Genomic DNA, 56,976 nt, shown 5'->3' with positions numbered 1-56,976 from the left:
TTGGCGGCCTAGCTTGAAGGCTCCTCGTCGATGCTCTCCAGGTAACGCACGAAACTGCGCCCGCCCTCGATCAGGTCGTCCCTGAAAGCGTCGGCGAGTGCCTGGGCATCGCGTGCCCTCAGCGCGTTCAGCACGTTGAGATGCTGGTGCGGACCGTCATAGCTCGGGTGGCCGAACGGGTAGAGGAGATTGAGCAGAGGCCCGATCTGCACCCAGAGCCGCTCCAGAATATCGATGAGCTGGGGCATCTCGGACCTGCGATAGACCGAGAAGTGGAACTCGTAGTTGGCCAGCAATGCCGCCGGGTAGTCCTTCTCCAGTTCGGCGCGGATCAGGGCCTCGTGCAGCTGCTCCAGCTCGGCGATGAAGGCGTCGTCTACGTTGGGCAACGCCTTGGCGGCCGCGTGCGGTTCCAGCAGCAGCCTTATTTCCCGCAGCTCCATATATTCCCGCAAGGTCAGCCGGCGGACGCGAATGTAGTAGCCCGGTTTCATCTCCAGCGCGCCATTGCGGACAAGCTGGAGCAGGGCCTCGCGCACGGGGGTCTCGCTGGTTCCCAGCGTCCGCGCCAGATCTCTGATCTTCAGCCTGTCGCCCGGCTGCAATCTTGCGGCCATGAGCTGGTGCTTCAACTGCGCGTAGATCTGCGCAGACAGGCTTTTCGAATGCACATCGGTCAGGCCATGCATCTATCTTGAACTCCAGCGCGGTTTCGCCGTTCAGTCGGTACGTACCACTGCGGCTTTCGCAAGGTCCAGCATCTTGGTCCACAGGGCCATCCAGCAAGTCGCTTGCCCATCGTGGATACATGATATATCAAAAAGCGGCAAACATCATGCTGGGTAGGAAACATGGATCAGCAGACAATCGACGCAGCGTTGCGGGCGCGGGCAGCCAAGGTCATCCCCGGAGGCATGTGGGGCCATCAGAGCGCCACGCGCGTGCCGGCAGGTTACCCGCAATATTTTTCGCGGGGCGAGGGATGCCGCACTTGGGATGCCGATGGCCGCAGCTATATCGATTACATGTGCGCCTGGGGCCCGATGATCCTGGGCTATGGCGATCGCGACGTCGAGGAGGCGGCGGCGCGCCAGCGCGCCGAAGGTGACGGACTGAACGGGCCGACCCCGCGACTCGTCGAACTCGCCGAACTGGTGGTCGACACCGTTTCCCACGCCGACTGGGCGATGTTCTCCAAGAACGGCACCGACGCGACAACCGCCTGCGTGACCATCGCGCGCGCCGGCACGGGGCGCCGAAAAGTGCTTGTTGCGCGGGGTGCCTATCACGGTGCCATCCCCTGGTGCACGCCGTCCGTGGCGGGCGTCACCGAGGAGGACCGGGCCCATCTTGTGCCCTACGACTTCAATGACGCGGCGAGTCTCGAGGCCGCGGCGGAATCCGTCAAGGGCGATCTCGCTGCCGTCATCGTGTCGGCCTTCAAGCACGATCTCGGCAAGGAGCATGTGCTGCCGACGCGCGAATTCGCCCAGGCCGCGCGCCGGATCTGCGATGCTGCCGATGCGGCGCTTGTCGTCGACGATGTGCGCGCGGGCTTCCGCCTTGCCATGGGCGGCAGCTGGGACCTGGTCGGCGTCAAGCCGGATCTCTCCGCCTGGAGCAAGGCGATCGCCAATGGCCGCGCGCTGGCGGCGGTGACCGGCAATGATCGCTTTCGCGAAGGGGCAAAATCCATCTTCACGACGGGTTCGTTCTGGACCGCCGGCGTTGCCATGGCCGCATCGATCGCAACGATCACCAAGCTGCGCGACACCGACGGCGTCGGGCAGATGACGTCCTCCGGTCAGCGTCTGCGGGACGGGCTGCAGGCCCAGGCGCGCAAATATGGTCTGCCCCTGCGCCAGAGCGGCCCCGTGCAGATGCCTGTGCTGCTGTTCGATGGCGATGAAGACCGCAGTCTCGGCAACCGTTTCTGCCTCGAGGCGCTGCAGCGCGGCGTCTATTTCCACCCCACGCACACGATGTTCCTGTCGACGGCGCATACGAAGGCGGTGATCGACGAGACGCTGCAGATCACGGATGAGGTCTTTGGCGCGGTCGCTCGCGCTTATGACGGGGTCACCGCAAAAGCCGGTTGACCGCGAGTGCGTTCGATATATCATGTATCCAATGGGAGGTGCCGTCTCGTGAGTGCCGCATCGCAATCCGCCGATCGTCGAAATTTCTCCGAGGCCCATTTGGCGGACCGCGCCAAGTTCATCCGTCTGGAGACGCTTCGCCTGACCCGCATCGCGGGCGCCGGTCACTATTCCAGCACCTTCTCGGCGGCCGAATTGCTGGCCGCGCTCTATTACGCTCATTTGCGCATCGATCCGGCCAATCCCCAATGGGAAGACCGCGACCGCTTCGTTCTCAGCAAGGGGCATGCGGCCATCGGGCTCTATCCCGTCCTGGCCGATCTCGGCTTCTACCCGCCATCCAAGCTCGATGATTTCACGCGGCTGGGCAGCGCGTTCGGCGACCATCCGGACATGAAGAAGATCCCGGGCATTGATTTCTCGTCCGGCTCTCTCGGACATGGCCTGTCCGTCGCGCTCGGCATGGCGCTGGCCGGCCGCATGGCGGGGCGCGACTACCGCACCTATTGCATGCTGGGCGACGGCGAACTCAACGAAGGCCAGATCTGGGAAGCGGCCATGGCGGCCGGCCATTTCAAGCTGCAGGGTCTGGTCGGCATTGTCGACCGCAACCAGCTGTCGATCGACGGACCGACCGAAAAAGTCATGTCGGTGGAGCCGCTCGTCGACCGCTTCACGTCGTTCGGCTGGGATGTCAGGCGCATTGACGGACACGATATGCCGACTGTCCTGGCGACGCTCGCTGCGCTCAAGCCGGCGGGCGAGGGCAAGCCCCAGATGATCATCGCCGACACGGTCAAGGGCCGCGGCGTGAAGTACATGGAGCTGTCGCTCGACTGGCATGTCGGCAACCTGGTCGGCGCCGACTATGACGACGCCTGGTCGGAGATCGAAGCGGGGCTGCAGCCTCTCGAGACGGAGAAGGCATGATGGGCGCGGCAGGACAGGACCAGAGCACGCTCTTTCGCGGCGACGACACCGAACTGCGCCTCAAGGATGCCAAGTCGGTGCGCGGTACGCCCGCAAAGTCGATGCCGGCCTTCATTTTGGGTGACGAACTCGCTGACCTGGCCGAGACCGATCCGCGCATCGTGGTGGCGACCGCCGACCTCGCAAATTCGAGCCGGACGCGCGACTTCGCCAACCGGCATCCCGCGCGCTTCATCGATTTCGGAATCGCGGAGCGCAACATGATCACGGCAGCCGCCGGCATGGCGTCCTGCGGCATGGTACCCTACGTGGCCACCTTCGCCTCCTTCGCCGCCATTCTCGGGGCCGAGGCGATCAAGACAGACTGCGCCTACCCTCGGATGCCGGTGCGCATCATCGGGCACCATTCCGGCATCTCGATGGGCTTCTACGGCACCAGCCACCATTCAACCGAAGATCTGGGCATGATGCGCAGCATCGCGGATCTGACGGTGGTTTGCGCGGCCGACGCCAACCAGCTGCGCGCGATCCTGCGTGCTTCCGTGGACCATCCCGGCGCGATGTATATTCGCCTCGGCCGTGGTCGCGACGCGGAAGTCTATGAGGAGGTCCCGGCGGACTTCGCCTTCGGCAAGGCAGCAAAGCTGCGTGATGGCAGCGACCTGACGATCATCGCCACCGGTTCGCAGGTCCATGCATCGCTGGCGGCCGCCGACCGGCTGGCCGGCGATGGCAAGAGCGTTCGCGTCCTCGACATGCACACGATCAAGCCGCTCGATGCCGACGCAATCCGCGCGGCCGCGCGCGAGACACGCGCCATCCTCACGGTGGAAGAGCACAACATCGTCGGCGGACTTGGCTCCGCCGTCGTCGAAGTTCTCGTCGACGAGCAAAGGCTGCCGTTTCGCCGCCACGGAATCCTGGACGAGTTCTCGCTGATCGGGCCGCCGGCGGCGCTCTATGCGCATTACCGGCTCGACGCCGATGGCGTGACGGAGACCGCAAGGGAGCTGCTGGACAGGATCAACTAGAAGCGGTGACGGGTCGTCTCCAACGAGAGCAAGAACACTCGAGGCGAACCCATCCACTCACTGAATGATGCAATGGGAGAACGTCATGAAATCACACCTACGCAGCCTGATTCTTGCCGGGACAGGCGCCGCCCTGCTCGCGGCAGCCGCAATGCCCGGCGTGGCCATCGCGCAAGACCAGCCACTCGTCATCGCGCGCAACCTTGAGATCAACTCGCTCGATCCGCACCGGGCTTTCTGCGATACCTGCCAGATCTATTTGAGTTCGACCTATCAGGGCCTCGTGCGACTGGCCGCTGACGACAGGTCCATCGAGCCGCTTCTCGCCACCGAATGGACGGCGAACGAGGATCAGACCCAGTTCACCTTCACGCTTCACCCCGACGCCGTCTTTTCGGACGGGTCACCGGTCGAAGCCAAGGACGTCAAATGGACCTTCGAGCGGCTGAAGAACGTCCAGGCCGACCCATCCTTCATGATGAACGGCCTGGTCTCCATCGATACGCCGGACGACAAGACGGTCGTGGTCAACATGGAAAGCCCGAATTCCGAGTTCATCGGAATCCTTGCCGCCCCCTATGCCGGCATCATCAACAGCGATGTGGCCACGGAGAACGGGGCGATCGCCGGGGAGGATGCGGCCTCCGCCGATCAGGCCGAGACCTGGTTCCTGGCAAACTCGGCCGGAAGCGGCCCCTATGTCCTCGACACCTATCGCCCTGACGATGAGCTCCGGTTCCGCGTCAACGAGAACTACTGGGGCGAAGCGCCGGCCATCTCGGAAATCGTGATCGATCAGGTTGCCGACGCGGTGTCACAGGCGCAGATGCTGCAGAGCGGCAGTGCCGACATCGCCATGCAGGTCGATCCGGATACGGCCTCCACGATCAGTTCGCCCGACATCACGATCGAGACGGTGCCGTCCTACAATTTCATCTACGTGATGTTCTCGCCCGGCGCGCAGGGGGCCGAGCTTCTCGATCTCGAAGTGCGTCAGGCAATGGCCTATGCCATCGACTACCAGGGCGCGATCGACTTCACGGTCGGGGGCGAGGGCGCGTTGCAGGCTTCGCCGATCCCGAACGGGTTCCCCGGCACGGACGGGCTGCCGATGCCCGAGGAAAACCTCGACAAGGCGCGTGAAATCCTCGCTTCGAAGGGGCTCGAGGACGGATTCACGCTCGACATCACGGTTGCCTCCCTCAATGTCTACGGCGTGGACCTGACGCTGCTGATGCAGAAGCTGCAGCAGGATCTGGCGCGCATCAACGTCGCGATCAACATCCAGCCCGTCGCCTCGGCGGTGTGGCGTGAGCAGACGGCCAATCCCGGCATTCCGTTCAGCGCACGTTTCTACGCGCCGGACTATTACGGTTCGGCCCAGTACGTGCAGTTCTTCGGCATGCTGCCCGACACTTTCTGGGAGCGCCGGGCAAGCGGGCAGGGCAAGGTTGACCTGGTCAACCAGCGCCAGGTCGAGCTCTTCGAGCAGGCACTCGCGGCCTCGGGCGACAGGATGAACGAGCTATATCACGAGATCGCGCTGGAGATGATCAAGGACCGCATCATCGTCCCGGTGGTCAGCCCGAATCTCATTCTGGCTTATCGTAACGAGATCGAAGGCGTACGCTACAGCGCCTGCTGCAACCTGCCGCTGGCGGAACTCAGCCGCAAGTAAGCGTGCGACCGACAGAAGGGCATCGCGATGTCGACCTATATCGTCCGGCGTCTCATCGCGATGCCTCTGTTGCTGCTCGGCGTGATCACGGTCGCATTCCTGCTGACACACTTCACCGCCGCCGACCCGCTCACGTCGATCATCGGCGAACGGCAGATGAACAACCCGGCGGTCGTCGAGGCTGCACGCGCGCGATGGGGTCTCGATCGTTCGCTGCCCGAACGCTACGTCATCTATCTCGGCAATCTGCTCCAGGGAGACATGGGTACGTCGTTTCGCACGCGTCAGCCCGTTGCCCACGACCTGATGGTCCGACTGCCCGCAACCCTGGAACTCGTCATCTCGGCCATGCTGCTGGGCACGATCTTCGGCGTCGTCCTGGGCGTGCTCGCCGCGCGCTTCCGTGACGGCCCCATCGACAATATCGCTCGCTTCTTCGCGCTTATCGGGGCGTCTGCCCCGGTGTTCTGGACGGGGCTTGTCGTGCTCTTCATCTTCTCCGTGCAGCTCGGCTGGCTGCCGGGCCCCGGCCGCATCGACAGCCGCGCCGTCGCGCCGCCATTCGTCACCGGCTTCTACACCATCGACACGCTGGTGGCCGGCGACTGGGCCGGCTTCCGCAGCGTGCTGATGCACCTGATCCTGCCGGCCAGCGTGCTCGGCTGGACCGTTACCGGCATCGTCTCGCGCATGGTGCGCGCTTCGATGCTCGACGTGCTCAGCCAGGAATACATACTGGCGGCGCGTGCCAAGGGAGCCGGTCCGTTGCGCGTGCTCATCAACCACGCGCTGCGCAACGCCATGCTGCCGACACTGACGATCCTCGGTTTCTCCTTTGCCTATCTCATCACCGGCGCCATCCTCACGGAGACGATCTTCTCGTGGCCGGGCATCGGTTCCTATGCGGTTGCCGCCGCCCGCGGGCTCGATAACCCGGCCATCGTAGGCGTGACCATCATCGGCGGGGCGGCCTTCCTCATCACCAACCTCTTGACGGACATTGCCTATGCGCTGGTCGATCCGCGGGTGAAGCTCTCGCGGCAGGAGGGATCATGAGCCTCACCGCGTCGGGCAACAGGAAGCACCGCGCCGGCCTGCCGCAATGGGCGACACTTCCGGTCATGCTCGGCGGTGTCATCCTTCTCTACTGGATCGTGGTGGGGCTCACGATCCCGCTGTGGGCACCTTACGAGCCGACGATGCTCGCCGGAATGCGGTTCCAGCCTCCCAATGCGGAACATTGGCTGGGCACGGATGCGCTTGGCCGGGACGTTTTCACCCGCACGCTCTATGGCGTGCGCTACTCGCTGCCCATCGCCGGCATGGTGATCTTCTGCGCCGTGCTGATCGGTTGCACGCTGGGGGCCATCGCGGGTTTCGTCGGCGGTATCGTCGACAGCATCATCATGCGCCTGGTCGACGTGACGCTTTCCTTCCCGCCGATCCTGCTCGCCATGGCGGTGACGGCCGCCCTTGGGCCCGGTCTCGGCAATGCCGCGATCGCGATGGTGATCGTGTGGTGGCCGATCTATGCGCGGCTGATGCGCGCGCAGGTGCTGACCGTGCGCGAGCGCGAACATGTGGAGGCAGCGGTGGCGTCGGGTGCGACAAGGCCCCGTGTTCTGGTCAAGCACATCCTGCCGCTGTGCTGGAGCCCGATCATCGTCAATGCCACGATGGATTTCGGACAGGTGGTTCTCCTCGTCGCCAGCCTGTCCTTCATCGGGCTGGGCGCCGCGCCTCCGACGCCGGAATGGGGTCAGATGATCTCGGACGGCGCGCTGCATTTCTACCGCTGGTGGATTGCCGCCGGTCCCGGCATCGCGATCCTGTCGATCGTTCTGGGCTTCAACTTCCTCGGCGACGGCCTGCGCGACTTTCTCGACCCGAGGTCGAAATGACGGTGCCGTTGCTCCAGATACGGGATCTCAGCGTCTCCTTCGCCAACCGCCGCGGCGATCCGTTCGAGGCGGTCAGCGGGGTCGATCTCACCGTGAATGCGGGCGAGCTGCATGGCGTGGTCGGCGAGTCCGGTTCCGGCAAGAGCGTGACCATGCTGGCGGTGATGGGGCTCCTGTCGCCCGGTGCCCGGGTTTCCGGATCGATCAGGCTGGATGGCCAGGAACTTGTCGGCCTCAGCGAGCGGCAGATGCGCAAGGTTCGCGGCCGGCGCATAGGCTACATCTTCCAGGATCCCATGACCGCGCTCAATCCGCTCATGACGGTCGGCGCCCAGATCGCCGAAGCGGTACGTCTCCACAAGCCGCAGGTCGGCAGATCGCAGGCACGCGAGCGGGCGGTCGAACTGCTTCGCCTGGTCTCGATACCCATGCCCGAGGAGCGCGCCAGCCAATACCCGCACGAGTTTTCCGGCGGCATGCGGCAGCGCGCCGTGATTGCCATGGCGATGGCCAACGAGCCGGAGCTTCTGATTGCCGACGAGCCGACCACGGCGCTCGACGTCACCATCCAGGCCCAGATCATGGAACTGCTGGAAAGGCTGCGCCAGGACAAGGGTGTGGGCATCGTGCTGGTCACCCACGACCTTGGGGTGGTGGCAGGCGCGGCCCGTGGCCTGTCGATCATGTATTGCGGCCGTGTCGTGGAACGCGGCTTGGTCGACGATGTCTTCGATAAACCGCTTCACCCCTACACCAAGGGTCTGCTGGGCAGCCTGCCGCAGCCGGATGCGCGGGCTGCCAGGCTTCGCGCCATACCCGGCGCCCCGCCCCCCATCGGCGCCAGGCCTTCCGGTTGCGCCTTTCATCCGCGGTGTGGTTTTGCCCTCGACATCTGTCGGGCGGAGCGGCCAGGCCTTCGCCCGATCGGCGCAACGACGGTCGCCTGCCACCGCGCGGAAGCTGTCGCCATGCGGGAAGCCGTAGAGGTCAGCGTGCACGATGCTTGATCCGCTTGCCGCCCCTCGCACAGCGTCGCTGGACGACCCGCCTTTGCTGGCGGTGCGGAATCTCGTGAAGGAATTTCCCATCCGCGGCGGGCTGTTTGGCCGGGCCAGGGGGGCCGTTCGCGCCGTCTCCGATGTCAGCTTCGAGATCGGGCATGGGGAGACATTGGGTCTTGTCGGCGAATCCGGCTGTGGCAAATCAACCTTGGCCCGCTGCGTCGCACGGCTGTTGCGGCCGACGTCCGGCCAGATCCTCTTTGATGACAACGATATCGCAGGCCTCGATCATCGCCGGATGAGAGCGTTGCGCGCGCGCATCCAGTTTGTGTTCCAGGACCCGCACGCCTCTCTCCATCCCCGCATGACGACGCGCGACATCATTGCCGAGCCGCTGCGGTTGAGCGGCATGAATGCCGAGCAGAAGCGAGCGCGCGTCGACGAATTGCTCGCCCTGGTCAAGCTCGATCCCGCCCACGCCAACCGTTATCCGCACGAGTTTTCCGGCGGCCAGCGCCAGCGCATCGGCATCGCACGCGCATTGGCGCTTAGCCCCGACCTGATCATTCTGGACGAGCCGGTTTCAGCGCTGGACGTCTCCATCCAGGCGGGTGTGCTCAACCTTCTGAAAGATCTCCAGGACCGTTTCGGCCTCTCCTACCTGTTCATCGCGCACGATTTGTCCGTGGTGCATCATCTCTGCGACCGCGTTGCGGTGATGTATCTGGGCAAGATTGTCGAGATAGGCGACCGCGATCTGCTCTATGCCGCGCCGAGCCATCCCTATTCGCAGGCGCTTCTGTCAGCGGTGCCGCTGGCGGATCCGCGCAAGGAACGCGCCCGCGCCCGCAAGGTGCTGCAGGGCGACGTGCCGAGCCCGGCATCGCCGCCATCCGGTTGCCGCTTCCGCACGCGTTGCCCGCGTGCCCAGGCGCTGTGTGCCGAGCGCGAACCGTTGCTGGAGGCTCAGGCAGGCGGCACCGCGGCGGCCTGTCACTTCCCGCTGACCGGCTGAGCCAGCCTCTTCACAATTTGCCGGAAAACGGGTTCGCCATGTGCTCGAGCGGAATGAAGATGCGGTCGAGCGCCTTCTGGGTGACCGGTTTTCGCGGCAGGAACTCGGGCAGGAAACGGCGCAGATAGTCGATCGCGCAGGCCGTCGCCTCCTTGCGATATTGGTCGGTGATGTGGCCGTGCCGGCCATAGGACAGAGCCCAGATGCCGTCCATGCTGGCGCCCGCGATCTCCAGCCGCTCGACGAGATCGGGAACGATCGGCATGTGAAAATAGGCGTCAAAGAAACGCTCGCGGCTCATGGCGATACGCGCATTGCCGGTCAGGTCGGCATTCCTGACCGCGACGCTGACGCCGGCGCCGAGGAACAGACGCAGCGCCGCCGGCCTGCTGTTCTGGAAGTCGGCCGCCCGGGCATGGATCATGTGCAGCAGTTCCTGCCAGGTCTGTGGCTCGGGGTCCGTCAGTGGCGTGATCGAGGTCTGGTAGATTTCCTCGTTGAAGCGCAGGGCCAGCGCCACGAAGGCGGCATTGCGGTTGGGAAAGAAATGGTAGACGGAGGCAAGCGGCACATCGGCCGCCTCTGCGATCTGCGCCAGGGAAATATCCTCGTCGCTATTGTCGGCCAACAGCCGCTCGGTGGCGTCGAGCAGGATGTTGTAGCGCTCGACGCCGCGCTTGCGCATCGGGCGCGAAGAGGAGAAATCCATGCGGGGTGCCTGGGAATCCGTCACCTCTGCCTGCTCCTTCTGTCTGTCATGCGCGCATGGCCTCAATGGCGCGCAGGAGGATGTCGTCCGCGCCGAGTTTACCCGGTTTGAGGTACAGCGACAGGTGCTGCGGTGCATCGACGACGCAGAAGCCGGTGCCCAGTTCCGATTCCGGCATGGCCCGCACGCGCCGCACGCCCAGCGCCTCGACCACCGATCCCGACGTTTCGCCGCCGGCGACCGCCAGACGCCTGACGCCACGATCGACCAGACCTCTTGCGACGGCGGCCAGCAGCCGCTCGGCCTTGCGCGCCGCGTTGAGCGCGCCATGGGTCTTCTGTGCCTGTTCGACAGTCTCGGTGGCGGCCGCCGTGGTGATGCCCAGCGGCTGGTCGCCGATGTGCGAGGACGCCCAGCCAAGCGCCTCCGCGACGATTGCTTCTTCCGGACGCTCGTCGAGCAGATCGATCGTGAGGACGGGATGAGATTGCGCGAAGACGGCGAGTTGTGCCATCGCCACCGGGCCGACACTGCCGACGATTGCCGCCGCGGGTCCCGTTGCGTGTGGGGGGAGCGGGGCCGCGTTCGCCTGAGCGTTGCCGGACACTGCCTTGGCGAAGGCGATGATGTGGGCATCGCTGCCGATCGTGGTGCGCATCACAGAAGCCAGGCGTGCGCCCATCTCAGCGTCGGAATCGTCGGAGCAGTCGACCATCACGTAGTCGACGCCGTCGTGCGCGAGCGCATCGAGACCCGCCTGTGCGGCATCAATGCCCGCATGCAATGCCGCGTGCGGGAGCAGGCCGACCTTCGCCTGCGTCTGCCGCGACAGCACCCGCACGAGATCCGGATCGGTCATCGGCGTGAGCGGATCGAAGCGCTTGATCGATTCCGAGACGAGCCGGTTCCGATAGAACAGATAACCCTGGTGCACCGTGGCGCCGAAACGCGGAAAACCCGCGCTGAGCAGCATCGGGGACTGTGCGTAGCGACGCGCCAGCAGGTCTGCCACCGGGCCGATATTGCCGTCGTCGGTGGAATCGAAACTGGCGCAGACCTTGTAGGCGACCCGATCGCATCCGGCCGCGTCGAGACGCTCGGCAATATCCTCGACCTCCGCCACGGCTTCCGCCGCCGGTATCAGCCGGGTCCGCGTCGCCACCACGACAACCGGTGACGGTTCGATCGAGGCGAGTTCGCCTTTGTCGAATACCACCGGGCAGGCAATGCCCGCCCCCTCGATATAGCCGGCGATCATCAGGCCGCCCGTGAAATCATCCGCCACGATGCCCAGCATCTGCAACGTCTCCCAAAAACGATAAGCAATTCGATTTTCTATCAGCAAAATCGGGCATATCACAGCGCGGATTTCTTTCACGCGCATTGTCGTTGGGCAACAATTCGACTAATCTCCGATATATCATCCAGCATGGAGGAGGTCCGCTGTGAACGAGAAGAGCGCGCGGGAGGCGATGGTCGCGGCCGTCCGCTTTCTGGAAGACAAGGGCCTCAATCACGGCAGTGCCGGCAATGTCAGCATGCGCTTCGGCGAGGGAGCGCTGATCACGCCCACCGGCGGCCGCGGCGACTGGCTGACGCCCGACGACATCGTCCACATTTCGCTCGACGGCGAGGTAAGCGGCCGCGGCAAGCCTTCCAGCGAGTGGCGTTTTCACACGGGCATCCTGCGCACGCGGCCGGAAGCGGAGGCGGTGGTCCATACCCACGCCGATTGCTGCGTGGCGCTGAGCTGCCTGCGCAAGCCGATCCCGCCGTTCCACTACATGATCGCCAGTTTCGGCGGCAACGACGTTCCCTGCTCGCGCTACGAGCCTTTCGGCTCGGCCGCGCTGGCCGATGTCGCCGTCGAGGCGATCAAGGGGCATCTTGCCTGCCTCCTGGCCAATCACGGCATGATCGCGATGGGGCGCAGCCTGCAGCATGCGCTCGACCTTACCGTCAAGCTGGAGACGCTCGCGCGGCAATACATCCTCGCCTGCCAGGTCGGCGAGCCTGTGCTGCTCGATGAGGAGGAGCTGGTAGAGGTCCATGCCCGCTACGGCACCTATGCCGCCGCCGCGATGCCGCGCTGAGACCTTCGATGCGCATCACCGGCAAGACACGCATCATGTTCATCCTGGCCGATTCTGTCGGTCACATCGTCGGGTCCGACGTTCTCAACACCGCGTTCGAGGAACTGGAACTCGACATCGCCGTCTCGCCACTGTCGGTGGGCGCGGCCGATCTCGCGGACATGTTCGCCATGATCCGGCGTCTCAAGAACGTCGCGGGGTTCGGCGTGACCATACCGCACAAGATCGTGGCCACAGACCTGGTCGACGAGCTGACCGATGCCGCGCGCGACATCGGAGCCGTCAATTTCGTGCGCCGCAATGAAGACGGCAGCCTCACGGGCCACAACGTCGATGGCGAGGGATTTCTGGCCGGGCTCACCGCGCATGGGGTCGCCGTCAGCGGCGCATCCATCCTGCAGATCGGGGCCGGCGGCGTCGGCCGCGCCATCGCCTTTGCGCTGGTCGGCGCGGGGGCAGGGCAGATCCACCTCGTCAACCGCGACATGGCGAAGGCGGAGGAACTGGCGCACGCAATCCGCGCCCGGGGTATGCCTGTTGAGATCCACGTCCACGCCAGCGAAGACGGGCTGCCGCGCGAGACGTTCGACCTCGTGATCAACGCCACCGCGCTCGGCATGCATGAAGGCGACGCGTTGCCGCTGTCGCCGGCGCGGCTGGTGGCCTCGACCACTGTGGCCGAAGTGATCATGGCGCCAGTGAAGACACCGCTGCTGGCCGAGGCGGAAGCGATCGGCTGTCGCACCGTGCCTGGCATCGCCATGATGCAGCCTCAGCCGCTGCTTGTCGCGCGCTTCCTCGGGCTGGTGGCCTGACGCAGGGACTTGCCTGATCGCCAACACAAGAAAACGGCCGGCTCATCGAGCCGGCCGTCGTCGTTGTTTTGGTGCCGTCGCGATTACTGGGTCAGCCAGGCCGTCCAGCGCTCGCGCAATTCGTCGCGGTTCTCACCGATCCAGGCGAAGTCGGGATCAACCAGCAGCTCGTAATTGGCCGGATAGGTGGCGAACAGGCTCTGCTCGTCTTCCGGCAGCTGCGCCAGTCCGGCGGTCGAGGACGTTGCATAGCCGACGGCACGGATGAATTCCGGATGTCCGGCTGCATTGCCGTAGAAGAAGTCGATGAAGGCCAGCGCGCCTTCGGGGTTGGGCGAGTCCTTGAGCACGGCGAAGTAGCCGGTATCGCGCAACGCGCCGTCCCAGGCCATGGCGTAGGGTGCGCCATCCTTGATCGTCGCCAGCGAGCGGCCGGAATAGGCCATGGTCATGACGACTTCATTGTCGCGCATGATCTGCTGAACCTGGTTCCCGGTCTTCCACCACACCGCGATATGGGGACGGATCTCATCCAGCTTTGCATAGGCGCGGTCGATGTCCATGGGGAAGAGGTCTTCCTTGGCGACGCCATCCGCCAGGAGTGCCACGGCCGGCAGCCACCAGTCGCGATCGCCCGTGTCGGGCAGGCCGCGCGGTCCGGGAAAACGCTCGACATCCCAGAAATCCGCCCAGTTCTGCGGAGCCTCGTCGGCAAAGACTTCCGAATTGTAGGTCAGCACCATGCCGCCGGTCGTCCGTGCCACGCCCTTGCCTTCGCAGGCCCCATCCAGCGCGTATTCGACCACGTTCGGCATGTCGGCGCAGGGGATGTCGAGCAGGATGTCGGCCTTGTCGACGAGATCCGGCCCGGTCGCGGTGACGATGTCGAACTCGATATTGCCGCTGCGCACCATGCCCTCGGTGCGGGCCCACTGGTCGGGAACCTCGATGTCGAACGGAATGACTTCGGTTCCGGTCTGTTCCTGGAAGGGCAGGTACATGTGCTCTTCGAGCATGTTGCGCATGAGACCGCCGGTGGTGGCGATGACGACCTCGTCGGACATCGCCGGCGCAGATGCGCCGAGAAGCAGCGTGGCACCAAGCATCGCCTGGATAGGTGTCTTCATTTTCATGTCAGCCTCCTTTGCTGAGTTCCCCTGTTTTCATCAGGATTCCTGAACCCCCGCCGCGCGCCTGTCGGCCATGCGCTTGAGCAGGCCGGCGCCGATAAGGACGGCGATGGACAAAAGTGTCAAAAGGACCGCGATCGCGGGGATGACCGGTGTCAGGTTCTGCTCGATGTCGTCGAACATCATGCGCGGCAACGTCTTGTCGCGGATGCCTGCCAGAAAGAACGCAATCACCGGTTCGTCGAATGAGATGATGAAGGCGAACAGGCCGCCCGCGAAGACGTTCGGCAGGATCATCGGAAGGGTGATGAGCCGAAACGCGGTGAAGCGCGAGGCGCCGCAGCTCATGGCCGCGTCCTCCAGTGCCGGGTCGACGCTCGACAGCGCGGCCGCCACGGTGAAGACGGTGAAGGGCATGGCGATCAGCGAGTGCGCGAGGACATAGCCGAGCGTCGTTCCGGACAGGCCGGTGCTCTGGAAGAAAAGGTACAGCGCCACTGCCAGCGCAATGTGCGGCACCACGATCGGCCCGATCAGCAGCGCCTGGAAGAGCGTGCCCATGTTGCCCGCTCCACGCACCAGCGCATAGGTTGCCATCGTGCCGATCACGGCGGTGGTGATGGCGGTCAACACCGCGATCCGCACGCTGAACCAGGTCGCCGCCATCCACCGCGCATCTCCGAAATAGGACTGGAACCACCGCAGCGTGAAGCCTTCCGGGGGGAAGGCGAGATAGTTCGATTCGCTGAACGACATCGGCAGGATGATCAGGATCGGCAGCAGGATGAACACCAGCACCGCATAGACATAGGCGTTCAGAAGCAGGGAACGGGCGTTCATACGCGAGCTCCCAACATGCGTTCGAAGCGGAATACCTTGCTGAAAGCGATGGTGATGACGGTCACGATCAGGGTGAGCACGCCGACCAGGGCAGCGGCGAATGGCCAGTCGAGATTTTCGCGCATCTGCTGGGAGATCAGCGTGGCGATCATCATTTCCTGCGGCGAGCCCAGCAGCGCGGGGGTGATGAAGTAGCCGAGCGCGGTGAGGAAGACGAGGATGAAGCCGCCCAGAATGCCGGGCATGGCAAGCGGCAGCGTCACTTCCCAGAAGCTGCGAAGAGGCCCCGCGCCGCAGATGGACGCCGCGCGCACATAGTCGCCCGGGATGTTGCGCAGTGCGCCGTATATCGGCAGCACCATGAAGGGCATCAGCACATGGGTCATCGCAATGACGACGGCGCCTTGCGTGTAAAGCAGCCTGATCGGCTCGTCGGTGATGCCGACAAACTGCAGCGATTGATTGATGATGCCGTTTCGCTGCAGCAGGATCGCCCAGGCGGCCGTGCGCACGAGCACCGAGGACCAGAACGGCAGAAGGATGCAGGCGGTGAGCAGGATTGCCTTGGGACCGCGCGAATTGGCCATCAGGACCGCCACCGGCAGGGACAGGGCGAGAGACAGCAGGCCGACCAGCAGCGCGATCTGGAGCGTGCGCATTAGAACCCGCCCATAGACCGGGTTTTCCACCACACGTTGGTAGTGCTCCAGCGTCGGCTGCGGTTCGAGCACGGAAATCGAGAGCAGATTGCCGAGCGGATAGAGGAAGGCGAAGATGACCAGGGCGAAGAACGGCCCCATCAGAAGCAGGATCGTTGCCCGCGACATCCTGCGGCCGTCGGCCTCGAAAAAGCGGGGTGCCGACATCAGGCTTCTGCCTCCGGGTAGAGAAGCAGCGCCTCGGGTGGGCAGGTCAGGCCGATCCGGTCGCCGGGGCTGACAGGGTGCTGGCCGGCGCTCGGCACGCGCAGGCGTACCTCGGTGCCATCGGCGAGATTGGCGATGATCAGCGTGCCGGCGCCTGCATAGACGACATCGCGCACGGTCGCGGCCCAGGTTCCGTCGGTTCCGGCCCGGCCATATGTCAATCGTTCCGGGCGTACCGCCAGCACCGCGCGGCCGGACTTCACCGGGGCGATACTGGCGTTGCGCGGCAGTATGATCTCTTCTCCCTCGACCAGTCTGGCCCGGTTGCCGTCCCAGTCGACCGGCAGCATGTTCATCTCGCCGATGAAGCTGGCCGCGAACAGGTTGGAGGGCCGCTCGTACAGCTCGCGGGCAGGAGAAACCTGCTGCAGCTTGCCGGCCTTGAGGATGGCGATCCGGTCAGCCATGGTCAGCGCCTCCCCCTGGTCGTGGGTGACGAAGACGACCGTGAGGCCGAGCTCGGAATGCAGCCGCTTGATCTCGATCTGCATTTCTTCGCGCAGGTTCTTGTCGAGTGCCGAAAGCGGCTCGTCCATCAAGAGCACGCGCGGGCGGTAGACGATGGCGCGGGCAAGGGCCACGCGCTGCTGCTGGCCCCCCGACAGCTGCTTGGGCATGCGGTCGCCGTAGCCCGCGAGACGCACGGTCTCCAAGGCGGCTTCCGCCTGGCGTCGGCGCTCGCCTTTCGGCACGCCCCGCATCTTTAGGGGAAAGGCGACATTGTCGGCGACGTTGAGATGTGGAAACAGCGTGTAGTGCTGGAAGACCATCCCGATATTGCGCTTGTGGGGGGGAAGCCTGGTGCAGTCCTGGCCGTCAATGACGATCTGGCCCGCCGTCGGGCGTTCGAAGCCTGCGATGCTCATTAGCACCGTGGACTTGCCCGAGCCGCTGGGGCCGAGAAGCGCGACGAATTCGCCTGCCTGGACTGTCAGCGACACGTCGTCGACCGCCCGGACCGTGCCGAACTGCTTCTCGAGCGAGCGAATGTCGATCGACGCGCCATTCGTCGGCAGCGAGGCTTCTCGAGGCATGGGAAACTCCGTTTGATCGTCCTTGTCGTTGAAGCGCCGCCCGCCTCGTTTCAGGACGGTACACGATATATCAGAAAGCTCAAGTAATTTGATTATCTTTGAGTTTCCGACATGTGGTGCGTTTCGGTGCTTCCCTCCATGGCGGCCGCGACCGCGTCTTCATCGGGAGTAATCGAACGGAAAATCCATGAAACATGGGGATATTTCTCGCAGCTTGAGGTGGCTGGCACCTGTGGCTCGACCGATCAGGAGAGAAAGTCCGCATGTAGTTTCCCGAATTGTGTATCATTAAATCGATTTTGTGGCCCTTGACAGTCGCCGAATCCGGGTGCCTGATATATCCGAATTGCCAAGCAGGCACGAGTTGAGGGAGCAGGACCCGCCGGGCTGCCTCCCACCGTTTTTTACGCGGGAAGGATGCGGCCCTTGCTTGCCGAAGAAGTTTACGTCCGGCTTCGACTGGCGCTCATGAGGGCGGAATTGTTGCCGCATCAGCGGTTGAAGACGCGCGAGTTGGCCAGAGACATGGGCACGTCGGAAACGCCGGTGCGCGAGGCGTTGATTCAGCTGGCGCGCGACGGCGCCGTGGAAATCAAACCGCGCTTCTATATTCGCGTACGGCGTCTCACGCTGGCTGAGTATGTCGACATTCGCGACATCAGACTGGAGCTGGAGCCGATGGCGGCCGAACGCGCCATGTCGAACATGCTCTCCCCCGATATCGCCCGGCTCGAGGCTTCTCACGCGGCCCTGGTTGACGCGGAGCGTGTCGGCGCCTGGGGCGCCGCGTTGGAGGCCAACCGCGCGTTCCACTTCGCCCTTTTCGAGCATGCCCGCATGCCGGCGCTGCTCCAGGTGCTGGAGCGTCTGTGGATGCGCGTCGGCCCCATGCTCTCCGAACTCTATCCCGATGCCCTGCCGCATTATCCCGACGGCCACCAGCACGAAGCGATCCTGCGCGCGCTGCGCAAGCGCGAAGCCTATGCGCTGCGCATGGCGGTGCGGCTGGACCTCATCGAGGGCGGGCGCCGTCTTCTGCGGCGCCTGACACACATGGAAGCCCAGCCCTTTGAATTTGAGGCCGGGGCCCGCCTTTCTTCTTCACCCGTCGCGCTGAACCAGGAGTGACCGGACCATCATGACAAAGAAACCCTTCAGTTTTCCAGAGATCGGCCCGCACGCGGTGCGGCCATGGGCCGTGCGCAAGGGCTATGCCGACGAGCATTTCCTGTCGGACTACCGTTTCCAGTTCCCGCGCGAGGACCCGGAGCTCGCCGAGGTTTTCGTCTACACGGACCGCATGTCGTACGATCCGGGCGAGACCGTCGAATTCCGGGGCTCGACCACGGCGAACGAGTGGTCGATCCAGATCTACCGCGACGGCCACCGCCCCGAGATGGTGCATGAATCCTTCGGCCTGCCCGGCAGCTTCACCAAGACCTCCGAGACCGCCTATATGGACGGCTGCGATTGGCCGGTGCTGCACCGCTGGGAAATCCCGCGCGATCAGCGTTCGGGCTTCTACCGCGTCGTGTCGACCTGCATGCGCAAGGGTGGCGAGCGTTTCGTCCAGCATCACTTCGTCGTGGTGCGTCCCACGTCTTCGACGCGCAAGGGCCGCATCCTGTTCATGCTCGCGACCGGCACCTGGACAGCCTACAATGACTGGGGCGGCGCCAACCACTATTTCGGCACCTGGGGACCCGACAAGAACGAAGGTTCGCCGATCCTCTCGCTCCAGCGCCCGTGGACGCGTGGCATGGTCTGGCTGCCCAAGGGCGCTGCCCGCATCACGGTCGCGCCGCTGCCCGACATGAACGACGCGCCGCGCTTCCCTTCCAAGGAGTGGGGCTATTCCGGCGGCTGGGGACAATATTACGCCGCAGCCGGCTGGGCGCAGTTCGACCGGCATTTCGCGGTCTGGGCCGAGCGCGAAGGTTACGCTTTCGATATCATCACCCAGACCGACCTGCACTACCGTCCCGAAATCCTCGACGACTATTCCTGTCTCGTTACCGTCGGCCATGACGAGTACTGGTCCTGGGACATGCGCAAGACGGTCGAAACCTTCGTCGAGCGCGGCGGCGGCTTCTCGCGCTTCGGCGGCAACTTCCTGTGGCAGATCAGACTCGAGGATGATGGTCGCCAGCAGCATTGCTGGAAGTTCAAGGCGCCGACGATGGACCCGGTGCGCGACGATCCGGAACGCAAGCACCTCCTGACCGCATCCTGGGAAAGCGGTGGCGTCAACTGGCCGGGCGCGTCCACGGTCGGCGTCAATGGCTGCCATGGCATGTATGGAAGCTGGGGCGGCTTCGCGCCGCGTGGGTCGCGCGGCTTCACCGTCTACCGGCCCGACCACTGGGTGTTTTCCGGTACCGATCTCCGCTACGCCGACGTGTTCGGCGCGGAGGCCGGCATCTTCGGCTACGAGGTCGACGGCCTCGACTATACCTTCCGCCAGGGGCTGCCCTATCCGGTGGAAGCTCCGGGCGTGCCCGAGGAGATCGACATCCTCGCCATGAGCCCTGCCGTGCTGTTCGAATACGAGCACGAGGGCGAGGGCGTGCGCTACTATGTCCGCGACGGAGACCTCAACGGTCTTGCCGAACTCGCCGCGGAGGAGACCTCCGTGGCGCGACGCAAGTTCCAGTACGGATCCGGCATGGTCGTCGGCATGAAGCGCGGCAAGGGCGAGGTGCTGACGGCGGGAAGTTGCGAGTGGATCATGGGACTGACCCGCGGCGATCCATTCACGGAACAGATTACCCGCAACGCGCTGGATCGGTTCACGGCGGGATAGGACCGGCCATTGCCTGGAGAGTGAACAAGACCCTGCCGGGAAGCTCGAAGCCGATTTTTTTGCTTCTGCACGACGACGCGGGCGAACGCGTCGTCTAGTCTCCACCCACTGCCTGAGAGGCCGCGCGGCCCTGTCCGGCGGAAAGATGATGGGAGGACGCATGCAGACGATTGGCGAGGCTTCGCACGAGGACATTCGCGATGCCGTGAGGGCGCTTTGCGCGCAGTTCCCGCCCGAATATCACCGCCGCATCGATCAGGAGCGCGGCTATCCCGAAGCCTTCGTCGACGCGCTGACCCAGGCGGGCTGGATGGCGGCCCTCATCCCTGAGGCCTACGGGGGCTCCGGGCTCGGCCTGACGGAGGCCTCCATCATCATGGAGGAGATCAACCGGTCGGGCGCCAATGCGGGCGCCTGTCACGGCCAGATGTACAACATGACCACCTTGCTGCGGCACGGTTCGGCCGAGCAGAAGGATCGGTATCTGCCGGAAATTGCGGCTGGCCGGCTGCGGCTTCAATCCATGGCCGTGACGGAGCCCGGCGCCGGCACCGACACCACGAAGATCACGACCACCGCGGTGCGAAGGGGCGACCACTATGTCGTCCACGGACAGAAGGTGTGGATCAGCCGGGTCCAGCACTCGGACCTGATGATCCTGCTGGCGCGGACCACGCCTCTGGAGGAGGTGGAGAAGAAGTCGCAGGGGATGTCGATCTTCCTGGTCGACCTGCGCGCGGCGATCGGAAACGGCCTGACCGTGACTCCCATCGCCAACATGGTCAATCACGAGACCAACGAGCTCTTTTTCGACGGCATGGAAATCCCGGCCGATAACCTGATCGGCGTCGAAGGCGAGGGGTTCAAGTACATTCTCACCGGCCTCAACGCCGAACGCGCGCTGATCGCCGCAGAATGTATCGGGGACGGCTACTGGTTCATCGAAAAGGCGAGAGCCTATGCCAACGAGCGCCGGGTTTTCGGTCGGCCGATCGGCCAGAACCAGGGAGTTCAGTTCCCCATCGCCGAGAGCTTCATCGAAATCGAGGCTGCGAACCTCATGCGGTTCGAGGCATGCCGGCTTTACGACGCCGGCGCGCCCTGCGGTGTCCAGGCCAACATGGCCAAGTATCTGGCAGCCAAGGCGTCCTTCGAGGCAGCCAATGTCTGCCTGCAGGTGCATGGCGGGTTCGGCTTCGCGGCCGAATACGATGTGGAGCGCAAGTTCCGTGAAACGCGGCTGTACCAGGTGGCGCCCATCTCCACCAATCTCATCCTCAGCCATGTCGGCGAACATGTGCTGGGCATGCCCAGGTCGTTCTGACGGCCAGCGGCTTCGCCGCCATTCCTGACGGCGCGTCGCGCCGCCGGGAGGGCGTCCTGCAGTTTCCTTCGCATGGGGTGTTCCATCCGCCCGGCATTCTGTGCGAAACGGCTTCGGTGGAACCGCATGGCGCGGGCGGCCGACAGTTCGGCCCGTCTGGCGCCGACCTATCCGGCAGGCAGGGGGAATACGCTTTCATGACGACGCTGACGATCAGGCGACCCGACGACTGGCATCTGCATCTGCGCGATGGCGCCATGCTGGAAGGTGTCGTCGGCCACACCTCCGCTCATTTCGCGCGCGCCATCGTCATGCCTAATCTCGTACCGCCCGTGTTGACTGTGGCGGATGCGGAAGCCTACGCGGCGCGCATCGTGGCGGCCCTGCCCGAGGGGCACGCCTTCAAGCCGCTGATGACGCTCTATCTGACCGAGACCACCGATCCCGACGATGTCGCCGCCGGCTTCGCCTCAGGCAAGGTCGCGGCCGTGAAGCTCTATCCGGCCGGTGCGACCACCAATTCGCAAAGCGGCGTGCGCGACATCGAGAAGGTCTATTCCGTTCTCGAACGCATGGCCGAGATCGGCATGCCGCTCTGCGTTCATGGCGAGGTCACCGATCCCACGATCGACATCTTCGACCGCGAGGCCGTGTTTATCGAGCGGGTGCTGGCGCCCCTGCGCGCCCGGCTGCCGGGCCTTCGCGTCGTGATGGAGCACGTGACCACGCGGGAGGGCGTCGACTACGTCATGTCGCAGGACAGCGGCATGGGCGCCACCATCACGACGCACCATCTCATCATCAATCGCAACGCGATCCTCGCCGGCGGCATCCGTCCCCACTATTATTGCCTGCCCGTGGCCAAGCGGGAGGTCCATCGCCTCGCGCTGCGCAAGGCGGCGACGAGTGGCGACCGGCGGTTCTTCCTCGGCACCGATTCGGCGCCGCACACGGACCCGCTCAAGGAGAGCGCCTGCGGCTGCGCGGGCATCTTCTCTTCGATCAACACCATGTCATGCCTGGCCCATGTCTTCGAGGAAGAAGGCGCGCTCGACCGGCTGGAGGCGTTCTGTTCGCTGAACGGTCCGGCCTTCTATCGCATGGCGCCAAACGAGGAACGCATGACGCTGAAACGGCGCGACGAGCCGGTCGCCTACCCCGAGAAGATCGACACGGGTGCCGGGCCGTTGACCGTCTTCGATCCGATGTTCCCGATCCACTGGGAGGTGGACTGAACGACGAAATTCACAGGACATCTTCCGGGGAAGACCTGCCTGGCACCGATGCGGACGCAAACCCATGAGCAGACTTTTCGAAGAACTCGACTACCAGGTCACCCCGCTCGGTACGCTGGTGCTGCGTTGCAGGCGTGATCTCGCCGAGGGCGGGGACCTCTACGAAATCAAGCTCAATGACGAGTTCCTGATGTCGTCGAAATTCACGGCATCCGAGGAGGCCCTGGCCGATCTCACGCTCGCTGATCTCGTGCAGCCCGGCCTCGACATCGTGGTGGGCGGCCTGGGGCTCGGCTGCACCGCCGCGCAGGCGCTCGAGAACCCGAATGTCGCCTCCATGCTGGTGGTCGACGCCATGTTGCCCATCATCGAGTGGCATGAGGAAGGCCTGCTGCCGCTCGGCAATGTTCTCACCGCCGACGGGCGGTGTCGCTTCGTGCTGGGCGATTTCTTCGAGATGGCGCTTTCGTCCGGGGCGGGCTTCGATCCTTCCCGACCCGGGCGCCGCTTTCACGCCATCCTGCTCGACATCGATCATTCGCCGAACCACGTGCTGCATGCCTCCAACGCGCGGCTTTACACGCCGGAGGGCCTCGCCCGGCTGCGCGACCATCTGCTGCCGGGCGGTGTCTTCGGGCTCTGGTCGAACGACCGGGAAGATGCCGGTTTCACGGCGCAACTGGCGACTGTGTTTGACACCGCCAGGGCAGAGGCGGTGACCTTCCACAACCCGCTCCAGAATCGGGATGCCGTGCAGACGATCTATGTTGCCCGCAAGGCTGTAGCCTGAGGGCCAGGCCCCCTGTCAAACCCGCCCGCCCGTCGCGCTGCCACCGGCGCCGCCCGACAGCCCTGCTGACGTAGGGTAGGATCGTTGGCTATTGTTTGCGCTTGCTCTCGCCGGTTGCAAATACATAATGCGGCGGGCGTCAGCTTTTGGGGAGCGGCGGATAACGTTGAAACAACGACAGGGAGTAACCCGATGCTTTCCAGATCGATCAAGGCAGCCATGATCACGACGGCGCTGACAGTCGGCAGCGCGATGCTGGCGCAAAGCGCTTTCGCGGAAGTCGTCTACAATCGCGGCAACGACACAGACCCTTCGACACTCGACCACCATCTGACGTCGACCGTGTCGGAAGGCCACCTGATGCGCGACCTCTATGAAGGGCTCGTCGTGCAGGATGCCAATGCGGAAATCGTCCCCGGCGTTGCCGAAAGCTGGGAAATCTCCGACGACGGCCTGACCTATACGTTCATGCTGCGCGAGGATGCGCGCTGGTCGAACGGCGATCCGGTAACGGCCGATGACTTCGTCTTCGCCTATCGCCGCATCCAGGACCCGGCCACCGCCGCACCCTATGCCAACATCCTCTACCCGATGAAGAATGCCGAGGCGATCAACACCGACGGCATGGATATCGAGGAGCTCGGTGCAGTCGCCATCGACGATCGCACACTCGAGATAACGCTCGAGCAGGCGACGCCCTATTTCCTGGAACTTCTCACCCACCAGACCGGCCTGCCCTTGCACCAGGCTTCGGTGGAGGAGCATGGCGACCAGTACACGCGTCCTGGAAACCTCGTTTCCAATGGCGCCTACATGCTGGAAAGCTTCACGCCGAACGACATGATCGTCATGCGCAAGAATCCCGAGTTCCATGACGCCGACAATGTCGCCATCGATGTGGTCAACTACATCCCCTTCGAGGACCGCGCGACCTGCCTGCGCCGCTTCGAGGCCGGCGAAGTGCTTTCCTGCTCCGACATCCCGCTCGAGCAGATGGCCTATATGCGCGAGAACCTCGCTGACAGCCTGCGCATCGTGCCCTATCTCGGCACCTACTACCTGCCGGTGAAGACCACCAAGGAGGAGTTCTCCGACCCGCGCGTGCGCCAGGCGATCTCGATGGTCATCGATCGCGAGTTCCTTGCCGAGGAGATCTGGCAGGGCGCCATGGTGCCGACCCATTCCTTCGTGCCGGAAGGCATCGGCAACTACACCGAGCCGGCACGTCTTCCCTATGCGGATGACGATATGCTGGACCGCGAGGACGCGGCCCTGGCACTGCTCGAGGAGGCCGGCATCGGCGAGGGCGAACTGACCATCCGGCTGCTCTACAATTCCTCCGAAAACAACCGCAACACCATGACCGCGATCGCCGACATGCTGGGCAATATCGGCATCAACGGCGTGCCCGAGGAGATGGAAGGCGCGACCTACTTCAACTTCCTGCGCTCCGACGGCGATTTCGACGTGGCTCGGGCCGGCTGGATCGGCGATTATTCCGACCCCCAGAACTTCCTGTTCCTGCACGAGGGGGCCAATCTCGGCTTCAACTATTCGCGCTGGGCCAATGAAGACTACGACCAGCTGATGCGCGACGCGGCCGCCGAGACCGATCTCGATGCGCGCGCCGAGATCCTCAAGCAGGCAGAAACGCTGCTTCTCGAAGAGGTGCCGGTGATCCCGATCCTCTATTACACGGCCAACAGCCTCGTTTCGCCGAGCCTCCAAGGCTGGGAAGACAATGTGATGAACGTCCACGGCACCAGGTGGATGTCGATCTCCGAATAGAGCGAAACTGACCTTTCGGCCCGATGCCAGGCGTCGGGCCGGAAGGCCTAGCTGCGATGCCATGCGCGCCCTCGGCACACATGGCATCGGGCCTGAGGGACCGCAGCCATGATCGGCTATGTCTTGAGGCGCCTTGCCGGCGCCATCCCGACCATCTTCATCATCGTGACCATTGCGTTCTTCATGATCCGGCTGGCGCCCGGCGGTCCGTTCGACCTCGAACGCCCCCTCGACCCGCTGATCATGGAAAACATCAACCGGGCCTACAATCTCGATCAGCCGCTCTGGCGGCAATACCTGCTCTATCTCGGCAATCTGGCCCAGGGCGATCTGGGACCGAGCTTCACGCGTCGCGACTTCTCGGTGGTCGATCTCTTCCGCACGGGTCTGCCGGTTTCGATCCAGCTCGGATCGATGGCGCTTTGTATCGCGCTGGTCTTCGGCACGTTGCTGGGCGCGCTGGCGGCGCTGCGCCAGAACAGCTGGATCGACTACGTGGTGGTGGGCACCGCCACGCTCGGCATCACAATCCCCACCTTCGTCATCGCGCCGGTGCTGAGCCTCGTCTTCGGCGTCATGATGGGCTGGCTGCCGGCCGGCGGCTGGGGCGGTGGCCAGCTGCGTTACCTGATATTGCCCGTCGCGACTCTCGCCCTGCCGCAGATCGCGATTATCGCCCGGCTGACGCGCGGCGCCACCATCGAGGCGCTGCGCTCCAACCACGTGCGCACGGCGCGCGCCTACGGCCTGCCTGCCTATGTCGTGGTCGGCGTCCACACGTTGCGCGCCGCCATCCTGCCGGTCGTCTCCTATCTAGGGCCCACGGCGGCGGCCCTTCTCACGGGCTCCGTCGTGGTGGAGACGATCTTCGGCATCCCCGGCATCGGCCGCTATTTCGTGCAGGGCGCGCTCGGGCGCGACTACACGCTGGTGATGGGCACGGTCGTCGTGATCGCCGTCTTCGTGGTCCTGTTCAACCTCGTGGTCGACATCCTCTACGCGCTGCTCGATCCGCGCGTGCGCTATGATTGAGACCGGCCGATGACAGATGCACCCATCGACCTCGCCAAAACCGGCTCGGAAAAGCCGATCGTCGGGCGCTCGCTGTGGAAGGATGCCTTGTTGCGCCTGCGCCGCAACAAGGCGGCCGTCGCCAGCGCCTGCGTCCTGATCCTCGTGGCGCTGGCCGGCATCTTCGGGCCGATGATCTCGCCGCACCCTTACGACCGCGTCTATCCGCAATATGTACGCGCACCTGCCAGCCTCGAAGCCTATCCGCGCGAGGAGGCCATCATCCCGGCCTTCGAGAGGGCCATGGCACGCACGCGTCTCGACATCGGCGAGATCGATGTCGAAGGCTCTGTCGTGCGCGTGTCCATATCCTCCGAAGACCCGCTCGATCCGCGCATCGTGCGCTACATCGACCGCTCCGATCTCTTTTCCAACGCGCGCATCGAGGACCTAGCGGCCGACGAGCGAACAGGCGTGCTCGCCGCCGACGTTCATCGCGTGCGCTTCCCGTTCGGAACCGACGCCAACGGGCGGGACCTGCTCGCGCGCATCTTCATCGGGATCCGCGTTTCGCTCGCCATCGGCGTGCTCGCCTCCTTCATGGCGCTCGTGCTCGGTGTCACCTATGGCGCGACGGCCGGCTATCTCGGCGGCCGGGTCGATAATGTGATGATGCGCATCGTCGACATCCTCTATTCGCTGCCCTTCATCTTCTTCGTCATCCTGCTCGTCGTGTTCTTCGGCCGAAGTTTCGTGCTGATCTTTATCGCCATCGGCCTGACGGAATGGCTCGACATGGCCCGCATCGTGCGCGGCCAGACGCTCACCATCAAGCGACAGGAATATGTGGAGGCCGCGCAGGCGCTGGGCGTGTCGAGCTGGGGCATTCTGCGCCGCCACGTCATTCCCAACACGTTGGGGCCCGTCATCGTGTTCGTCACGCTTCTCGTGCCCAAGGCCATCCTGCTTGAAAGCCTGCTCTCTTTCCTCGGTCTCGGCGTGCAGGAACCATTGACGAGCCTGGGCATGCTCATCTCCGACGGGGCGTCCAACATGCGCGGAGCAAGCTGGCTGCTGATCTACCCGGCCGTCACGCTGACGGCGATCCTCTTCGCCCTCAACTTCCTGGGCGACGGCCTGCGCGATGCGCTTGATCCGAAGGACCGTTGACCATGGCGCGCGATCCCATACTCAAGGTCCGCGGGCTTGATGTCAGCTTCCGCACCAACGATGGCCCCGTCCATGCCGTGAAGGGCATCGACCTCGACGTCTTCGCCGGCGAGGCGGTCGCCATCGTCGGCGAATCGGGTTCCGGCAAGAGCCAGACGACCATGGCGCTGATGGGGCTTCTGGCGAGCAATGGCGAGGCCAGGGGCTCCGCGCTCTATCGCGACCAGGAACTGCTCGGCCTGTCCGAACGGCAGCTGAACAAGGTGCGCGGCAAGAAGATCACCATGATCTTCCAGGAGCCGATGACCTCGCTCGATCCGCTCTACAAGATAGGCCGCCAGCTCTGCGAGCCCCTGGTCCACCATGGCGCCTTGAGCTGGCGAAAATCCCGTGCCCGCGCGATCGAGCTGCTTGAACTGGTCGGCATTCCCGATCCGAAACGACGCATCGACGCCTACCCGCATGAATTGTCGGGCGGCCAGCGCCAGCGGGTGATGATCGCCATGGCGCTCGCCAACGATCCCGACATCCTGATCGCCGACGAGCCGACGACGGCGCTCGACGTGACGATCCAGCAGCAGATCCTGGAACTCCTCGCCAGCCTGCAGAAGCGGCTCGGCATGGCGATCGTCTTTATCACCCACGACCTCAACATCGTGCGCCGCTTCGCCGACCGCGTCTATGTCATGCGACTGGGCGAGGTCGTGGAGCATGGCGAGGCCGGCACCCTCTTCGCCGACCCGAGACATGACTACACGAAGATGCTGCTTGCGGCGGAGCCGACCGGCACCAAGCTACCGCCGGCGCCCGACGCGCCGGTCCTCTTGGAGGGCCGCGACGTGGAGGTCGTGTTTGGCACCGGCGGCGGGGGCTGGTTCAGTGGGGCTCCGCATCAGCTGCGTGCGGTGGACGGCATCTCGATCGCGCTTCGCCGCGGCCAGACAATCGGCATCGTGGGCGAATCGGGATCGGGCAAATCGACGCTCGGGCGCGCGCTTCTGAGGCTCCTTCCGGGGGAGGGCACGATCCGCTTCGAGGGGCAGGACATATCGAAGGCGGATCGGCGACACATGCTGCCCTTTCGACGCGAGTTGCAGCTGGTCTTCCAGGACCCGTTCGGTTCGCTTTCGCCGCGCATGACCGTCGGCCAGGTGATCACCGAGGGGCTGCTGGTCCACGAGCCGTCCCTGTCGACCAAGGCGCGCGATGCACGCGCATCCGAGGCGCTCAAGGAGGTCGGCCTTGATCCGGCGATGCGCAACCGCTACCCGCACGAATTTTCCGGCGGCCAGCGCCAGCGTATCGCGATCGCGCGCGCGATCATCCTCAAGCCCAAGATCGTGGTGCTCGACGAGCCGACCTCAGCCCTCGACCGCTCGGTGCAGAAGCAGATCGTGGAGCTGCTGCGCGATCTGCAGAAGGAGCACGATCTGTCCTATCTCTTCATCAGCCACGACCTCTCCGTCGTGCGCGCCATGGCCGACTATGTGGTGGTGATGAAGCAGGGACGGATCGTGGAAGAGGGTGCGACGGAAGCCATCTTCGAAGCGCCCCGCGAGGCCTATACGCGCGCCTTGATGGCGGCGGCCGTCAACGACACGCGTTTCCGCTAGCGGCCAAACAAAGGAACTCCCAGCGAGGGTGGAGTCTGCGCGATAGAGGTTGTGGACTGGCTGATCCGACTTGGATGCCAAGTTGACGGACATATCGCATCACTGAGCAAATATCAGCTCGCTGGCCAGGAACCCTGACGGGGCATCGCCTGAAGAGTTGTCAGCGCGGCCATCGAAGCTGGCTGGCGGTATCGCATCGCCACGATGCCCCCCGCATGGGTACGAAGACGGGACGGAATGACAGAATATTCAGACGAGATCCCTCTCAACGACGCGTTTGTCGCTCAGCTGCTGAGCGAACAGACGCCTCATTGGGCGAACCTTCCGCTTCGACGCGTCGTATCGTCCGGAACGGACAATGCCATCTTTCGAATTGGCGACAAGTTGTTGCTCAGGATACCCCGACGCCCTTCTGCCGTGGCCCTCCTTTCCAAGGAACTGCAATGGCTTCCGCATCTTCAAGGCCTGCCTCTCGAAGCGCCGGTTTTGAGATTCCGGGGGCACTCGAAGCGCGGCTTCGACTTCGGCATCCTTGATTGGATGGAAGGCCAGACTGCCACGCCGGAACAAGTGGGCAACTGGCAGGAGGCGGCGCTGAGCCTCGCCGATTTCCTCAAAGCACTACACCTGAAAGACACCAGAGGGGCGCCGCTGGCTGGCGACAGCAATAGCAGGCGGGGTGTTGCGCTTCGTGAACTGACCGAGGTGACCCGGCCTGCAATTGACCTCGTTGCCGATGAAATCGACGCCAGTCGCGCCCATGCCCTTTGGGAGGAGGCTTGCACGGCAGAGTTTCTCCAACCGCCGGTCTGGCTGCACGGTGATCTCAAGGCTGACAACCTGATCGTCCGGGACGGTGTTCTGCGCGGCGTGATAGATTGGGGGCTTTCGGCGGTAGGCGATCCCGCGGCCGACTATGCGACCGCATGGTTCTGGGTCGATCCATCCGCGCGTGCCCAGTTTCGCGACAGGCTAGCCCTTGATGACAATGACTGGCTCCGGTCGCAGGGCTGGGCACTTTACGGCGCGGTTATCGCGCTCAGCTATTTTCGGGGCGGCAAGAATGATGCGCTCTGCCGCCAATCGCGACTGACGCTTTCACGGCTAGGGCTTCTGATCTGACCGGGTGCCTTTCTTGGCACATGAACGGCGGCTTTGTCCGGTTTGCTGGTTTTCGACGAGAAGAGCGCGAAAGCCCGTTTCTGAGCGAAGTGAGATCTGAACGCGCCAGGAATGACGGCGCGCTCCGCCGTTCCTCGCATCGAGCGCTGTTCCGCCGGCCGTTCACGGCCCCAATCCAGCCAGAGCCACGGTCTACGCCTGCGACACAAGATCGGCGATACGACGGCCCAGCTCGCTGTGAGGGTCCGCAAGGTTCAAAACCACGTTCATGTGATTGGCGTTCGCCACCGGGAGCACTTCGGCTGGCATGCCGCCAATGGCCAGATGTTGGTGCAGGGTCGCGGCCTGATCAAGGAATGGCGGGGTCTCATCCTCGCCATAGGCGATAATGCGTTTTGCGCCCGCAAGCTGGAATGCGTCCATCGGAGACCAATCGGCCGCCTCTTGCCGGGTCATTTCGGCCTCGTCGCGCAGGAAGCTGTCCGGAATGTCGGCCAGATCGTAGATCCCGCTCAACAGCAGGAGGGCCTTGATGTCGGGCAGGGTGGGCGCGACCGCTTCCTTGAGGCCACGGGCGGACAGATAGGACGCAAGATGCGCGCCGGCCGAGTGACCGCTGACCGTGATCCGCCCGGCATCGGCCCCGAAGGAAGGAGCGTTGTCCTGCAGCCACAGCACGGCGCGCCTCACCTGATCCACCAGCACTGGCAACCGCTGGTCCGGCATGAGATCATATTCGACCAGTGCCGCGATCCCGCCCGCCGCCAGCACGGGTGCGGCAACAAGGCGATAATCGGCCTTCTCGCCCGATCGCCAATAGCCGCCATGGACGAAGACATGGAGCGGCGCGCCCGCTGCCGGCTTGTCGGGAAAGACGAGATCGAGAACCTCGCGCGGGCGCGTGCCGTAGGCGATGTCGGCGCGTATGGTGGCGCGCGCCGACAGGGCCCGGCTGCGGGCAACAAACTCTGCCGCGATCGCATCGAAATCCGGCACGAAATCGCGAATGCGGTAGGGGTCCGTTCCCGACAAGTGGTGGCCCTCCATCTCTTTTTTAGTTCGATCAGAACTCGACAGCGTAATATTTCGCTTCCATGAATTCCAGAATGCCGGTCACGCCGCCTTCCCGGCCAAGCCCGCTCTGCTTGACGCCACCGAAAGGTGCGGCGGGATCGGACATCAGGCCTCGATTGATACCCAGCATGCCTGTTTCCAGGCCTCTTCCCACCCGCATGGCGCGCGTGATGTCCCGAGTATAGACATAGGCTGCAAGACCGTATTCGGTGTCGTTGGCAAGCTGGATGGCTTCCTCCTCCGTGTCGAATTTGTAGACGGGGGCGACCGGCCCGAAGATCTCCTCGCGGGCGATGGCGGCGTTCCGCGGCACGTTCTCCAGAACCGTCGGAGGGTAGAAGAAGCCCTCTTCCGCAAGCGGTGCGCCACCGGTCGTGGCACGCGCTCCACCTTCGAGGGCATCCACGACAAGCTGGTCGATCTTCTGGACGGCTTTTTGCGTGATCATCGGACCGCATTGGGTGCCCGCGTCGTAGCCCGCGCCGATCTTCAGCGCGGCCATCCTGCCGGTCAGCCCCTCCACGAACGCGTCATGGATGCCAGCCTGGACATAGAAGCGGTTCGCCGCCGTGCAGGCTTCGCCGGCGTTGCGCATCTTGGCCACCATGGCGCCATCCAGCGCCGCCGACAGATCGGCATCGTCGAAAACGAGGAACGGCGCATTGCCACCGAGTTCCATCGAGCAGCTGACCACGGATTTCGCGGCTTCGCCCAGAAGCATGCGGCCGACCGCCGTCGATCCCGTGAAGGAAAGCTTGCGAACGCGCGGGTCGGCCAGCATGGCGTTGACCACGGGCCCCGGATTGCGGGTGGTGAGAACGTTCAGCACGCCAGGCGGTACGCCGGCCATCTCACCCAGCCGCGCCATCGCAAAAGCCGACAGCGGCGTTTCCGATGCCGGCTTCAGTATGACCGTGCAACCGGCCGCCAGCGCCGGTCCGATCTTGCGCGTCGCCATCGCGGTGGGAAAATTCCACGGCGTGATCAGCACGGCGATCCCGATCGGCTCGTGTTCCACAAGTATCTTGTGAGCTCCGGATGGCGTGTCGCGGTATTCGCCGCCGATCCGGGTTGCTTCCTCGGCGTACCAGCGGAAGAACTCCGCTGCATAGGCGACCTCGCCGCGCGCGTCCGGCAGGGCCTTGCCGTTCTCGAGCGAGATCAGGATCGCCAGTTCCTCGGCATGCTGGCTCATCAGCTCGAACCATTTCCGCAGAATCTCCGAGCGTTTGCGCGGCGCGGTCGCACGCCATTGGGGTGCCGCCCGATGGGCCGCCTCGACCGCACGTTGGGCGTCCTCGATCGTGGCGTCAGCCACTTCGGCCAGGACTTGTCCGGTCGATGGATCGATCACCGGGATTCCGCTGCCGGGCTGCCACTTGCCATCGATGTAGAGCCCTTGGGCGTGAAGCGCAGGTTCGGCATAGCCGGCGAATTTGGGCTGGATCGTCATGTCTCGGGTTTCCTTGGGCTTACTGCAAGGTGGCCAGATCGCCCGAATGGGCGGCCTGGACGAGCGTGCGCATCTCTGCGGGAGTGAGCGGGCGGGGGTTGTTCTGGACCAGGCGGACGATGCCGCAGCTTTGCTCGGCGACCCAGTCCAGCTGGTCTTCGGCCAGCCCCAGTTCGCGAAGCGTCGGCGGAATGCCGATGCGGGCGAAGAGGGCCGCCACGGCGCCGATGACCTCGTTTCCCGATGACAGGCCCATGGCCGTGGCCATCTCGTTCAGCTCAGGGCGGATGGCAGACGCGTTCCAGGCCATCACGTAGGGCATCAGACACGCCACGCCGGCGCCGTGCGGCGTTCCCGTCAACGCGCCGACGGGATACTGGATCGCATGTGCCGCCGCTGTCCCGGCGACGCCGAAGCCCAGCCCTGCCAGAGTCGCGCCCAGCATGACTTTTTCCCGCGCCTCGACATTGCCGCCGTCGCGGCACGCGGTTTCGAGTCCTTGCCAGATCAGCGCAATCGCGCGCAGGGCGAACTGGTCCGACAGGGCGTTCTTGCCGATGAATACCCGGTCCTGGGTCAGCCCGGGATCGGGCGGGCGCCGGATGGCCGTAAAGGCTTCGATCGCATGGGTCAGCGCATCGGCGCCGGCGATCGCCGTGAGGCCGGGCGGGCACGAGACGGTGAGACCCGGGTCGCAGATCGAGATCGTTGGCACGATAAAGGGGCTCGATATGCCGACCTTGAGCTTGCGGTCGGCATCCGAGAGAACGGCGACCGGTGTTACTTCGGACCCGGTACCCGCCGTGGTGGGTATGGCCATCAGCGGCATGACCGGTCCGGGAACCAGATACTCGCCGTAATAGTCCTGCGGCCGGCCGCCATGGCTGAGCAGTACCGCCACGCACTTGGCCATGTCGAGACATGATCCGCCACCGATGCCAATGACGAAGTCCGGGGCAAAAGGCCTGGCATTCTCTGCACTGGTGATCGCACTATCGATCGGAACGTCAGCCAGGGTGGAACTGTCCACGCGCACCGCGATGCCCGCCTCCTCCAGCAGCGCCACCATCGACAGGAACTGGGCATCCTTTTCCATCCGCTCGTCGGTGACGACGAGCGCGCGCTCACCCAATTTCCGCGCCACCCTGCCCACGACCTTGTGCTGGTCATGGCCAAAGATGAGCTCGCGAGGTGCCCTGACCGTGCCGAATAGTGCCATCTCGTTCGATTCCTTCAGTGTTGTCAGGCAGCGTCGAATGCTGCCAGCCTTTCCATTATTTCGTCCGGCAGTTCGATTCCGGTGGCGAGCGACCCTGCCCTGCGGCTCCGAGCGCCATCGCCCGGTACTGCGACCGTTCGGCCCGGTTCGCTGGGGCGGGAGGTGCGGACGCGCTGGAGAAAGGCCGAGAGACGCCGGCCCTCTCCGCGCCCGGCAGCCGGATCGATCAGAATGATCAGGTCGCCTTTCGTCGCGGCCTGATCGTCATCAAGCGTCCCGGTGACTTCGGGGGCGAATGCGGAACCGGCCAGTGCCGCGACCAGGAGTTCGACCGCAAGGCCCAGACCGTACCCCTTCGCGCCGCCGAAAGGCGCAAGGGCGCCGGTTTTGGCAGCCTCTGCGTCGGTGGTCGGTCGGCCCTCGCGATCGACCGCCCAGCCTTCCGGGATGGCTTCGCCCCGCAGCGCGTGATGATGGATCTTGCCCATCGGAACGTGGCTGGTCGCCAGATCGAGAATGAAGGGCTCGTCAGCGGTCGGAATTCCCACGGCGATGGGGTTGGTCCCCAGCATGGCCTGCGTCCCACCATAGGGATGGACGAGCGCCTCGCTTGTCGACATGACGATGCTCGCAAAACCCATTCGGGCGGCGGCTTCCGCGTAATAGGCGAGCATGCCGATGTGGTTGGCGTCGCGGATCGCTGCCACCGCGATCCCGTGCTTCGGGACGATCTGTCCGAGTTGCCGGATCGCGGCCATCATCACGACCGGCCCCAGGCCAGCATCGCCGTTGACTTTCATGAGGGCCGGTCTGGTCCAGACCGCGGTTCCGCTGGTGTGCGGGTCTGCGAGCCCTCTTTCCAGCCGCAGCAAGAGCCGGGGCAGCCGCAGCAGGCCGTGCGAGGGAAGACCGCGCAGTTCCGCTTCGATCAGGATATCCGACTGCAGCTGCGCGGCGTCATACGGCGCGCCGCGTTGCATCAGCAGCCGCGCCGAAAGCGCGCGTAATTCCCCGACGAACCGTTCGCCTCCGTGGATCATATTTCAGATCGTATATGATAATGTATTTGACATACGATATCTTATCTGTGCTAGGACTGAGCGTGTCAAGACGCACCAGGGAGGCAAGCGTGGCGGTTGCAGAGCAGACGAACAGGTCGGAAAGCGTACGGCCGTCCAGCATCGCCAGCACCGTCTATGACCGCATCTACGAGCGGCTGATGTCGCTTGAGATCGCGCCCGGCTCACGTATTCCGATCGATGCGATCGCGCGTCAGCTTGATGTCTCGCAGACGCCGGTCCGCGAAGCTCTGGCCCGGTTGGAGCGCGAAGGGCTGGTGCGCAAGGAGCATCTGATCGGCTTCAGCGCGGCTCCGCAGCTCACCCGCAAGCAGTTCGACGATCTCTACGCTTTCCGCCTGCTCCTTGAGCCGGAAGGCGCGCGCCTGGCGGCCGAGCGGATGACCCCGGAGGAGCTCAGCCGCCTGGAGCAGGCGGCGGCCGATATGGAACACGGCGAGCCGCCGGTGGACCGCAACAGCCGCTATTCGCGCTTTGCCCGGGCGGATGCTCATTTTCACGACGAGATATTGCGGGTTGCTGGCAACGAGGTCATTCGAAGCACGCTCTTCAACCAGCATGTGCACCTGCAGATATTCAGGTTCATGTTCCACACCCGCGTGACGCAGGAGGCCCTGGAGGAGCATGAAAGGCTGCTGGTCGCGTTCCGTGCTGGCGACCCCGAGGCGGCCCGTTTCGCCATGGCGGAGCATATAGAGCGCTCCCGCGACCGGATTCTCGTGGCGTTCTGATGAACGTGCTGGCTGCCAAAGTCTCGCGCGCGGTCCGGTCGGTCCCTTCCCGGGACGCGGTCTTGCGGGCCGAGGGTCTGGGCAAGGCCTACGGACCTATAACCGTGCTATCGGATGTTTCACTCGACATCCGCCCGGGCGAGGTTCACGCCATCATCGGTGAGAACGGGGCCGGCAAGTCCACCCTGATGAAGCTTCTTTCCGGCCACGTGCGGCCGACAGCCGGCCATATCTCGATTGAAGGTCAGCCCGTGGAGTACGCCGATGCCGTCGAGGCGGAGGCTCTGGGCATCGTCCTTGTGCATCAGGAAATACTGCTCGCGCCGCATCTGACCGTCGCCGAGAACCTGTTTCTGGGTAAGGAGCTTGGACGAGGCCTGTTGGTCGACGACCGCAGGATGAACCAGCTGACCGCCGAAGTGCTGGCGCGTGTCGGCTCGACAGCCCGCCCCCGCGACGAGGTGGGCAACCTGCCGCTAGCGCAGCGCCAGCTGGTTCAGATCGCCCGCGCGCTGCTGGAGGAGCGTAAGGTCGTTATCTTCGACGAGCCAACGGCGGTTCTCGCCAATGACGAGGTATCGGCGCTTCTCGACATCGTGCGCGCTCTCCGGGAGCGCGGTGTGGGCATCCTCTACATCTCGCACCGGCTCGAGGAAGTTCAGGCGGTCGCCGATCGCATCACGGTCCTGCGCGACGGGAAGATGATCGGCACCTGGCAGGCGGATGACCTCGACCAGCGCCAGATGGCCGAACTGATGGTCGGGCGCGAGCTCCGGATGCTCTATCCCGCCAAGCGGCCCGCGACCTCGGCAGCGCCGATCCTGGAAGTGGTCGATCTGGACGTCGAGAACGGCCAGCAGATCGCCTCTTTCCAATTGAGGCCAGGCGAGGTTCTCGGGTTCGGCGGCATGATCGGCTCCGGCCGCACCGAACTGTTCGAAGGTCTCCTGGGTCTTCGCAGCTCGACGGCCACGACGGTGGTGCTGAGTGGACGTCAGCTGACAAACCGCTCGGTCGGTTCCCTCATGGAAGGCGGCCTCGTCTATCTGACCGAGGATCGAAAGGGAAAAGGGCTGCTTCTCGACGAGCGGCTTGCTCCGAACCTGACCCTGCAGGCGCTGGAAACCAGTAATCCTGAACTGACGCTCGACGGGCGCCGGGAAATCGGCCTGCTGAAATCGGCGGTCGAGAAGTACGACATCCGCGTGCCCTCCCTTCTGCTCGATGCCGGCAAGCTGTCCGGCGGAAATCAGCAGAAGCTGCTGCTGGCCAAGGTGATGATGACGGATCCCTCGGTCGTCATCATCGACGAGCCCACGCGGGGCATCGACATCGGCAATAAGGGGCAGATCTACGAGTTCATCGACACCATGGTGCGGTCGGGCAAGGCCTGCATCGTGATCTCCTCGGAACTGCCGGAACTGGTCGGCCTGTCGGACCGCGTGCTGGTGATGCGCGAGGGGCGCGTCGTCGCCGAACTGGGCGGCGAGGACATCACCGAGCAGAACGTCATCTACGCGGCCACCAGCGCCAGCCACGGCAGACAGGGACGAGACGAGAAATGAGCAGTGTGACCGCAACCAACCCCTTCGTGGACCGGGTCGGACAGATCCGTTGGGCCGATCTCGCGCCCTTTATCGCCCTGGCGGTGATCATCTTCATTGGCACGATGATCAATTCCAACTTCATGTCGTCGGCCAACCTCGTCAACGTCATCACGCGCAGCGCCTTCATCGCGATCATCGCGGTGGGCGCGACCTTCGTCATCGTTTCGGGCGGACTGGATCTGTCGGTCGGTTCCATGATGGCCTTCGTCACCGGCATCATGATCATGGCGATGAACGGGCTCGCGCCTGCCTACGGCAACTGGGCGATCCTCATGGGCGCCGGCGTGGCACTGGTCGTGGGCGGGTTGTGCGGGCTTTTCAACGGCCTGATAATCACCGTCGGGCGAATAGAACCCTTCATCGTCACGCTGGGGACGATGGGCATCTTCCGCGCCTTCATCACCTTCATGACCGATGGCGGGTCGCTGCCGATCGACCGCGGTCTGCGCGAGGCCTACCGGCCGGTCTATTTCGGCAATTTCCTCGGCATTCCCTATCCCGTGCTGATCACCTTGGTGGTGGTGCTGGTCGCAGCCTTCCTGCTCTACCGGACCAAATATGGCCGACGCCTGACCGCCATCGGGTCAAACACGGACGTGGCCCGCTTCTCGGGTGTCCATGTCGGGAAGGTGCGCACAATGGCCTACGTGATCCAGGGCCTGTGCGTGGCCATCGCCGCGATCTGCTACGTGCCCCGGCTTGGCGCGGCCACGCCGACGACGGGGCAGCTTTGGGAATTGCAGGTCATCACGGCGGTCGTCATCGGCGGCACGCTGTTGCGGGGAGGAAAGGGGCGCGTCTGGGGCACTGTGGCCGGGGCGCTCATTCTGGAGGTAATCGCAAACGTCATGGTCCTGTCGGACATGATCTCCGAATACCTCGTCGCTGCGGTGCAGGGAGCGATCATCATCATTGCCATGCTTGCGCACCGCTTCACCCGGAGCCGCTGAGAAAAAGCGGCGTCGGAATTCAACCGGAGGAGACTGAAATGAACGCTTACAAGAACGCAGCACGTATGCTTGCTTGCGCTGCCGCGCTGATGGTGCCGCTCGGCGCCGTCCACGCGCAGGACCGTGACATCACCATCGCCGTATCCATTCCCGCGGCCACCCATGGCTGGACCGGCGGCGTGGTGTACCACGCCGAACAGGCCAAGGCTGAAGTCGAGGCCGCCTTCCCGAATGTTGAGGTGGTCCTGTCGACTGCGTCTTCGGCCTCTGCCCAGGTGTCCGCGCTCGAGGATCTGTCCGCCACCCGCGATCTCGACGCCTTGGTGATCCTGCCTTTCACGTCCGAAGAGCTGACCGGGCCGGTCGAGCAGGTCAAGGCGAATGGAACCTTCATTACCGTGGTGGATCGCGGCCTTGCCGATCCCGAGATTCAGGACCTCTATGTCGCCGGCGACAACATCGCGGTTGGTGCCAACACTGCGCGCTGGCTTTCCGAGCAGCTGGGCGGCGAAGGCGACATCGTCGTTCTGCGTGGCATTCCCACCGTGATCGACGACGAGCGCATCCAGGGCTTCACCGAGGTCATCGAGCAAACCAACATCAACATCATGGATATCCAGTACGCCAACTGGAACCAGGACCAGGCCTTCACCCTGATGCAGGACTACCTGGCCAAGTACCCGCATATCGATGCGGTCTGGGCCAACGATGACGACATGCTTTTGGGTGTCATCGAGGCCGTCGATCAGGCCGGACGCGAGGATATCCGCTTCGCGCTGGGCGGCAACGGCATGCGCCAGGTCGTCGAGATGGTGATGGAAGGCAATGAGCGCACCCCGATCTCCACGCCTTATCCGCCCTCGATGATCAAATCGGCAATCTACATGACCGCGGCGCAGTTCTCGGCCCAGGCACCGATGCGGGGTTCCTTCCTGCTCGATGCGCCGCTGATCACGCCTCAGAATGCGGACCAGTTCTACTATCCTGACTCCCCGTTCTGATCTGAAACAAATCCGGCACCCGGCACGAGCCGGGTGCCGCCCCAATCGCAAACAAAGAGGAGACGGCGATGAGCGGCAAGAAGATCCTCATGCTGACGGGTGAGTTCACCGAGGAATACGAGATTTTTGTTTTCCAGCAGGGCATGGAGGCAGTGGGCCACACGGTCCATGTGGTCTGCCCGGACAAGAGCGCAGGCGACCGCATCAAGACCTCGCTGCACGATTTCGAGGGCGACCAGACCTACACCGAAAAGCTCGGCCACTATGCCGACATCAACAAGACCTTCTCCGAGGTGAAGGTCGAGGACTACGATGCCGTCTATGCCGCCGGCGGGCGTGGGCCGGAATATATCCGGACCGACAAGCGCGTGCAGGCCATGGTCAGGCACTTCCATGAAACCGGCAAGCCGATCTTCACCATCTGCCACGGCGTGCAGATCCTGATGGCGGTGCCGGGTGTCCTCAAGGGCAAGAAGGTGGCGGGGCTTGGCGCCTGCGAGCCGGAAGTCACGGCTGTCGGAGGAACCTATATCGATGTGAAGCCGACCGAGGCCTACGTCGATGGCAACATGGTCTCGGCAAAGGGCTGGACCGGCCTGGCAGCATTCATGCGCGAGTGCATGAAGGTGCTCGGGACGAAGATCACGCACAGCTGAGCCTTCGCCGGGTGTGGGGCCGCGCGAGAGATTTCCTTTGCGGGGCAAGTGCAACGACCCTGCCGCCTAAACGGCAGGGTCCAGGCGGACATCAGACTGCCAGTTCCGCAGGGTCGCCTTCTCCGATATTCTGGGGTTCGCCCCATCGGGGAAGGGCGACCGCGCGAACTCTCTGGTCGAAGGTCTCCGCAGCTATTGCGGTGCGGGCTTCGTTTGCCGAACGGCATCTTGCATTGCCGAACCCGGAGCACCCGACCGTCGGTCAAGCTGGCATTGCGGGGCAGGCAGGCACTCTGCGTTTAGCCGATGGCGGCGGGGGGCCGTGAGCTGTCGGTCCGGTTTCAGCCGACGAATGGGAAATATTGCGTTCGGCTGCAGTTCATTCCTGCCCGCGGAATACGCTGCCGGGTCTGCCGGGCACCTGCCGACGTTCACGCCAGGCCTTGTCCGCCACCTGCAGGTCCGGAAGCCGCTCAGATCGGTTGAGCCATCATGCCCATCATCCGTCCGCTGATCTCACCGACGTTGACTGGCGGGATCTTGCGCATCTGGGCGTCGCCGATGCGGATTGAGTTTTCGACGATGAAGCTCACCCGTTCGTAGCGGCGCGCGCGATAGGCTTGGAAAGCCGTTTCGACATCGGATGCTTTTCCCAGTTCGTCGACCAGGACGATCGCATCCTCTATGGCCATGCCGGCACCCTGGCCAAGATGGGGTGTCGAGGCGTGGACCGCGTCGCCCATCAGGACGACCCGGCCCCTGTGCCAGTGACCATCGAGGAAGATGACCTCCAGCGGGCGGGCCACAACGCCCTGGTCGTCAACCACCTGTTCAGCGGCCAGCTTTATCTGCGGGGCGGCCATTTCGGCGCGGCGGCGCATCGCGGCCGCCGATCCCTCGACCGCGAGCCGATATCCATGATCTTCCTCAGACAGGATGAAGACATAGGTCATGCCGCGCGCGAGCGGCACGAGGCCGGCATTGCATTGCCCGTGGAAGATCTGGAATTCATCGGTCGAGACCTGCTCGGGCAGGTTATAGCGCCAGACCCACTGGCCTGTGTAGCGAGGCTCCGGTGCATCCGGCATGATCATGCGCCTCGTCTGCGAGAAGATGCCGTCCGCGCCGATGACGATGTCGTAGCGCCCCGTCGCCCCGTCGGAGAAGGTGACGTCGACCCCGTCGCCGTCATCGTCGAGGCATTCGGCGGTGACGCCCAGCCGCAGCCTGGCGCCGAGCCCGAGTGCCCGGTCGCCAAGGACCTTCTGGAAATCCGAGCGGCGCACGCCTGCATTTGATGGAAACTCGGGGCCGGCGAGACGCGGCGTCTCGAAGCTCGTCATCTGGCTTCCGTCAGGGCCGAAAAGCGTCGTGCGGTCGAAGCCCTGGGCCTGCTCCAGATAGGCATCCAGGAGATCGAGCGAAGCCATGGCCCGTATGACGTTGAATTGCTGCGTGATCCCGACGCCATAAACGCCCCATTCGGGATCCCGCTCGATCAGGTCCACCGAATATCCTTCGCGCCGGAGCGCGATCGCCACGGTGAGGCCACCGATGCCGGCCCCAACCACGAGAACCTTCTCGATTTTCATGCACGTTCCTCCCTACCGCATGTAAGCGGCAGCGGGGCATCATGGAAAATCAAGAAGTCGGATGACAGGCATTGGCCGGGTCAATAGCTGGCAGCCGGCTCACCGGTTGTCGATAGAGGCAGCATCGGTCTGGCCAATATATCGCATCACCTCTATCCATTCGACAAATGGGTGGCCGCTGGCTAGCGTCCGTCTCCAAGGCCGGGAGGATATCTTCCGCTCTCGCAGGATGGGGGGCGAAGCGCCGGCAAGGAGAGTTGTTACCGCCTGGTGCCTGGCACCGTGTGGCGGGGAGGAGGACGTCGAATGACGAGCAGGATCATCGATCTATCCGTGGTGCTGACGGCAGGGTTGCGCACGGACCCGCCGGGCCTCGAACCCAAGATCACCCATGTCGGCCACGATAGCGGTGCCCTGGAATTCGAGCGGATGTTCGGGATTCCGGCCGACAAGCAGCTGGAGGGGAAGGGTGCGGCGGTCGAGCTCTGCGAACTCTCTACCCATAACGGCACGCACATGGATGCGCCGTGGCACTATCATCCGACCATGGACAACGGTAAGCCGGCGCTGACGATCGACAAGGTGCCACTCGAATGGTGCATGGGGCCGGGCGTCAAGCTCGATTTCCGCCACCTGCCCGATGGACACGTCTGCACGGCAGCGGAGGTCGAAGCCGAACTCGATCGCATCGGGCATGAGCTGAAGCCCGGTGACATCGTGCTCGTCAACACGCGCGCCGGCTCCCGATACGGCCAGGACGACTACGTCTCGGCCGGTTGCGGCATGGGCAGGGAAGCGACGCTCTGGCTGACATCCCGCGGCATGCGGGTGTGCGGGACCGACGCCTGGAGCTGGGACGCACCCTTGATGTCGCAGATGAAGCGTATCCGGGAAACGGGCGATTACTCCCTCTTCTGGGAGGGACACAAGGCCGGCGCCGAGACCGTCTACTGCCACATTGAAAAGCTGGGCAATCTTGAAGCCCTGCCTCCGACCGGGTTCGACGTGATGGCCTTTCCCGTAAAGGTCGACCGTGGCTCGGCGGGCTGGTGCAGGCCTGTGGCGATACTGAAAGACTGAAGGCGTCGGGGAGGAAGAGATGCGATTTGCGACACTGCCGAATGGCAGCCTCGACGGGCGGCTGCACCTTGTCTCGCGCGACAATGCGCGAGCCGTCCCGGCCCGGGCCGCCGGAACCCTGCAGCAGGCGCTCGACCGTTGGGTCGACATCGTGGATGCGCTGGAGGAAGAGTATGCCGCCCTGAATGATTTGTCGGTGCCTGGCGAAATCGCCTTCGATCCCTCCGGCGCACTGGCCCCCTTGCCGCGCGCCTGGCAGTGGCTGGACGGCTCGGCCTATGACAGCCATGGCGCGCTGATGGCCAAGGTGTTCGGCATCGACGCCAAGGCCGGCAGCGACCGGCCCCTGATGTATCAGGGCGTATCCGACCGTTTCCTCGGACCGACCGAGGACGTGCGCCTGCCTTCGGCCGAGGACGGCATCGATTTCGAGGGCGAATTCGGCGTCATCACCGATGCGGTGCCCATGGGTGCAAGCCCGGCGGAAGCTGCTTCCCACATCCGCCTGGTCGTCCAGATCAACGACTGGAGCCTGCGCCGCATAGCGCCCGTCGAGATGCGGACCGGCTTCGGCTGGCTGCAATGCAAGCCGCATTGCTCCATGGCGCCGGTCGCAGTCACTCCCGACGAATTGGGCGATGCCTGGCGCGACTGCCAGGTTGCGCTGCCGCTCGAGGTCGACTGGAACGGCGCGCGCTTCGGCGCCGCGCATGGGGATGACATGTCGATCGGCTTCGACGGGCTCATCGCGCACGCCGCATATTCCCGCGACCTCGTGGCTGGAACCGTCGTCGGTTCCGGCACGGTCTCGAACGCCAATTTCCGCGAGGTCGGCTCCTCCTGCATTGCCGAGCGAAGAGGAATCGAGATGCTGGACGAAGGCGCGCCGAAGACGGATTTCATGGCCTTCGGCGACCGCGTGCGCATGGAGGCGCGGCTCCCCGATGGTTCGCCTCTATTCGGTGCAATCGACCAGACGGTGCGTGGAGCGCAGCGGTGAGCGCTCCGACCGCGGCGGGCCGGCCGGGCACGCCCTTCGAGCGTGTCCTGGGCACAGGCAGCGACGTCGTTTCCGCGCTCGCCGTGCTCGGCATGCTGACCGGCGCCATCGTCGTCGTCTCGGACGTGTTGATGCGCTGGTTCTTCAACGTGGCAATCGTCGCGCTGAACGAGGTGATGGCACAGGTCTTCGCCATGGCAATCGCGGCCACCCTGCCTGCCGGCGCGGCACGTCGCGTAAACCTGAAGGTCGACCTGCTGGGGCAGTCCATCAGCCCCCGCGTCGCGCGGTGGCTGAACGTGCTTGGATCGTTGCTGCTCGCCCTGTTCTTCGCGCTGCTCGCCTGGCGGATATGGACGCTCGGCCTGCGATTCCACGGCCAGGCGCGTGCGACGCTGATCCTGAACTGGCCGATCGCGCCGACCTATTTCTTCGTCGCAGGCGCAATGTCCGTGGCCGCCCTCGTCCAGCTGGGCAACGTGATCCTGGACCTCGTGCAACCGCCCCCTGCCGCCGACGGCGGCAGAACGACGCCGGTCGGCGCGGCCGTCCTGCTGCTTTTGAGCGCGCTGCTGGCCGCCACGCTCTTCTGGTACGTCTTCGACTATGCCGGTCTCGTCGCTTTCGCCACGGGCAATCCCGGTTGGTTCGTGGTCGTGGCCTTCTTCGTGCTCTGGCTGGGTGTGCTGGCGCAACTGCCGATCGCCGCCGTCACCGGGTTCATTGGCGTCTTCGGGACCATGCTTTTCATCGGCGGTGCGTCGTCAGGCAACGTCTTCGCCACCGATTCGATGGAATTCCTGATGAACCCGCAGGTGGCAACCCTGCCGCTCTTCCTCATGATGGGCAGTTTCGCGGTCGCGGCCGGCATCTCCAGCGACATCTACCGGCTGGCCTATGCGGTTCTGGGGCGCATACGCGGCGGCCTCGCCTATGCGACGGTCGCCGGCTGCGCGGGCTTCGGCGCGGTGTCCGGCTCGTCGGTGGCCACCGCGGCCACTTTCGGCCGCATCGCGCTGCCCGAGATGAACAGGCGCGGCTATTCGCCATCCTTCGCCACCGGATCGGTAGCCGCCGGCGGAACGCTCGGCGCTCTCGTGCCACCCTCGGGCGCGATCATCCTCTTCGCGCTGCTGACGGAGGAATCCATCGCCACCCTTTTCATGGCGGCAGTGGTGCCGGCGCTCCTTGCCCTGCTGCTCTATTTCGCGGCGATCACCGTCGTCGTGCGCATGAACCCGGATGCCGCGCCGCCGCCGGACAAGGACATCGAGCCGATCCTGCCCGCACTGATGCGCGCGCTGCCGGTGATCCTCCTGTTCACGCTCGTCATCGGCGGGCTCTATGGCGGCATCTTCACGGTGACGGAGAGCGCGGCGGTGGGCGCTGTGGGGGCCTTCCTGCTGGCCCTGTCGCGCGGCGCGCTCAACAGGATGCGCTTCCTGTCCGTGATGTCGGAAACGACGGCCACCACGGCACTGATCTACGGCCTGATCTTCGGCGCGCTCATTTTCTCGTTCTTCGTCAATCTCGGCGAGGCGCCTGATTTCGTGGCGCGCTGGATCGGCGGGCTCGACATGTCGCCGCTGGTGATCCTCCTGTTCTTCATCCTGTTCTATCTCGTGCTGGGCGCCGTGATGGATTCCTTCGCGGTGATGGTCATCACCGTCCCGGTCGTCACCCCGATCATCGTCGGGCTTGGTTTCGACATCTATTTCTGGGGCGTGCTGATGCTCATCATCGTCGAGCTGGGCCTGATCACGCCGCCCTTCGGGATCAATCTCTTCGTCATCAAGAGCCTTCAGCCGACCCTGCCGCTGGTCCGCATCATGCGCGGAGTCCTGCCCTTCATCGCGGCCGACGTGATCAAGATAGCGCTGCTGATCGCCTTCCCGGCGCTGGTGCTGTGGCTGCCATCGACGATGCGGTGATCCTGGTGAAGCGATAGCAGGTGCGAAGAAGCTAGGCTCGCCACAGGCAGACACGGCCGCAGAGCGGCCATGAGCCGTGTGGAGATCCGCGACGCGGCAGGGGCCTATCTTCTGAAGCCCGGCTCGTAGAAACCCTTCACCCAGACTGCGCCATCGCGCAGTTCCACCTCGACCGGCGTCAGGCTCTGGCCGAGACAGGGTCCGAGCGTGCATTCGCCGGTGTCGATCGCGAACAGGGCGCCGTGGGCGAAGCACATGACCTGCTCGCCGGATGGATCGAGAAACTCGTCCTTCTTCCAGGCCATGCGGGCCCGGTCGTAATGGGGGCAGTGGTTGCGCCAGGCGTGAACGGCATCGCCCCGGCGGACGAGAAACATCGTGTCGCGCCCTTCGCCCAGCGGGTCGAACCCCCTGGACTTGCCGTCGACGAGATCGCCGAACCGGCACAGCGGCTCGACGATCTCGCGCGGCTCGAACCTGCGGCGGGAAGCCGCGTTCATCGTCAATCCTTCTTGCCGGGGGGCGGCCCGCCCGGCGCCCATTTCTCGACATTCTCGAAGAGGAAAAGCTGGGCTGCCTCGGCCGACATCGGCGTCTCGCGCTCCACCCACTCGCCATCATGCAGATCCATGTCGGCGTCATACTCGACATGGGTGCCCAGCGGCGAGTTGAAGTACCAGAACCAGTTCGAGCCGAATTTGTGGCGGCCGGGCCCCCAGAAGCTCTCATAACCCATCTTGACCATGCGCGAGCCCGCCAGCATCAGCTCGGTCGGGCCCTGCATGTGGAAGGCCAGGTGCTCGAGGCCCTGCATGTAGGCCGGCGTCTGGATCATGAACAGGACGTGATGATCGAAGTTCGCCTGCGGGCGCAGGAACGGACCGGTATTGGTGAACTTGTCGGTGACGACGAATTTCAGCCGGTCGATATAAAACTGCGTCATCCGGTCCATGTCGGGCACGAAGTAGACGATGTGCGAAAGCGTACGCGGCTTTGCCTCCGCGTCCTGGTTCGCGCCGATGACGTTCGGCCCGCGGCCTGGCCTGGCGCCGGGGCTGTTGATCAGTTCCGCGGGCAGATCCAGCTTCTTGCGCGTCGTGATGCGGAATCCGAGCGCGAAATCGAGATCGTCGCGACACGACAGCGAACCATCCGCTTCGCGCACGACCTCGCGATCCTTGTCCAGCTCTGCCGCGATCTGGTCCAGCGTCTCCTGATCCTCAACGCCGTAGATTGTCTTGCGCAGCATGCTGGCGGTCGGCAGCGGCTTGGGCAGGGCGGGATCGTCGCGCCGACGCAGAGTCACGCCCGTGCCGTCGAGGGCATGATAGCTGCCCCCGGCCTCGGTTCGATCGACTTCCGTCAGACCGTAATCCACGAGGAAGGTGCGGCAGGCATCGAGATCGTCGACGCCAAAGATGAGTTCGTCGGGACCAATGATGCGCATCGGCTGTCTCCTGATTCTCTTTGTCCTATTTGTGCCCGAAAAGTCGCGTTTCGCCTGCGCCGTTGCGTGCGCAATCGGGCGACGGATCGAGCACCAAATCTGGTGGCCGGCGCCGATGGCGCCGGCCATGATCGTTACTGCTTGGCCGCTTCGAGCTCCTGAATGAACATCTCGACCAGTTCCGCTCCGCCCGGTACGCGCTGGGCGAAGGCTTCCTGCGTGGCGGGCCCGAGGCGCTCGCGGGCCGTGGCGATTTCCTCTTCCGTGGCGCGTGTGACCGTGTGGCCCTCGGCATTCTCGACCGCCTCGAGGGCGCTGGCCTCCCACTGATCCACAAACTGGCCGAAGGCCCGGCTTCCCTCGCAGCCCGAATGCCGCATGATGGCTTCCTGGGCTTCCTCGGAAAGGCCGTCCCAGCGATCGCGCATCATGAAGACGAGTCCGGCGGCGCCGCCCAGCGGGATGATGTAGTGGTCGGTGGTCACCTCGTTCAGCCGGAACGCGGCGAAGGCGGTGAAGTTGATCATCGAGCCCTCCGCGGTACCGCGCTGGAGAGCCTCGTATTTCTCGTGGACGCCGAAGGACAGCGGCGCGCCGCCATAGGCGCTGACGATTCCGGCAGCGGCCGGCGTGGTGGTGATGACCTTCTGGCCCGCCATGTCGTCGAGGCTGGTGGCCGGCCGGCCGTTCATGTGCAGGGATGCCTGCGGAAACTCCACCCACAGCAGCGGTACGATATCGCTGATCGCGGAATCGAACGCGCCCTGCTCGTACATGCTGCAGACTGCGATGGTGCCCTGCTCGGAGCTTTCCACCAGGAAGGGCAGGCTTGCCACGAGCACTGGACCGAACTTGCCGGGATTGGTCACCGACAGTCCCCAGGCGATCTGGATCACGTCGTCGACGGCCCGATCGTAGAAATTGGTGTGGTTGGCGATGGCCGGCCCGTGCCGCAGATCGATGGTCACCGCGCCGTTCGCATCTGCGTTGATGCGCTCCGCCCAGGGTGTGAGAAAGCCAGTGTTGATGGGATGCTGTTCCGGATTGGTTGTCCCGAAGACGAGTGTCTCCTGGGCGAGCGCATTGCCGGAAAAGACCAGCGCGCTGGTCAGCAGCAGCGCCTTGGCAAATGGTTTCATTCGAATTCCTCCCTGATGGCAGACCCGGCCTTTGCCGGCCAAGCTGTCGGCGCAGCCTACACACCGGCCATGACTTCAGAAAACTCAATGATCGAATGCTTCCTATTGATTGCTTGAATATCAGACCCGTACCCATCATCCTGCGTATGAGGGGTCTGCTGCCACGCGGACCGGGACGGAGGATACTCACATGCGCTTCAAGCGCCTCGATCTGAACCTGCTGGTCGCGCTCGACCTGATGCTGCGGCTCCGCTCGATTTCGCGCGCGGCCGAGCAGATGAACATGAGCCAGTCGGCGATGAGCAATGCCCTGACGCGGCTCCGGCAGTATTTCGATGACCCGCTTCTGGTGCAGGTCGGTCGGCGCCTCGAACTGACGCCGCGGGCCGAGGCCATGCAGGATGCGGTCCGCGACATTCTCGTTCGTGTCGACGCGGCGATCTCGGCGGAATCCGAGTTCGATCCGGCGCAGTCGAGCCGGCAGTTCTCGATTCTTCTATCGGACTTCACGATGCAGGTTCTCATGCCGCATGTGCTGCGGCTCGCTTATGAGGCGTCGCCGACCATCCGGTTCCGTCTCCTGCCGCAGCAGACCTTTCCCTATCTGGAGATCGACCGAGGTGAGGCCGACCTGCTGGTGGCGCCGAAGATATTCTCCTCGCCCGAACACCCCTGGACGCCGCTCTTCGAGGACGACTATTGCTGCGTGGTCTGGAGCGAGGGCGCGCATGCCGGCAAGGAACTGACGGTGAAGGACTTCGCCGAGGCCGGACATGTGCGCATGGTCCCCAGCACCGGCGCGATGTCGTTCGAAGACCAGTTCATGGAGCGGCGCGGCATTGCCCGGCGCATCGAGACGACGAGCTACAGCTTCACCTCCTTGCCCTACCTCGTGGTCGGCACCGACCGGATCGCCACCGTGCACGGCTTGATCGCGCGGCAGGCAAAGCGGCAGTTGCCGATCGAGATCCACCCTCTTCCCTTCGAGTGGGTAAGGCTCGACGAAGTGCTCCAGTGGCACGGACACCGCAGCAGGGATGCAGGGCTCGTGTGGCTTCGCGGCATCTTCGAACAGGCGGCGAGAGAGATGACCGAGCAGGTCGATCATTGACGCCATGAATGGTCGCCATCCGTAGTCTTGATTTTTCAGATCGAGCCCCAGCCGCTAAAGCGCGACGGAGGGAGGATCATCATGCACACAAAATCCGTACTCGTGATCGGCGGGGGCATCGGCGGTCTGACGGCGGCCATCGCTCTCGGCCACAAGGATTACCGCGTCGAGATCATCGAGAAGGATCCCGACTGGACAGTCTATGGCGTGGGCATCATCCAGCAGTTCAACGTCGTCCGCGCGATGGGCACGCTCGGCCTGCTCGACGCCTACATGGCGGAGGCCTATGGCTTCGACAGGACCGAGATGTACAATCCCGGCGGTCAGAAGATCGCGGAATTCCCGACGCCACGCCTGGCCGGTCCCGAGTATCCGTCGAATGCCGGCATCAGGCGCACCGACCTGCAGCGGGTGCTCGCGACCAAGGCGAACGAGCTGGGCGCCACCGTCCGGCTCGGCGTCACCGCCAAGCGCTTCGACGATGACGGCGAGGGCGTGGAGGTGACGTTCTCTGACGGGAAGTCCGCGCGCTACGACATCGTGGTCGGGGCCGATGGTGTGCATTCGCGCACCCGCGCCCAGATCATGCCGGAGGCGCCGAAGCCGCGCTACACGGGCCAGTGGGTCTGGCGCTACAACTTCCCTCAGCCCGACGACATGACCGGCATCCGCATCTTCGTCGGCCAGCGCGGCGCGGGACTGGTGCCGCTCGGCAAGGGCCAGATGTACATGTTCCTGCTCAGCGAGGAGCCGGAAGGCTTCCGTCTGGCCCTGGAGGGCTCGGCCGCCGCCATGCGCGAGCGCATGGCGGGCAACGCGCCGCAGATCGTCGCCCTGGCGGACCAGGTCACGGACGACGCCAGCGTCGTGGGCCGTCCGCTCGAGACGATCTTCCTTGATGGCCCATGGCACAAGGGGCGCGTCGTCCTCCTTGGCGACGCCGTGCACGCCTCGACGCCCCATCTCGCCCAAGGCGCAGGCATGGCGATCGAGGACGGTCTGGTGCTGGCGGAGGAGCTCGCGGCGGCAGCCGATCCCGAGGCGGCCTTCGCGGCCTTCCGCGCCAGGCGTTTCGACAGGACCCGCTTCGTCGCGATGAACTCGGTGCGCATCGGCGAAAGCCAGATGGGCAAGATCGAGCATGTCGACGTGCCGGCGCTCAACCGAGAGACGATCGCCCTCATGGCGCAACCCATCTGAATCCGCAGCCCCAAGGCAGGGCGACGCTCGAAGGAGATACCGGCACATGGCCATGTTCGACTACTTCCCCAACTACGTCTGGAACCTCTCCATCTCCATTGCGATGGCGAGCGGCGGCGAGCTTGGCGAGATCATGGATATGTGCCAGCCGCTGCTGGAAAAGGCGCAGGCGGGCGAGGACGCGGGCACCGGCGAGTTCCTGGCCGAATGGATGAAGGTCGCCGACAGGCTGATCGGCCTGGCCGCCGAGGACGAGGAGAAGGGCAGGCTTCTTTCGGCCGGCGCCAAGCTCCAGCGCGCAGCCCTCTACCTGCTGACGGCGGAGCGCATGCAGGGGCACGGTCATCCCGGCCGCGCCGAGACCTATGCCAAGGCGCTCGACGCCTTCGAGCGCGGCACGCGCTACAGCCACGCCAATGTCGAGCGCTTCGAAATACCCTATCAGGGCAAGGTCATTCCCGTTCTCTACACCCGCGCGGAGGGCGTCGAGGGGCCGGCACCGGCCGTCGTCTATCTGAACGGTCTCGACAGCTGCAAGGAGCTGCTCTTCTGGTCGCGCCTGCCCCAGGAGCTGGCCCGTCGCGGCATTTCCACGCTCTCCGTGGACCAGCCCGGCACGGGCGAGACGCTGCGCCGCCACGGCCTGCCTGCAACGTGGAAATCCGAGGATTGGGGCACCCCGGTCTATGAATGGCTGGCCGCACGCGCGGATGTCGATGCCGAGCGGATCGGCATCACCGGCATCTCTCTCGGCGGCTTCTACGCGCCGCGCGTCTGCGCGTTCGAGCCGCGCTTTGCCTCCGGCGCAGTGTGGGGCGCCAACCACAACTGGGCGGAAGTCCAGCAGAAGCGGCTGAAGCGCGAAGGCGAAAACCCCGTGCCGCATTACTGGAACCACGTCCAATGGGTGTTCGGCGCCAAGGACATGGACGACTTCCTCGAAAAGTCCTCCGGCATGCACCTCAACGGCGTCATGGACAGGATCAAGGTGCCCTTCCTGGTCACGCATGGCGCGAACGACCGGCAGATCAGCGTCGACTACGCGCACCAGAGCTACGACCAGCTCGTCAACTCACCACGCAGGGAGCTGAAGATCTTCACCGCGCGCGAGGGCGGCGTGGAGCATGTCGGTGCCGACAACATGAGCTTCGGGCGCTCCTACATCGCCGACTGGTTCGCCGAGACGCTGGGCGGCCGGCTCGCCTGAGCCAGGCAAATGCGGGGTGCCCGGGGTTCTGATCCCACACGGGCTCATGGGCGTGAGGCGGTGCTTGTCGGGGATCAGGCTCCTGATGAAGTCGAGCAACTGGCGGAAGTGTTGCGCCGCGTGCTGAAGCGCGTGCCGGACATCACTGGCCTGCCCAGTTCATGAAGCCCGCGCGGTCTCACTGATCGACGTCGGACTGCCTTTCGGCATCCATGGCTTCCAGATTTGCCATGAACCGGCGCAGCATGTCGTTCATCCGCTCCACTTCCTCTGCAGAAAACCCCTCCAGTAGGCGTCTCTGCCGAGAAAGCGCCACTTCCAGAATCTCGCCATGCAGTTGATGGCCCTTTTTGGTCAGCCGCCAGGACCGTCTCCGGGGGTTGGAGGTGGGCGTTGAAGCGATTGCCAGGCCGGCTTCCTCCAGCCGCCCGAGCGATCTGCTGACCGCGGCCTTGTCGATGCCGATCACGGCAGAAGCCCGCGATACGGATGCATCCGGCTCTCTCGTGAGCATCACGAGCATGCGCCAATCCATGGCGCCCATTCCAAATCTCTGCTGGTAGAAGCGCGAGGCGCTGCGGGTGAACCGGTTGGCCGCAAAGGTCAGCAGCACTGTCGTCGAACGCGAGAAGCTCAGCGTGTGATGCGTTTCGCTCTCGCTTTCGTCGGTCACCGCAACAAGAAACAGCGCGTCATCGAGTTCGTTCATGTCGTCTCCCCAACTTGCAGTTGATAGCGCCTCGGGATCGGTCATGCAACGCTAGTTGACATGACAACAAAAATCCTTCTTTCTTGACATGACAACAACGACGGCAGCTACCGGGAGGATGCGCGCGTGAACACGACGGCGGAGGAGCATGCCACCAGGGCGAGAACACTCGACCAGATTCCCTCGCTCGACATCGATCCTTTCGATGACGCCAATCTGACGGATCCCCAGCCGCTTCACGCCCAATTGCGCGACGCCGGCTCCATGGTGTTCTTGTCGCGCTACGGTGTGCCGGCAATGGCACGTCATGCGGAGGTTCATGCCGCATTGCGCGATTGGCAGACATTTTCCTCCGCCGCCGGTGTCGGACTTGACGATCTGCGCTACGGCGAACGTTGGCGTCCTTCCAGTCTCCTGCTTGAGGTGGACCCTCCCGTTCACGAAAAGACCCGCACCATCATGAACGGGGTCATGTCATTGCCTGCCGTGGGCCGAATGAAGGCGGCATTCGAGACGGAGGCGGAAAGGCTGGCCGACGAACTTGTCGCCCGGGGCGAGTTTGATGCCCTGAAGGATCTGGCCGAGCCCTTCGTCCTCAAGGTGTTTCCCGATGCCGTAGGGCTTCGCGAGGACGGCAGGGAGCATCTGTTGCCATGGGGCGACATGGCTTTCAACTCCTTCGGCCCCCGCAACGACCGTTTTCATCGGTCGACGCGGACGGCCGATACGGTTCGCGCATGGATCTTCGAGAACAGTCGTCGGGAAGCGATTTCGCCTGGCGGTTTTGGCGCGGCGATCTTTGCCGCGGTTGATGCGGGACGCCTGGACGAGGATGAGGGCGAGGTCCTTGTCCGCTCCATGCTCACCGCGGGCCTCGACACGACCGTCACCGGGCTGGGTGCCAGTATCCTCGCCTTTGCCCGCTTTCCCGATCAGTGGCAGCACCTGTTCGAAAATCCGCAACTCGTTCGTCCGGCTTTCGATGAGGTGGTGCGGTGGGCCTCGCCCGTGCAGACGTTCTTCAGGACGACCACCAGAGAAACGAAAGTGGGCGACGTCGTCGTTCCCAAGGACCAGAAGGTCCTTCTTTTCCTGGCCGCGGCAAACTGGGACGAACGCGTTTTCCACGAGCCCCATCTCTTCGACATCACGCGTCGGACGCTCGGCCATGTCGGCTTCGGCAACGGCATTCACAAATGTGTCGGCCAGATGGTGGCCAAGCTGGAGGCCGAGGTCGTTTTCAATGCCCTTCTGAAGCGCGTCAAGCGGTTCGAATTGCTCGGCGAACCCCGGATGCACCTCAACAACACCGTGCGCGCCTATCGGCACATGCATGTTCGCGTGGAGGCGCGATGAAACGTCGAACTTAGGAATGGGCCCGAGAGAGGCCAAGGTCAAATGGGAGGAATGACATGAAGAACCACAAGGGGTTGTTGCTGGCGTGTGCATTGTCGCTCGGCGTCACTGGAGGTGCCTATGCTTCGGAGGTGGAGCTTCGGCTCTCGCATTGGCTGCCAACGCAGCACGCACTCCATCCCACGGGCTGGATCCCGTGGAGCCAGTCGATCAGCGAGGCTTCGGGGGGCCGCATCAGCATCACCATCTATCCCTCCCAGCAACTCGGGAACGCGGTCGACCACTACGACATGGCGCGCGACGGCATTGCCGACATCACCTTCGTGAACCCCGGCTACCAGCCTGGCCGGTTCCCAATCGCGGGATTGGGCGAATTGCCTTTCATGATTACGAATGCGAAGGCGGGATCACGTGCCTTCGATGAATGGTATCGCGCATATGCCGCCGAAGAGATGAGCGACGTGCATTTCTGCATGGCCTTCCTTCACACCCCCGGCACTTTTCATTCTACACAGCCGATCCGTGTCCCCGATGATGTCAGCGGACTTGCGGTGCGACCAGCGCACGCATCGATGAGCCGCTTCGTGGGTCTCCTCGGAGGAACCAGCGTGCAGGTGCCCGCACCGGAAGTTCGAGAGCTGCTGTCGCGCGGGACCGCACAGGCGGTCTCGTTTCCGTGGGACGGCGTCTTCCTTTTCGGGTTTCAGGATACGGTATCCTACCATCTCGACCTGCCCCTCTACGTAGCGATGTTCATGATGGCGCTGAACAAGACCAGCTACGAGGGGATGTCGGCCGAGGATCAGGCGGTGATCGACGAACATTGCACCAGCGAATGGGCGGAAAAGCTCGCCTATGGCTGGGCGCAGGTCGAGGAAGACGGCGTGGCGCGCATGGCGGCGCTGGAAGGCCATGAGCTCTACCGGCCCACCGAGGAGGAGACCGCGCTTTGGCAGGCGGCCGCGGAGCCGCTGCTTGACGCCTGGCGTGAGGATGTCGCGGCAGCAGGTCACGACCCCGACGAGATCTTCCACTCGTTCCAGCAGATCATGCGCAGCCACAACTCCCTGGTGGAATAGTTCGCCACTTGTTGCGCTGGCCCGCGCCGGTCGAGACGCGCGGGCCATTTCATTTGGCACTGATGGGCTCCGGGCCCCAGCATATGGCGGCTCTCACGGAAGCCGGCAGACAATTCATTTCAGCGAAAAAGTCCCCCCGACGCCGGGGGGACTTTTCCGTCTGATTGTTGCCGTTCAGCAGGTCTCCTGTCCCTCGGGACAGACCTGCTCCTCGGCCGGTTGTTCATCCGAAGTCTCCGCTTCGCCGTCCTCCGGTTCCACAGGCCCATCGGCAGGCGCGTCGGATTCGGCTGGCATTTCCGCGGGTTCAGGAACTTCCTGATCCTGGGCCTCCGGCTCGGCAGGTTCTGCGGGAGCCTCTTCTTCGGCCGCTGGCGGCTGTTCCGGCGCGGGCTGGTCGCGAGCCGGCTCCTCAGCTTCCTCCTCGACGGGTTCCTCGGGGGCGGGGTCGGTCTCCTCCGTCACGGCCCCTTCGGGCGACGTCTCGACTTCGCCTTCCTCGGCCTCAGGCTCGGCGGCCGGTTCCTCCAGCTCCTCCTCGGTCTCAGCCGGGGTGGGCTCATCGTCTTCGGCCGGGGCTTCGGCTTCCGGTTCTGCCGCCTCGTCGTCCTCGACCTCCGAAGCGCTCGGGGCATCGGCGTCCGCCGGTACCTCATCGAGCGACTCCTCGATGAGGACAGGCTCGTCGAGCTCCTCCGGCGACTCAACAATGTTGGCAGGGACCTCCTCCGGCTCCTCCTCGGAGATATCGGCCTGGAAAGCTACGATCCCGGCCTCCGTGGAAGCTGCCGCCTCCGGGTCGTCCGAGAAGGTCAGTTCCATGGTCTGGACCGGCTCGACCAACACATTCTCGATCTGGGTGATCTCGATGGGCTGGTTGATGACGATGTTCTGTTCCACGCGCAGATCTACGCGGGTGGTCGCCCTGCTGAGATAGACGGGGATTTCCACGATAGGAGTGACATACTGAACGAGGCGGGGGGCAGTCACATAGCGGGTTTCAACGAAGACCCAACTTTCGGCGACGGGAGGTCGGAAGGCCGACGGCGTGCCCCAGGAATAACCTCGTCTTTCCGGTGCAAGGGGTGCCCATCCAATCACGTCGTCGCCGGTGCGCCAGGTGACCCAGGCCGGCGCCCAAACATTGCCCGGCACCCAGTACCAGCCATAGATCCGGCTGTAGCCCCAGCGGCCATAATGATAGGTGGCCCATCCGAAAGGCTCGTCGGAAAGCCAGTACCAGCCGTGATCGCTGGTATGGACCCAGCGTCCGGCAGTGTAGGGCCGCCAATCGCGTCCGACGCCCGCAGGTACAAACACAAGGCCGTGCGCTCGGTGACGAACCCACCGCCCGTGCGGCTGCAACCTGTCGAAGAATATCCCTACGGAGAGTCGTGCCTGTGCATGAGCGACGGATCCCAACTGAACGGGGACTGCGTCGTAGATGGTGCTTGAAGGGAAATTGGTGGGTTGCGGTACGAAGCCAATCGAGACCGCGATCGTCGCGACACCTGCAAAAAGGGACGCCTTTGCTGTCCAGCGCATCTTCGCTGATCCTTCTTCAAAGGTCCCTTCCGCCAGCAAACGCATTTGCGTCGCCAAAGTTCATCAAGCCTCCGCCACATGTCCATCCAGGGACTTCGGGCCGCGCGCTTCGCGACTTTGGTGGCCTCCCGATTCAGACCAAGGTCTGGTCGTCCCGTGGCATTGGTCCCGACGGCGATAAGTGCTGGAACGCTGGACTGGCTCCGCGGTTCTTCCGTCGACTTCGAATGCAGGCTGCCACAACCATCATGAGGAAAATGAAACATGGCCAACAGTGTTTATCAGGCGCGATGGCTCCTCATCCCGGTCTTTGGATTGAGCCTTCTTATGTTTGCCGTAGGCGTCAGCGCCTAGGCCGCACCGATCGGTATAGTAAAGTCCCTTCCTATGCCGATGCCCGCCAGACCGCCGGTCTGGCGGGCTTTCCTTTTGTCCCATTGCCAAACCACGCCGAAGCCATGAACATGCCGTGCAACGGAGCATGAACGTGACTGAGATGCCCACATCAAGAAGAAATCTGCTGCTCGGTCTGACAGCGTCCGCGTTCTGTCTGGCCGCTTTCGCACGACCGGCCGCTGCCCAAGGCGGTGGCGGCGGTGGCGGAGGCGGCGGAGGAGGTTCAGGCGGAGGCGGTGCTGGTGGTGGCGGCGGAGGAGGAGGTTCGGCCGGCGGCGGCGGTGCAGGCGGAGGCGGTGGCGGCGGTGCTGGCGGCGGCGGTGGCGGAGGTGCTGGCGGGGGCGGCGGAGGAGGTG

General features: G+C 64.3%; 50 protein-coding genes. 33 read left to right on the top strand and 17 right to left on the bottom strand.

Translation table 11 applies throughout. The annotated features are described in order from the left end of the window. Positions 1–8: 8 nt before the first annotated feature. Positions 9–689 carry a GntR family transcriptional regulator gene (locus GRZ55_RS18020; protein WP_169288350.1) on the bottom strand — a complete coding sequence of 227 codons (681 nt, stop codon included), beginning with the start codon at positions 687–689 and terminating at the stop codon, positions 9–11. 162 nt (positions 690–851) lie between these two features. On the opposite strand from GRZ55_RS18020, the gene GRZ55_RS18015 reads away from it, so the two are divergent. The 8 genes from GRZ55_RS18015 to GRZ55_RS17980 all read left to right on the top strand — a co-directional run bounded on the left by GRZ55_RS18015 (position 852) and on the right by GRZ55_RS17980 (position 9,655). Further along, a complete protein-coding gene (locus GRZ55_RS18015) occupies positions 852–2,099 on the top strand; it encodes an aminotransferase class III-fold pyridoxal phosphate-dependent enzyme (RefSeq protein ID WP_169288349.1) in 1,248 nt (415 codons plus the stop codon). Positions 2,100–2,147: 48 nt separating this feature from the next. Continuing rightward, complete coding sequence (locus GRZ55_RS18010; RefSeq protein WP_169288348.1) at positions 2,148–3,029, top strand: transketolase; 882 nt, start codon at positions 2,148–2,150, stop codon at positions 3,027–3,029. Beyond that, positions 3,026–4,060, top strand: coding sequence for a transketolase family protein (locus GRZ55_RS18005; protein ID WP_210257407.1), 1,035 nt, complete (start codon positions 3,026–3,028; stop codon positions 4,058–4,060). The genes GRZ55_RS18010 and GRZ55_RS18005 overlap by 4 nt, the downstream gene beginning before the upstream one ends. 85 nt (positions 4,061–4,145) lie before the next feature. Beyond that, the gene (locus GRZ55_RS18000) at positions 4,146–5,738 is read left to right on the top strand and encodes an ABC transporter substrate-binding protein (protein ID WP_246734852.1); all 1,593 of its coding nucleotides are present in this window, start codon (positions 4,146–4,148) and stop codon (positions 5,736–5,738) included. A gap of 27 nt (positions 5,739–5,765) precedes the next feature. Then, the gene (locus tag GRZ55_RS17995; RefSeq protein ID WP_169288347.1) at positions 5,766–6,794 is read left to right on the top strand and encodes an ABC transporter permease; all 1,029 of its coding nucleotides are present in this window, start codon (positions 5,766–5,768) and stop codon (positions 6,792–6,794) included. After that, positions 6,788–7,639: an ABC transporter permease gene (locus tag GRZ55_RS17990; RefSeq protein WP_368856642.1), complete on the top strand. Its 852-nt coding sequence runs from the start codon at positions 6,788–6,790 to the stop codon at positions 7,637–7,639. Before GRZ55_RS17995 ends, GRZ55_RS17990 begins: the two co-directional genes overlap by 7 nt. Continuing rightward, positions 7,636–8,646: an ABC transporter ATP-binding protein gene (locus tag GRZ55_RS17985; protein ID WP_169288345.1), complete on the top strand. Its 1,011-nt coding sequence runs from the start codon at positions 7,636–7,638 to the stop codon at positions 8,644–8,646. Before GRZ55_RS17990 ends, GRZ55_RS17985 begins: the two co-directional genes overlap by 4 nt. After that, positions 8,639–9,655, top strand: coding sequence for an ABC transporter ATP-binding protein (locus GRZ55_RS17980; RefSeq protein ID WP_169288344.1), 1,017 nt, complete (start codon positions 8,639–8,641; stop codon positions 9,653–9,655). Before GRZ55_RS17985 ends, GRZ55_RS17980 begins: the two co-directional genes overlap by 8 nt. A gap of 10 nt (positions 9,656–9,665) precedes the next feature. On the opposite strand, the gene GRZ55_RS17975 is transcribed toward GRZ55_RS17980, so the two are convergent. Both GRZ55_RS17975 and GRZ55_RS17970 read right to left on the bottom strand, forming a co-directional pair. After that, entirely contained in the window at positions 9,666–10,388 is a 723-nt protein-coding gene (locus tag GRZ55_RS17975) for a TetR/AcrR family transcriptional regulator (protein ID WP_169288343.1), read from the bottom strand. A 22-nt stretch (positions 10,389–10,410) separates the two neighbouring features. Next, complete coding sequence (locus GRZ55_RS17970; RefSeq protein ID WP_246734851.1) at positions 10,411–11,661, bottom strand: four-carbon acid sugar kinase family protein; 1,251 nt, start codon at positions 11,659–11,661, stop codon at positions 10,411–10,413. 175 nt (positions 11,662–11,836) lie between these two features. Between GRZ55_RS17970 and GRZ55_RS17965 the strand changes: the two genes are divergently transcribed. Continuing rightward, complete coding sequence (locus GRZ55_RS17965; RefSeq protein ID WP_169288394.1) at positions 11,837–12,457, top strand: class II aldolase/adducin family protein; 621 nt, start codon at positions 11,837–11,839, stop codon at positions 12,455–12,457. A gap of 8 nt (positions 12,458–12,465) precedes the next feature. Beyond that, positions 12,466–13,272: a shikimate dehydrogenase gene (locus GRZ55_RS17960; RefSeq protein ID WP_169288341.1), complete on the top strand. Its 807-nt coding sequence runs from the start codon at positions 12,466–12,468 to the stop codon at positions 13,270–13,272. A gap of 83 nt (positions 13,273–13,355) precedes the next feature. Here the strand turns inward: GRZ55_RS17960 and GRZ55_RS17955 are convergent, their stop codons facing one another. Genes GRZ55_RS17955 through GRZ55_RS17940 form a run of 4 tightly spaced genes read right to left on the bottom strand, consistent with a single transcriptional unit; the run spans position 13,356 to position 17,202 of the window. Continuing rightward, on the bottom strand, positions 13,356–14,405 hold the full coding sequence (locus tag GRZ55_RS17955; protein WP_169288340.1) for an extracellular solute-binding protein: 1,050 nt from the start codon (positions 14,403–14,405) through the stop codon (positions 13,356–13,358). 33 nt (positions 14,406–14,438) lie between these two features. Beyond that, a complete protein-coding gene (locus tag GRZ55_RS17950) occupies positions 14,439–15,242 on the bottom strand; it encodes an ABC transporter permease (RefSeq protein WP_169288339.1) in 804 nt (267 codons plus the stop codon). Further along, positions 15,239–16,108 (bottom strand): ABC transporter permease, encoded by an 870-nt coding sequence (locus GRZ55_RS17945; protein ID WP_169288338.1) that lies wholly within the window; start codon positions 16,106–16,108, stop codon positions 15,239–15,241. The genes GRZ55_RS17950 and GRZ55_RS17945 overlap by 4 nt, the downstream gene beginning before the upstream one ends. Further along, the gene (locus tag GRZ55_RS17940) at positions 16,108–17,202 is read right to left on the bottom strand and encodes an ABC transporter ATP-binding protein (RefSeq protein ID WP_169288337.1); all 1,095 of its coding nucleotides are present in this window, start codon (positions 17,200–17,202) and stop codon (positions 16,108–16,110) included. The genes GRZ55_RS17945 and GRZ55_RS17940 overlap by 1 nt, the downstream gene beginning before the upstream one ends. 417 nt (positions 17,203–17,619) lie before the next feature. Here GRZ55_RS17940 and GRZ55_RS17935 point away from each other — a divergent pair, with 417 nt between their 5' ends. From GRZ55_RS17935 to GRZ55_RS17890, 10 genes are all read left to right on the top strand, one after another. After that, entirely contained in the window at positions 17,620–18,330 is a 711-nt protein-coding gene (locus GRZ55_RS17935; protein ID WP_169288336.1) for a GntR family transcriptional regulator, read from the top strand. 10 nt (positions 18,331–18,340) lie between these two features. Next, positions 18,341–20,005, top strand: coding sequence for a N,N-dimethylformamidase beta subunit family domain-containing protein (locus GRZ55_RS17930; protein ID WP_169288335.1), 1,665 nt, complete (start codon positions 18,341–18,343; stop codon positions 20,003–20,005). Positions 20,006–20,165: 160 nt separating this feature from the next. Next, entirely contained in the window at positions 20,166–21,329 is a 1,164-nt protein-coding gene (locus tag GRZ55_RS17925) for an acyl-CoA dehydrogenase family protein (protein WP_169288334.1), read from the top strand. Positions 21,330–21,526: 197 nt separating this feature from the next. Next, on the top strand, positions 21,527–22,564 hold the full coding sequence (pyrC, locus tag GRZ55_RS17920) for a dihydroorotase (protein WP_169288333.1): 1,038 nt from the start codon (positions 21,527–21,529) through the stop codon (positions 22,562–22,564). 64 nt (positions 22,565–22,628) lie between these two features. After that, positions 22,629–23,354: a spermidine synthase gene (locus tag GRZ55_RS17915; protein WP_169288332.1), complete on the top strand. Its 726-nt coding sequence runs from the start codon at positions 22,629–22,631 to the stop codon at positions 23,352–23,354. Between the two features lie 219 nt (positions 23,355–23,573). Further along, the gene (locus GRZ55_RS17910) at positions 23,574–25,142 is read left to right on the top strand and encodes a peptide ABC transporter substrate-binding protein (RefSeq protein ID WP_246734861.1); all 1,569 of its coding nucleotides are present in this window, start codon (positions 23,574–23,576) and stop codon (positions 25,140–25,142) included. 108 nt (positions 25,143–25,250) lie between these two features. Then, entirely contained in the window at positions 25,251–26,174 is a 924-nt protein-coding gene (oppB, locus tag GRZ55_RS17905) for an oligopeptide ABC transporter permease OppB (protein WP_169288330.1), read from the top strand. A gap of 9 nt (positions 26,175–26,183) precedes the next feature. After that, positions 26,184–27,323 carry an ABC transporter permease gene (locus GRZ55_RS17900; protein WP_169288329.1) on the top strand — a complete coding sequence of 380 codons (1,140 nt, stop codon included), beginning with the start codon at positions 26,184–26,186 and terminating at the stop codon, positions 27,321–27,323. 2 nt (positions 27,324–27,325) lie between these two features. After that, positions 27,326–28,936 (top strand): ABC transporter ATP-binding protein, encoded by a 1,611-nt coding sequence (locus GRZ55_RS17895; RefSeq protein ID WP_169288328.1) that lies wholly within the window; start codon positions 27,326–27,328, stop codon positions 28,934–28,936. 237 nt (positions 28,937–29,173) lie between these two features. Continuing rightward, positions 29,174–30,058, top strand: a complete 885-nt coding sequence (locus GRZ55_RS17890) for an aminoglycoside phosphotransferase family protein (protein ID WP_169288327.1) — start codon at positions 29,174–29,176, stop codon at positions 30,056–30,058. 192 nt (positions 30,059–30,250) lie between these two features. Here the strand turns inward: GRZ55_RS17890 and GRZ55_RS17885 are convergent, their stop codons facing one another. The 4 genes from GRZ55_RS17885 to GRZ55_RS17870 are packed head-to-tail and all read right to left on the bottom strand — an operon-like array spanning position 30,251 to position 34,844. Next, the gene (locus GRZ55_RS17885) at positions 30,251–31,090 is read right to left on the bottom strand and encodes an alpha/beta hydrolase (RefSeq protein ID WP_169288326.1); all 840 of its coding nucleotides are present in this window, start codon (positions 31,088–31,090) and stop codon (positions 30,251–30,253) included. A gap of 31 nt (positions 31,091–31,121) precedes the next feature. Then, positions 31,122–32,585, bottom strand: a complete 1,464-nt coding sequence (locus GRZ55_RS17880; RefSeq protein WP_169288325.1) for an NAD-dependent succinate-semialdehyde dehydrogenase — start codon at positions 32,583–32,585, stop codon at positions 31,122–31,124. Between the two features lie 19 nt (positions 32,586–32,604). Then, a complete protein-coding gene (locus tag GRZ55_RS17875) occupies positions 32,605–33,804 on the bottom strand; it encodes an iron-containing alcohol dehydrogenase (RefSeq protein ID WP_169288324.1) in 1,200 nt (399 codons plus the stop codon). 23 nt (positions 33,805–33,827) lie between these two features. Beyond that, complete coding sequence (locus tag GRZ55_RS17870) at positions 33,828–34,844, bottom strand: Ldh family oxidoreductase (RefSeq protein ID WP_169288323.1); 1,017 nt, start codon at positions 34,842–34,844, stop codon at positions 33,828–33,830. 89 nt (positions 34,845–34,933) lie between these two features. Between GRZ55_RS17870 and GRZ55_RS17865 the strand changes: the two genes are divergently transcribed. From GRZ55_RS17865 to GRZ55_RS17845, 5 genes are all read left to right on the top strand, one after another. Beyond that, positions 34,934–35,614, top strand: a complete 681-nt coding sequence (locus GRZ55_RS17865; RefSeq protein WP_368856640.1) for a GntR family transcriptional regulator — start codon at positions 34,934–34,936, stop codon at positions 35,612–35,614. Next, entirely contained in the window at positions 35,614–37,179 is a 1,566-nt protein-coding gene (locus GRZ55_RS17860) for a sugar ABC transporter ATP-binding protein (protein ID WP_169288321.1), read from the top strand. Before GRZ55_RS17865 ends, GRZ55_RS17860 begins: the two co-directional genes overlap by 1 nt. Beyond that, the gene (locus tag GRZ55_RS17855; RefSeq protein WP_169288320.1) at positions 37,176–38,171 is read left to right on the top strand and encodes an ABC transporter permease; all 996 of its coding nucleotides are present in this window, start codon (positions 37,176–37,178) and stop codon (positions 38,169–38,171) included. Before GRZ55_RS17860 ends, GRZ55_RS17855 begins: the two co-directional genes overlap by 4 nt. A 65-nt stretch (positions 38,172–38,236) precedes the next feature. Continuing rightward, positions 38,237–39,172, top strand: a complete 936-nt coding sequence (locus GRZ55_RS17850; RefSeq protein WP_169288393.1) for a substrate-binding domain-containing protein — start codon at positions 38,237–38,239, stop codon at positions 39,170–39,172. A gap of 68 nt (positions 39,173–39,240) precedes the next feature. Beyond that, complete coding sequence (locus tag GRZ55_RS17845) at positions 39,241–39,828, top strand: DJ-1/PfpI family protein (protein WP_169288319.1); 588 nt, start codon at positions 39,241–39,243, stop codon at positions 39,826–39,828. Between the two features lie 473 nt (positions 39,829–40,301). Here the strand turns inward: GRZ55_RS17845 and GRZ55_RS17840 are convergent, their stop codons facing one another. Continuing rightward, positions 40,302–41,420 carry an FAD-dependent monooxygenase gene (locus GRZ55_RS17840; protein WP_169288318.1) on the bottom strand — a complete coding sequence of 373 codons (1,119 nt, stop codon included), beginning with the start codon at positions 41,418–41,420 and terminating at the stop codon, positions 40,302–40,304. A gap of 306 nt (positions 41,421–41,726) precedes the next feature. On the opposite strand from GRZ55_RS17840, the gene GRZ55_RS17835 reads away from it, so the two are divergent. From GRZ55_RS17835 to GRZ55_RS17825, 3 genes are read left to right on the top strand one after another with little or no spacing between them, the layout of a single operon-like run. Next, complete coding sequence (locus GRZ55_RS17835) at positions 41,727–42,500, top strand: cyclase family protein (protein ID WP_169288317.1); 774 nt, start codon at positions 41,727–41,729, stop codon at positions 42,498–42,500. A gap of 19 nt (positions 42,501–42,519) precedes the next feature. Next, a complete protein-coding gene (locus GRZ55_RS17830) occupies positions 42,520–43,500 on the top strand; it encodes a fumarylacetoacetate hydrolase family protein (RefSeq protein WP_169288316.1) in 981 nt (326 codons plus the stop codon). Continuing rightward, positions 43,497–45,431, top strand: coding sequence for a TRAP transporter large permease subunit (locus GRZ55_RS17825; RefSeq protein ID WP_169288315.1), 1,935 nt, complete (start codon positions 43,497–43,499; stop codon positions 45,429–45,431). Before GRZ55_RS17830 ends, GRZ55_RS17825 begins: the two co-directional genes overlap by 4 nt. Positions 45,432–45,535: 104 nt before the next feature. On the opposite strand, the gene GRZ55_RS17820 is transcribed toward GRZ55_RS17825, so the two are convergent. From GRZ55_RS17820 to GRZ55_RS17810, 3 genes are all read right to left on the bottom strand, one after another. Next, a complete protein-coding gene (locus tag GRZ55_RS17820; protein ID WP_169288314.1) occupies positions 45,536–45,931 on the bottom strand; it encodes a Rieske 2Fe-2S domain-containing protein in 396 nt (131 codons plus the stop codon). Positions 45,932–45,933: 2 nt separating this feature from the next. Continuing rightward, entirely contained in the window at positions 45,934–46,878 is a 945-nt protein-coding gene (locus GRZ55_RS17815) for a VOC family protein (RefSeq protein WP_169288313.1), read from the bottom strand. A gap of 134 nt (positions 46,879–47,012) precedes the next feature. Then, positions 47,013–48,017 (bottom strand): TRAP transporter substrate-binding protein, encoded by a 1,005-nt coding sequence (locus GRZ55_RS17810; protein ID WP_169288312.1) that lies wholly within the window; start codon positions 48,015–48,017, stop codon positions 47,013–47,015. A 190-nt stretch (positions 48,018–48,207) separates the two neighbouring features. Here GRZ55_RS17810 and GRZ55_RS17805 point away from each other — a divergent pair, with 190 nt between their 5' ends. From GRZ55_RS17805 to GRZ55_RS17795, 3 genes are all read left to right on the top strand, one after another. Then, positions 48,208–49,128, top strand: a complete 921-nt coding sequence (locus tag GRZ55_RS17805; protein WP_169288311.1) for a LysR family transcriptional regulator — start codon at positions 48,208–48,210, stop codon at positions 49,126–49,128. A gap of 81 nt (positions 49,129–49,209) precedes the next feature. Continuing rightward, positions 49,210–50,328, top strand: a complete 1,119-nt coding sequence (locus GRZ55_RS17800) for an FAD-dependent monooxygenase (RefSeq protein ID WP_169288310.1) — start codon at positions 49,210–49,212, stop codon at positions 50,326–50,328. 52 nt (positions 50,329–50,380) lie between these two features. Then, complete coding sequence (locus tag GRZ55_RS17795) at positions 50,381–51,535, top strand: S9 family peptidase (protein WP_210257410.1); 1,155 nt, start codon at positions 50,381–50,383, stop codon at positions 51,533–51,535. 178 nt (positions 51,536–51,713) lie between these two features. Here GRZ55_RS17795 and GRZ55_RS17790 read toward each other — a convergent pair whose 3' ends face one another. Then, a complete protein-coding gene (locus GRZ55_RS17790; RefSeq protein ID WP_169288308.1) occupies positions 51,714–52,244 on the bottom strand; it encodes a MarR family winged helix-turn-helix transcriptional regulator in 531 nt (176 codons plus the stop codon). Between the two features lie 126 nt (positions 52,245–52,370). On the opposite strand from GRZ55_RS17790, the gene GRZ55_RS17785 reads away from it, so the two are divergent. Then, on the top strand, positions 52,371–53,600 hold the full coding sequence (locus GRZ55_RS17785) for a cytochrome P450 (RefSeq protein WP_368856639.1): 1,230 nt from the start codon (positions 52,371–52,373) through the stop codon (positions 53,598–53,600). Between the two features lie 56 nt (positions 53,601–53,656). After that, entirely contained in the window at positions 53,657–54,679 is a 1,023-nt protein-coding gene (locus tag GRZ55_RS17780) for a TRAP transporter substrate-binding protein (RefSeq protein ID WP_169288307.1), read from the top strand. Between the two features lie 174 nt (positions 54,680–54,853). On the opposite strand, the gene GRZ55_RS17775 is transcribed toward GRZ55_RS17780, so the two are convergent. Then, a complete protein-coding gene (locus tag GRZ55_RS17775; RefSeq protein WP_306785614.1) occupies positions 54,854–56,224 on the bottom strand; it encodes a DUF6600 domain-containing protein in 1,371 nt (456 codons plus the stop codon). Between the last annotated feature and the right edge of the window lie 752 nt (positions 56,225–56,976).

The organism is Chelativorans sp. ZYF759, assembly GCF_012911015.1.
Taxonomy (GTDB): domain Bacteria; phylum Pseudomonadota; class Alphaproteobacteria; order Rhizobiales; family Rhizobiaceae; genus ZYF759.
This window is presented reverse-complemented; position numbering and strand designations above follow the sequence as displayed.

What these genes read in the sequence shown, in the direction of transcription:
- GRZ55_RS17810 (WP_169288312.1), bottom strand. Translation starts at nt 48,017, where the DNA reads ATGAAACCATTTGCCAAGGCGCTGCTGCTGACCAGCGCGCTGGTCTTT.
- GRZ55_RS17945 (WP_169288338.1), bottom strand. Translation starts at nt 16,108, where the DNA reads ATGTCGGCACCCCGCTTTTTCGAGGCCGACGGCCGCAGGATGTCGCGG.
- GRZ55_RS17940 (WP_169288337.1), bottom strand. Translation starts at nt 17,202, where the DNA reads ATGCCTCGAGAAGCCTCGCTGCCGACGAATGGCGCGTCGATCGACATT.
- GRZ55_RS17935 (WP_169288336.1), top strand. Translation starts at nt 17,620, where the DNA reads ATGCGGCCCTTGCTTGCCGAAGAAGTTTACGTCCGGCTTCGACTGGCG.
- GRZ55_RS17880 (WP_169288325.1), bottom strand. Translation starts at nt 32,585, where the DNA reads ATGACGATCCAGCCCAAATTCGCCGGCTATGCCGAACCTGCGCTTCAC.
- GRZ55_RS17985 (WP_169288345.1), top strand. Translation starts at nt 7,636, where the DNA reads ATGACGGTGCCGTTGCTCCAGATACGGGATCTCAGCGTCTCCTTCGCC.
- GRZ55_RS17805 (WP_169288311.1), top strand. Translation starts at nt 48,208, where the DNA reads ATGCGCTTCAAGCGCCTCGATCTGAACCTGCTGGTCGCGCTCGACCTG.
- GRZ55_RS17955 (WP_169288340.1), bottom strand. Translation starts at nt 14,405, where the DNA reads ATGAAAATGAAGACACCTATCCAGGCGATGCTTGGTGCCACGCTGCTT.
- GRZ55_RS17835 (WP_169288317.1), top strand. Translation starts at nt 41,727, where the DNA reads ATGACGAGCAGGATCATCGATCTATCCGTGGTGCTGACGGCAGGGTTG.
- GRZ55_RS17875 (WP_169288324.1), bottom strand. Translation starts at nt 33,804, where the DNA reads ATGGCACTATTCGGCACGGTCAGGGCACCTCGCGAGCTCATCTTTGGC.
- GRZ55_RS17965 (WP_169288394.1), top strand. Translation starts at nt 11,837, where the DNA reads ATGGTCGCGGCCGTCCGCTTTCTGGAAGACAAGGGCCTCAATCACGGC.
- GRZ55_RS17895 (WP_169288328.1), top strand. Translation starts at nt 27,326, where the DNA reads ATGGCGCGCGATCCCATACTCAAGGTCCGCGGGCTTGATGTCAGCTTC.
- GRZ55_RS17840 (WP_169288318.1), bottom strand. Translation starts at nt 41,420, where the DNA reads ATGAAAATCGAGAAGGTTCTCGTGGTTGGGGCCGGCATCGGTGGCCTC.
- GRZ55_RS18015 (WP_169288349.1), top strand. Translation starts at nt 852, where the DNA reads ATGGATCAGCAGACAATCGACGCAGCGTTGCGGGCGCGGGCAGCCAAG.
- GRZ55_RS17980 (WP_169288344.1), top strand. Translation starts at nt 8,639, where the DNA reads ATGCTTGATCCGCTTGCCGCCCCTCGCACAGCGTCGCTGGACGACCCG.
- GRZ55_RS17820 (WP_169288314.1), bottom strand. Translation starts at nt 45,931, where the DNA reads ATGAACGCGGCTTCCCGCCGCAGGTTCGAGCCGCGCGAGATCGTCGAG.
- GRZ55_RS17830 (WP_169288316.1), top strand. Translation starts at nt 42,520, where the DNA reads ATGCGATTTGCGACACTGCCGAATGGCAGCCTCGACGGGCGGCTGCAC.
- GRZ55_RS17950 (WP_169288339.1), bottom strand. Translation starts at nt 15,242, where the DNA reads ATGAACGCCCGTTCCCTGCTTCTGAACGCCTATGTCTATGCGGTGCTG.
- GRZ55_RS17995 (WP_169288347.1), top strand. Translation starts at nt 5,766, where the DNA reads ATGTCGACCTATATCGTCCGGCGTCTCATCGCGATGCCTCTGTTGCTG.
- GRZ55_RS17930 (WP_169288335.1), top strand. Translation starts at nt 18,341, where the DNA reads ATGACAAAGAAACCCTTCAGTTTTCCAGAGATCGGCCCGCACGCGGTG.
- GRZ55_RS17890 (WP_169288327.1), top strand. Translation starts at nt 29,174, where the DNA reads ATGACAGAATATTCAGACGAGATCCCTCTCAACGACGCGTTTGTCGCT.
- GRZ55_RS17870 (WP_169288323.1), bottom strand. Translation starts at nt 34,844, where the DNA reads ATGATCCACGGAGGCGAACGGTTCGTCGGGGAATTACGCGCGCTTTCG.
- GRZ55_RS17900 (WP_169288329.1), top strand. Translation starts at nt 26,184, where the DNA reads ATGACAGATGCACCCATCGACCTCGCCAAAACCGGCTCGGAAAAGCCG.
- GRZ55_RS17800 (WP_169288310.1), top strand. Translation starts at nt 49,210, where the DNA reads ATGCACACAAAATCCGTACTCGTGATCGGCGGGGGCATCGGCGGTCTG.
- GRZ55_RS18000 (WP_246734852.1), top strand. Translation starts at nt 4,146, where the DNA reads ATGAAATCACACCTACGCAGCCTGATTCTTGCCGGGACAGGCGCCGCC.
- GRZ55_RS17780 (WP_169288307.1), top strand. Translation starts at nt 53,657, where the DNA reads ATGAAGAACCACAAGGGGTTGTTGCTGGCGTGTGCATTGTCGCTCGGC.
- GRZ55_RS17855 (WP_169288320.1), top strand. Translation starts at nt 37,176, where the DNA reads ATGAGCAGTGTGACCGCAACCAACCCCTTCGTGGACCGGGTCGGACAG.
- GRZ55_RS17815 (WP_169288313.1), bottom strand. Translation starts at nt 46,878, where the DNA reads ATGCGCATCATTGGTCCCGACGAACTCATCTTTGGCGTCGACGATCTC.
- GRZ55_RS18020 (WP_169288350.1), bottom strand. Translation starts at nt 689, where the DNA reads ATGCATGGCCTGACCGATGTGCATTCGAAAAGCCTGTCTGCGCAGATC.
- GRZ55_RS17775 (WP_306785614.1), bottom strand. Translation starts at nt 56,224, where the DNA reads ATGCGCTGGACAGCAAAGGCGTCCCTTTTTGCAGGTGTCGCGACGATC.
- GRZ55_RS17860 (WP_169288321.1), top strand. Translation starts at nt 35,614, where the DNA reads ATGAACGTGCTGGCTGCCAAAGTCTCGCGCGCGGTCCGGTCGGTCCCT.
- GRZ55_RS18005 (WP_210257407.1), top strand. Translation starts at nt 3,026, where the DNA reads ATGATGGGCGCGGCAGGACAGGACCAGAGCACGCTCTTTCGCGGCGAC.
- GRZ55_RS17915 (WP_169288332.1), top strand. Translation starts at nt 22,629, where the DNA reads ATGAGCAGACTTTTCGAAGAACTCGACTACCAGGTCACCCCGCTCGGT.
- GRZ55_RS17960 (WP_169288341.1), top strand. Translation starts at nt 12,466, where the DNA reads ATGCGCATCACCGGCAAGACACGCATCATGTTCATCCTGGCCGATTCT.
- GRZ55_RS17795 (WP_210257410.1), top strand. Translation starts at nt 50,381, where the DNA reads ATGTTCGACTACTTCCCCAACTACGTCTGGAACCTCTCCATCTCCATT.
- GRZ55_RS17790 (WP_169288308.1), bottom strand. Translation starts at nt 52,244, where the DNA reads ATGAACGAACTCGATGACGCGCTGTTTCTTGTTGCGGTGACCGACGAA.
- oppB (WP_169288330.1), top strand. Translation starts at nt 25,251, where the DNA reads ATGATCGGCTATGTCTTGAGGCGCCTTGCCGGCGCCATCCCGACCATC.
- GRZ55_RS17910 (WP_246734861.1), top strand. Translation starts at nt 23,574, where the DNA reads ATGATCACGACGGCGCTGACAGTCGGCAGCGCGATGCTGGCGCAAAGC.
- GRZ55_RS17925 (WP_169288334.1), top strand. Translation starts at nt 20,166, where the DNA reads ATGCAGACGATTGGCGAGGCTTCGCACGAGGACATTCGCGATGCCGTG.
- GRZ55_RS17970 (WP_246734851.1), bottom strand. Translation starts at nt 11,661, where the DNA reads ATGCTGGGCATCGTGGCGGATGATTTCACGGGCGGCCTGATGATCGCC.
- pyrC (WP_169288333.1), top strand. Translation starts at nt 21,527, where the DNA reads ATGACGACGCTGACGATCAGGCGACCCGACGACTGGCATCTGCATCTG.
- GRZ55_RS17845 (WP_169288319.1), top strand. Translation starts at nt 39,241, where the DNA reads ATGAGCGGCAAGAAGATCCTCATGCTGACGGGTGAGTTCACCGAGGAA.
- GRZ55_RS17850 (WP_169288393.1), top strand. Translation starts at nt 38,237, where the DNA reads ATGCTTGCTTGCGCTGCCGCGCTGATGGTGCCGCTCGGCGCCGTCCAC.